Here is a 55,180-nt window from a genome sequence, read left to right as displayed (position 1 = left end):
TCGAGGACCTGTGGGGCGCGGACTACGCGGATCTTGTCGCCCTGGCCTGATCGAACCGGCTTGATCGAATGCTTGATCCACGGCGTATGGATCATTCGGCCTACCGGTGATCCACCATCTGTGTGAGATCTCCTCGTACCGAGGTGTGTCCTACATCAATTTTCCGGCCGAGTCCTTTATCGACAAGGGCTCGGCCGTTCCGCGTCTCTGACCAGGTATTTCGCGGAGCGACTCGTTCGGCCGTGCGGACACGATCGTCTGGAATTCCATATTCCACTTGTGGGGACGCGCTCCTGTCGTCAAAACCTTGTCTTACGGACCTTGCCGAATGGGTGGCCATGAACGCTTGGAGGGGTGATCATGAGGAGACCAAGAGCGCACTTCCCATGAGGAGGCACGGGTGGCCGAGACTCTGAAGAAGGGCAGCCGGGTAACCGGCGCCGCGCGCGACAAGCTCGCGGCAGACCTGAAGAAGAAGTACGACTCCGGTGCGAGCATCCGAGCGCTGGCCGAGGAAACCGGCCGCTCGTATGGCTTCGTCCACCGGATGCTCAGTGAGTCGGGCGTCACGCTTCGTGGGCGTGGCGGGGCGACCCGGGGCAAGAAGGCTTCGGCCTGATCCCGAGCGGCTCGACGGCTTCGATGGTGGCCACCCGGTCGGACGACTGACCGGCCGGGTGGTTACTGTGCAGTCACTTAGCTCTGCTCTGTTGACCGCACACATCGGAGGCGCCCCATGGCTTCGCCCGAACAGGACGACAAGGACCTCGGTCCCGTACTCGACAAGGACGGCGTACGGCTCACCGTCGACGACGCGATCGCCACGGTGACGCTGACCAACCCGGCCAAGCGCAACGCCCAAAGTCCCGCTCTGTGGCGGGCGTTGGCGGAGGCCGGGCGGTTGCTGCCGGGCTCCGTCCGTGTCGTGGTGCTGCGTGCCGAGGGCAAGTCCTTCTCGGCCGGCCTCGACCGGCAGGCGTTCACGCCCGAGGGCTTCGACGGCGAACCGTCGTTCATCGACCTCGCGCACAGCGACGACGCCGTGCTGGACGAGGCCATCGCCGGGTACCAGGCGGGCTTCACCTGGTGGCGACGGAGCGACATCGTGTCCATCGCCGCCGTGCAGGGCCATGCCATCGGGGCCGGCTTCCAGCTCGCCCTCGCCTGTGACCTGCGCGTCGTCGCCGACGATGTGCAGTTCGCCATGCGCGAGACCAGCCTCGGACTGGTGCCCGACCTGACCGGCACCCACCCGCTCGTGGGGCTCGTCGGCTACGCCCGCGCGTTGGAGATCTGCGCGACCGGGCGCTTCGTCGCGGCCGAGGAGGCGGTGAGCACCGGCCTGGCGAACATCGCCGTGCCCGCCGACCAGGTCGACAACACCGTGCGCGAGCTCGCGACGGCCCTGCTGGCCGCGCCGCGCGACGCCGTCATCGAGACCAAGGCGCTGCTCCAGGGCGTCCAGGGGCGTACGTACGACGACCAGCGCGCCGCCGAGCGCGCCGCCCAGGCCCGACGGCTGCGGGACCTCGCCGGCGTCGGCGAATAGGCGCCGGCCGACAGCGGTTCGGCCGACCGCGGTTCAGCCGACCCTCGTGACGAGCACCGTCACGGTCGGGTGACCGGGCAGCACCTCGCCGACCCTCGCGCGGACCTCCCGGGCCACCTCCACGGCCCGGTGGTCCGCGCGCACGGCGATCTCCACGCGCGCGTGCAGCCGCGCCAGCGCACCTTCGTCCTGCCGCTCCTCGATGTGCACCGCCCGCCCCAGCCCGCCCAGCGCTCCGGTCAGCCGGGTCACGCCCGGGACACCGAGCGCGGCCGCGATGATCAGGGACTCGCCGCCGTCGTCAACGTTGACCATCTGCTCAAGGTCATCAACATGGTCAACTTCGGCGGCGGAACGATCCACATCGTCCACACGGTCAACGTCGTCCATTTGGTCCAGCAGGGCCGTCACCTGTAGATCAACCTCCGCCACCACCAGCCCGAGGCGCTCCACAGCGGCCCTCGCCAGCGCCGCGCGCAACCGGGACGCGGTCTCCGGAAGGGGCTCGGTCGCCACGGCCGCGAAGTCGGCCGTGATCCGCAGCGGACCGGGCGGCAGCGCCCCCGGCGGTGCCGGTACGGCGGGCTCGCGCACGTCCTCCGGATCGGCGAGCCCGATGCGCAACGCGCCCAGCCGCACGCCCCGTACATGCCGCGCCACGCCCCGCAGCACGGCCTCGGCCGCCCGCTCCGCGATCCACGCGCCGTCCCGCTCGTCACCCAGGGGCAACAGCCTGCCGAGCCCCAACTGCTGCCGTACCACTCGCGTCCATGCGTCCGCCGTCATTCCTCCAGCCTGCCGCATCCCCGGCGCGGGAGAATGGAACCGCACTTACCGTGGTCGAAGGACGACGACCGAAAGGGACGTACGGCGATGACCGACATGACGGAGCGGAACCGGACGCAGGACCCCGACGGCGAGCGGGAGCCGCTGCAGACCCGTAAGACCCCCACCAAGCGCGGCGGGGGTGACCCGGCGTCCAGGGGGCGTACGACCATCGCCGACGGGGTCGTGGAGAAGATCGCCGGGCTGGCCGCGCGGGACGTCCTGGGCGTGCATGCCATGGGCAGTGGGCTGTCCCGCACCTTCGGGGCCGTGCGCGACCGGGTGCCCGGCGGTTCGAAGTCGGTGTCCCGGGGAGTGAAGGCCGAGGTCGGCGAGGTGCAGACCGCCCTCGATCTGGAGATCGTCGTCGACTACGGGGTGTCGATCGCCGATGTGGCCCGGGCCGTACGGGAGAACGTCATCGCGGCCGTGGAGCGGATGACCGGACTCGAAGTCGTCGAGGTCAACATCGCGGTCAGCGACGTGAAGCTGCCCGACGAGGAGGACGACGAACCGGAGCCCCGGCTCCAGTGACCGGGCCGACGGATGAATCCACGAACAGCGGGGCGACGAACGAGCTGAGGAGCGCAGGATGAGCAGGGCCGTGGTCGGCATGATCGCCGGAATGGCGCTGGGCTTCGCCGGATACTTCGGCGGGTTCGGCGCGTTCCTGCTGGTGGCCGCCCTGGGCGCCATCGGGTTCGTCGTCGGCCGGTTCCTCGAGGGGGACCTGGAACTCGGCGACTTCTTCCGCTCGCGCGACGACCGGCGGCGGTGACGTCCGTGAGCGGCGCCGGCGGCGCGGTCGACGAGCGCGGCAGACCCCCGGCGGCCGTCCCACCGGGCGAGCGGGGCGCCACCCGGATCGCCGACCGGGTCGTGGCGAAGATCGCCGTGCAGGCCGCGCGCGAGGCCCTCGGACCGCTGCACCCGGACGCCGCGCCACCGCATGCCACCGTGGTCGTCCACCACGAAACGGCACGCGTGCGCGTGCACCTCGAACTCGACTATCCCTGCGACATCGGCGACCGCTGTCTTCGGGTGCGTCGACAGGTGGTTCAGCGGGTACGCGCGTTGGTGGGCATGGAGGTGCCCGAGGTCGCCGTACAGGTGGAACGGCTGCATCCGGCACCGGCACACGGCGCGGCACAGGGGAGGACGCGATGAGCGAGCCCCAGGGCTCCGAAGGCACGACCCAACGACTACCGGTCATCGAGAAGGAGACCGACCCCGGACCCGGCGGGTACGACCCGGCGGCGGACCGCGGTCCCGCCCCCCTGGTCGACGGCGGCGGGAAGGACGGCCGCTTCTGGTCGGCGCGCCGCGTTCCCGCGGGCATCGTCGCCGCCCTGCTGCTCGTCGGCGCGGGCGCCCTGCTCTACGACATCACCGCCGTGCGCGCCGAACGGCCCTCGGCGCACTGGCGCCGCGAACTGACCCGGCAGCTCGCACAGCGGCCCCTGGACGACACCTGGGTCCTCGTCGGCGCCGGCATCGCCGCCGTGCTCGGCCTCTGGCTGATCGTGCTGGCGCTCACGCCCGGCCTGCGCCAGGTGCTGCCGATGCGCCGCACCCACGCCGACGTCCGCGCGGGCCTGCAACGCGCGGCCGCCGCGATGGTGCTGCGCGACCGGGCCATGGAGGTCTCGGGCGTGCAGTCGGTGCGGGTACGCACGAGCCGGACGAAAGCCGATGTCCGCGCGGTGTCCCATTTCCGCGAACTCGACGACGTACGGGCCGACCTGGACGCCGTGCTCACCGACGCGATCACCGGTCTGGGGCTGGCCAGGCCGCCCGCCCTGTCGTTGCACGTCGGCCGTTCCGGACGGAAGAGGTGAGGCCGGTGCTCAGGATCGTCAACCGTGTGGTGACCGGTGTCGTGGGTCTCTTGCTGGTCGTACTCGGCGGCTCCGTGCTGGCCGTCGGGCTGGGCGTGAAGCCGCCGTCCTGGTGGATCTACGACGGCCGTCACGACGTCCTGCTGAGCGACGCCCGGCGGACCCGCTGGCGGCACGACGGCTGGTGGTGGCCCACGGTCCTCGCCGTGCTCGCCGTCGTCGTCCTGCTGGCCCTGTGGTGGCTCGTCGCGGTGCTACGGCGCCGCCGGCTCACCGAGGTCGCCGTCCGCACCGGCGACGGCGAGGGCGCGCTGCTGCGGGGCCGGGCCCTGGAGGGCGTCCTCGCCACCGACGCGGGCGACCTGGACGGCGTGGCCCACGCGCACGTGCGGCTCGCCGGCACGCGCACGGCACCCGAGGCCCGCGTCCGGCTCAGCCTGGAACCCCACGTGGACCCCGGAGTCGCCCTCGACCACCTGACGGCCAACGCCCTGGCCCACGCCCGCGAATCGGCGGGCCTGGACGCACTCCCTACGGAGGTACAGCTGACGGGCGTCAAGCACCGCGCGGAGCGGGTCAGTTGACGGTGCGTCAGAAACCGTGTCGCATCCCGCCGTCGACCGGCAGCATGATCCCCGTCAGATAGGACGCGGCCGGCGACAGCAGGAACGCGGCCGCACGCCCGAACTCGTCCGGCGTCCCGTACCGCCGCAGCGGAATCCGCGACTCGTTGGCCGCGCGGGTGGCCTCCGGGTCCGCGGAGAGGCCGTCCAGCTCGCGCACGCGGTCCGTGTCGATGCGGGCGGGCAGCAGTCCGACGACGCGGATGCCGCGCGGGCCCAGCTCGTCCGCGAGGGACTTGCCGAAACCGGCCAGGCCGGGCCGCAGCGCGTTCGAGATCGTCAGCCCGGGGATCGGCTCGTGCACCGAACCGGACAGCACGAAGCCGATGACCCCGCCAGCCTCCAGCTCCCCGGCCGCCGCGCGGGCGAGCCGTACCGCGCCCAGGAACACCGATTCGAACGAGGCCTGCCACTGCTCGTCGGTGGTGTCCGCGACGAACCCGGGCGGCGGTCCGCCGACGCTCACGAGGATGCCGTCGAAGCCCCCGAAGTGCTCGCGCGCGGCGGCGATCAGCCGGGCCGGCGCGTCCGCGTCGGCGTTGTCGACGGCCACGCCCACCGCGTTCGGCCCCAGTGCGGCCGCCGCCTCGGTGGCCCGCTTCTCGTCCCGCCCGGTGACGACGACCTTCGCGCCGTCGGCCACCAGCTCGCGCGCGGCGGCGTTGCCCAGTCCACGGGTGGCCCCGGTGACGACGTACACGCGGTCCTTCAGTCCAAGATCCATGGCTCCTATCCTGCCTTCTCGCCCCCGAACAGGGCGAGGGCGGTGTTCACCAGGCCGATGTGGCTGAACGCCTGCGGGAAGTTGCCCAGCTGACGGCCTGCCACCGGGTCGTACTCCTCCGCGAGCAGTCCCACGTCGTTCGCGAGCCCCACCAGACGCTCGAACAGCACCCGGGCCTCCTTCGTACGGCCCGTCATGTGCAGCGCGTCCACGAGCCAGAACGAGCACGCCAGGAAGGTGCCCTCGTCGCCCGGCAGTCCGTCCACGGGGGTGTCGGCGGCGGTGTCGTAGCGGCGTACGAAGCCGTCGTGGCCGAGCGCCGCCTGCACCGCGTCGACCGTGCCGACGACCCGGGGATCGTCGGGCGGCAGGAAACCGAAGCGGGGGATCAGCAGCAGGGCGGCGTCGAGTTCCTGCGAGCCGTAGTACTGCGTGAACGTGTTGCGTACCGGGTCGAAGCCCTTCTCGCACACGTCCTTGTGCACCGCGTCCCGCAGCTCGCGCCAGCCCGACAGGTCCCCCGGGAGGTCGGCGTACTCCTCCAGAGTGCGTACGGCCCGGTCGGCGGCCACCCACACCATGACCTTGGAGTGCACGAAGTGCCGGCGCCCGCCGCGCACCTCCCACAGGCCCTCGTCGGGTTGCTGCCACTGCGCGCGCAGCCACTCCAGGAGGACGCTCTGCAGCGACCACATGTGCGGCTTGGGCGACAGACCCGCCCGCCGGGCCAGCCACAGGGAGTCCATCACCTCCCCGTAGACGTCGAGTTGGAGCTGGTTGACGGCGCCGTTGCCGATCCGCACGGGAGCCGAGCCGCCGAAGCCGGTCAGGTGCGGCAGCTCGAACTCGGGCAGCCGCCGCTCGCCCGCCACGCCGTACATGATCTGCAGGTCCGCCGGATCGCCCGCGACCGCGCGCAGCAGCCAGTCGCGCCAGGCCTCGGCCTCCTTGTGGTAGCCCGCGGCGACCAGGGCTCCCAGGGTGAGGCTGGAGTCGCGCAGCCAGCAGTAGCGGTAGTCCCAGTTGCGTACGCCGCCCATCTCCTCGGGCAGCGAGGTGGTGGCCGCGGCGACGATGCCGCCGGTCGGACGGTAGGTGAGGGCCTTGAGGGTGATCAGGGAACGTACGACCGCGTCCCTGTAGGGGCCGTCGTAGCGGCAGCGGGCCGACCAGCGCTCCCAGTCCGCGACGCTGGTCCGCAGCGACTTGTACGGGTCGACGAGCGGCGGACGCGGCTCGTGCGAGGGATGCCAGGTGAGGACGAAGGCGACCTTCTCACCGGCCTCGACGGTGAACTCCGAGAGGGTGCTGAAGTCCTCGCCCCAGGTGCGCACTTCCGGCTCGCTGCGCAGCCACACCGAGTCGGGGCCCGCGACGGCCACCCGGTGCCCGTCGGACCTGCGCACCCACGGCACGACCCCGCCGTAGTCGAAGCGCAGACGGAGCGTGCTGCGGACGGTGACCTTGCCGCTGAGGCCCTCCACGACGCGTACGACGTCGGGGGCGCGATGGCGCTGGGGCATCAGGTCGGTGACGCGCACCGTGCCCTCGGCGGTCTCCCATTCCGTGTCCAGGACCAGGGTGCCGGGGCGGTAGGCGCGGCGGGTGCAGCGGTCCGCGCCCTCGGGGGCGATGCGCCAGTGGCCGTTCTCCTCGTCGCCGAGCAGTCTCGCGAAGCAGGCGGCCGAGTCGAAGCGCGGCAGACACAGCCAGTCGACCGAGCCGTCCATGCCGACCAGGGCCGCGGTCTGTTCGTCGCCGATGAGGGCGTAGTCCTCGATACGTGGGTGCACGGGGTGCGGGTTCCCGGAGTATCGACCACGCAATCCCAGGTCGGGGCCGGGCGGGTGAAGCGCGGCGGGTCAGACCGTCGCCGGTTCCGCCCGCTCTGTCTCCTGCTCCTTGGCCGCCGCCTCCCGGCGGTCGCGGGCCTCGCGGCGGGCCAGGACGACATAGCCGACCGGTACGGCCGCGGCGAACAGCCACCACTGGATCATGTACGCGTAGTTCAGCGGGGCGTCTTCCTTGCCCGGGTCGGAGATCTGCTCCGGGGTGCCGCCCTTCGCCTCGGGTGCCGTCTGCTCGACGTAGCCGCCGAGCACCTGGGCGTGCAGCCGCTTCGCCTGCTCTTCACTGTTGATCAACATGATCTGCCGGTCGGGCAGGCCCTTGATGTCCTTGATGCCGCTCGCCGCGGTCGTCTCGTCGGCCATCAGGCGCCCGGTGATCGTGGTCGTGCCGCTCGGCGGCGCGGGGATCTTCGGGAAGGCGGTCTGCGCGCCGTTCGCCGGGATCCATCCACGGTTGATCAACACCACCTTGCCGTCCGTCAACACGAACGGGGTGAGTACATGGAAGCCGACCTCGTCGTCGTCATTGGTGCGGCGCCGGACGACGACTTCCTTGGAGGTCTCGAAGGTGCCCGTCGCGGTGACGGTGCGGTACTTCTCGGTGCGGGTGACCGCGTGTCCGGGGGTGCTGATCTGCTCCACGGGGACCGGCTTGGCGTGCAGGGCGTTGGTGACCAGCTGGTTGCGGGCGCTGCGCATCTCGTAGCGGTGCATCTGCCAGATGCCCAGCCTGATCATCGTGGGGATCAGGAGGAGGGTGATCAACGCGAGGATCACCCACTGCCGGGACATCAGGAAGCGGTACACCCCACGACCGTACAACTCGGTCGTGGGGCGCATTGAGGGGGGTACCGGAAGGGGCCCCTTGGGGCCGGCGGCTCACACCTTGTCGATGATCCCCACCTTCCCCTCCGCCCGGGCACAGTGGCCGCCGCAGAACCAGTGGCCCTCGACCTCCACGCCCTGGCCGATGATCTGCACCCGGCAGTGCTCGCAGATCGGGGCCATGCGGTGGATCGCGCAGGAGAAGCAGTCGAAGACGTGTACCGCGCCCTGCGCGTGCACCTCGAAGCTCATGCCGTAGTCATTGCCGCACACTTCACATCTCGCCATGCGCCACAGGGTGAGCCGTCCGCCCGGCACGGGCGAGCGGGCGTGGGGCGAGTCGCGCCCCAATCACCCGTCCGTACGGCTCCCCGTGGCGCGCTCAGTCCGCCTGCTCGACATCCCGGAGCAGTTGCCCGAACGCCGCCTCGTCCACCACGGGCGTGCCGAACTGCCGCGCTTTGACCACCTTCGAGGTGCCCGAGTCCGGGTCGTTCGTGACGAGCAGGCTGGTCAGCCGGGACAGGCTCGTGGCGACATGCAGACCGGCCTCCACGGCACGGTCCTCCAGGAGCTCGCGCTCGATGGACGTGTCCCCGGAGAACGCGATCCGCATCCCCTGCTTGAGCGGCTTGCCGTCCTCGAACCGTCCCGGGTTCGGGTACGGGCACGCGGGCCGCTTGCGCGCGGGACGCCAACTGCCCGCCCCGTAGCCGCTGTAGCCGCCCCCCTGGTGACCGATCCGGGGCGCCGGCCGGTCCGCGGTCCACTCGGTCAGCGGCCGGCACTCGTGCAGCGGCAGCCGTACGCCGCTGCTCGCCGCCGCCCGCAGGCTCGGCCGGAACGCCTCGGCGAGCACGCGCGCGTCGTCCAGCGCGTGGTGCGCGCGCTGCTGCACGACACCGAAGTGCGCCGCCAGGGACTCCAGCTTGTGGTTGGGCAGCGGGAGGGCCAGCTCCTTGGAGAGCGCGATGGTGCACAGCCGCTGCCGCACCGGGGGATCGATCTGCACGCGCGCGTACTCCCGCGCGATCATCTGCCAGTCGAAGACCGCGTTGTGCGCGACCAGCACCCGGCCCTCCAGGCGGGTCGCGAACTCCTCGGCGATGTCCTTGAAGAGGGGCGCGCCCTCCAGTACGTCACTCGTCAGACCGTGGATCCACACCGGGCCCGGATCACGCTCCGGGTTGACCATCGTGTACCAGTGGTCCTCGACCTCGCCGAGCGCGTCCAGCCGGTACACGGCCGCGGAGATTATCCGGTCGTCCCGGGCCAGACCGGTGGTCTCCACGTCAACCACCGCATACCCCTGGGGATACGCGGCCGGCCACGGAGTGGCTGCGGACACTGCGGGCGAGTGGTCTTCGAGCATGGTCACTGAGGATACGGGCCGTCACTGACAGCCCTGTCCCTCAGGTGCCTTGTCCCGCCCGCCCGTTCGGGTCCGCCGAACGCACGCGCGCGTGGCTATGGACCTTTCGCCCGCCCGGTGCAAGCGTGCTGCCCGCCTGACGGATGACGGCCTACGAAGGGCGGTACGGCGTATGGCACGCGTACGGTACGGCGCACGGACCGAGGCGGAGATCGCCGCCGCACGCACGGCGAGCGCGAAGCTCCCCGACATCTGGTCCACCGGTGTGGTGGCTGTCTGGGAGAGCGACCCGGACGCGGTCGCGGCGGTCCTGCCGCCACCCCTCAAGCCCACCGGGCGGCCCCTGGTCCGGGTGAACATCAGCAAGGTCGAACTGACCGGATACCCCCTGGGCGCGGGCTCGTTCGCGGTCGCCGCCGCGCACGACGGCGTCGAGGGCTGGTACCCGCTGGTCATGCCGATGACCCACGAACGGGCCCTCACCGGCGGCCGTGAGGTCTTCGGCGAGCCCAAGAAACTCGGCGAGGTGACCGTCGAACGCGTGGGCCTCGTCGTGCACGCGTCCCTGGCCCGGCACGGCATCGCCTTCGTCGAGGTGCGCGGCGCGGTCAGCGAGGAACTGCCCCTCCCCGGGCCGACGCAGAAGACCGACTTCTACTTCAAGTTCCTTCCCGCGGTGGACGGTTCGGGCTTCGACGCCGACCCGGTGCTCGTGCACTGCCTGCGCAACGAGAAGGTCCGCCGCCTCGAACGCGTCACCGGGGACGTCGTCCTGCGCGAGTCCATGTACGACCCGGTCGCCGACCTCCCCGTACGCACCCTCGTCGACATCACCATCGGCGAGAAGACCAGCGACCAGCGAGGCAAGGTCGTCGAACGGGTCGACGCGCGGGCCCTGTTGCCGTACATCCACCAGCGCTACGACGATCCGCAACAGGTCCATGACGGCCCACCCGAGGGGAGCGTCTGATGGAGTTGAGGGAGGGTCAGGTTGCCGTCGTCACCGGGGCCGCGAGCGGGATCGGACTCGCGATGGCACGGAGATTCGCCGCCGACGGGCTCAAGGTGGTCCTCGCCGACGTCGAGGAGGGAGCCCTCGACAAGGCCGCCGCCGATCTGCGCGCCGACGGTGCCGACGTGCACGCGCGCGTGGTCGACGTCGGCGTACGCCAACAGGTCCTGGATCTGGCCGAGTCGGCGTACGACACGTACGGCGCCGTCCATGTCCTGTGCAACAACGCGGGGGTCGGCTCGGGCGCCGAGGGCCGGATGTGGGAGCACGAACCCAACGACTGGCAGTGGGCGTTCGCCGTCAACGTGTGGGGCGTCTTCCACGGCATCCAGGCGTTCGTGCCGAGGATGATCAAGTCCGGTCAACCCGGTCATGTCGTCAACACGTCCTCCGGGGACGGCGGTATCGCCCCGCTGCCCACCGCCTCCGTGTACGCCGTCACCAAGGCCGCCGTCGTGACGATGACCGAGTCCCTGTACGCCCACTTGAAGGCCGAGCACGCGCGCGTGGGCGCCTCGGTGCTCTTCCCGGGGCCGCACATGCTGCGCACCGGCCTGTGGGAGTCGCACCGCAACCGGCCCGCCCGGTACGCGAAAGAGCGCCCCCGTAGGACGCCCTACCGCAGCCTCGACCAGTGGGAGAGCGCGATGAAGGCGGCGGGCAAGGACGTGGCCTTCACGCCCGTCGAGGAGGTCGCCGACCTCGTCGTGGACGGCATCCGCGCGGACCGCTTCTGGCTGCTGCCCGAGAGCGAGCACAGCGACGCCCAGATCAGGGCCCGGGCTGCATCGATGCTCGACCGGGCGAACCCGTCGTACCTAGAGAGCTTCATCCTGGACTGAGGGGGCTGTTGTGACCGACCAGGAGCCGTACCTGATCATCTCCTCCGACTGCCACGCCGGGCTGCCCACCGAGGAGTACCGGCCCTATCTGGACGCCCGGTTCCACCGGGACTTCGACGAGTTCCTCGCCGGACGCGACCGGCGCCGCGAGGAGATGACCCGGCTCGGCATCCGCAACGAGGCGTTCGCGGCCAAGTGGTTCCACGACAACGAGGAAGGCCTGCGCGGGGGTTGGGACACCGCGCAGCGCCTCAAGGAGCTGGACGGCGACGGGGTGGCCGCCGAGGTGGTCTTCCCGGACGCCGACGCCGTGGACAGCCAGACGGCCGCGCCCTTCGGCGTCGGTCTCGGTCTCTCCGGTGACCAGGACCCCGAGTTGGGCATGGCGGGCGCGCAGGCGCACAACCGCTGGCTCGCCGACTTCGTCTCCGAGAACCCCCAACGGCACTGCGGAGTAGCCCTGTTGCCGGTGACGGCCCCCACGGAGAAGGTCGTCGCGGAGATCCACCGCGCCAAGGAGTCCGGGCTCGGCGCCCTGATGATCCCCTCCATGTGGGTCGACAAGGAGCCCTACCACGACCGCCGTTACGACCCCGTGTGGGCTGCCGCCGCCCAGTGCGCGATGCCCGTACTGACCCACTCCGGGGCCGCGCCCCGCCACGAGTACGGCGACCACCTGGGCATCTACGTCAGCGAGGTGACCTGGTGGCCCGCCCGGCCGCTCTGGTTCCTGCTCTGGTCCGGGGTCTTCGAACGCCACCCGGGTCTCAAGTTCGGTGTCGCGGAGTCGGGTTGCTGGTGGCTGCCGAACCAGCTGTGGTTCATGGACCGCCTCTACCTGGGCGCCCACGGCGGCAAGAAGCTCTCGCCGTTCGCGGAGCTGAAACGCCCGCCGAGCGAGTACCTAGACCGGCAGGTCTTCGTCTGCGCCACCAACACCAAGCGCCGCGAACTGGCCCAGCGCTACGAGATCGGCGTCGACAACATCCTCTGGGGCAGCGACTTCCCGCACCCCGAGGGCACCTGGCCCGACACGCGCGCGTGGCTGAAGCGCACCTTCCACGACATCCCGGTCGACGAGACCCGCCGCATGCTGGGCCTGGCGGCGGCCGACGCCTTCGGCTTCGACGTGGCGGCCCTGGAGCCGCTGGCCCGCCGGATCGGCCCCACCCCCGCCGAACTCGGCCAGCAGGACGACCAGGAGGCCGTGAGGGCGTCCTGGGCGCGCTCCCGCGAGGTCGGCCGGCACTGGCTGACCGACCACGACTTCCCGGTGCTGGGGGTGACTCCATGAGCGCCACGGGCCCCACGGGCGCGGACCGGTACACGGTCATCTCGGCGGACTGCCACGCGGGCGCCGATCTCCTCGACTACCGGCCCTACCTGGAGAAGCGGTACCACGACGACTTCGACGCGTGGGCGGCCACGTACGTCAACCCGTACGAGGACCTGGTCGCCGACACGGCCGACAAGAACTGGAACTCCGCGCGGCGCATCGCGGAACTCGAACAGGACGGGATCGTCGCCGAGGTCGTCTTCCCGAACACCGTCCCGCCGTTCTTCCCGTCCGGCTCCCTCATGGCGCCCGCGCCGACGGCCGGGGAGTTCGAGCTCCGCTGGGCCGGTCTGCGCGCCCACAACCGCTGGCTGGCGGACTTCTGCGGGGCCGCGCCGGGCCGGCGGGCGGGTGTCTTCCAGATCCTCCTGAACGACGTCCAGGAAGCCGTCCGGGAGATCCGCTGGGCGGTCGAAGCGGGCCTCAGGGGCGGCCTGTTGCTCCCCGGCACCCCGCCGGGCTCGGGGCTGCCGGAGCTGTACTCGTCGACCTACGACCCGATCTGGGCCGTGTGCGCGGAACTCGGCGTGCCCGTCAACCACCACGCGGGCTCGGCGGCCCCGCCCCTCGGCGACGAACCGGCCGCCCGCGCGGTGTTCATGGTCGAGACGACCTGGTTCTCGCACCGCGCCCTGTGGCACCTGATCTTCGGCGGTGCCTTCCGCCGCCACCCGGACCTCAAGCTGGTGCTGACCGAGCAGGGCTCCGGCTGGATACCCGGGGTGCTCGACATGCTGGACTACTACCACGGGCGCCTCGTCGCGGCGGCGTCGAAGGCGACCACCGCGGAGTCCAGGTTCGGCGCGGGGCTCGCCGCCTCGATGGGCAAGGGTCCGTCCGAGGTCTGGCGCGACAACTGCTTCGTAGGAGCCAGTTTCATGCGCCCGCACGAGGTGCCCCTGCGCGACCGCATCGGCATCGAGAAGATCATGTGGGGCAGCGACTACCCGCACGACGAGGGCACCTATCCGTACTCCAGGGAGGGCCTGCGCTTCGCGTACGCGCGCGTGCCGAGCGACGAGGTCGCCGCGATGCTCGGCGGCAACGCGGCCCGCGTGTACGGCTTCGACCTGGACCTCCTGGACCCGATCGCGGCGAAGGTGGGACCGACGGTGACCGAGATCGCCGAGCCGTTGGAGGAGCCACCGGCGGACGCCACGAGTCCGGTGTTCGCGCGGGGGGCGTCGGTGCGGGTGTGGTGACGCGCGGGGTGGGATCCTCCGGAGTGTGACGGAACCGACCAAGGACGAGACCCACGACGAGGCCCACAACGGCACACTGGGCTCGCGGCTGAACTGGCTGCGGGCGGCGGTACTTGGGGCCAACGACGGCATCGTGTCCACCGCGGGGCTCGTCGTCGGCGTGGCCGGCGCCACGGACGACCGCTCGGCGCTGCTGACGGCCGGCCTCGCGGGACTCCTGGCCGGTTCGATGTCGATGGCGGCGGGGGAGTACGTGTCCGTCTCCACCCAGCGCGACTCGGAGAAGGCCGCCCTGGCCCAGGAGAAGCGCGAGCTGAAGGAGCAACCCGAGGCCGAGCTGGAGGAGTTGACCGAACTCCTCCAGGACCGCGGTCTGACCCGTGACGTGGCCATGGAGGCGGCGGCCCAGCTCACCGAACGCGACGCGCTGCGCGCCCACGCGCGCGTGGAGCTCAACATCGACCCCGACGACCTCACCAACCCCTGGCACGCGGCCTGGGCGAGCTTCCTGTCCTTCACGGTCGGCGCGCTGCTGCCGCTGCTGGCTATCGTCCTGCCCCCGGCCGGCTGGCGCCTCGGCGTCACCGTGGTGTCGTCGCTGGCCGCACTGCTCCTGACGGGCTGGAGCAGCGCACGGCTCGGCGCGGCGGACACGAGGCCGGCGATGCTGCGGAACGTGATGGGCGGGGCACTCGCGATGGGGGTCACCTATGCGGCGGGGGCACTGCTGGGGGCGGTGGGGGTGTAACGGGACCACAACCCGGGCGTGGCGGGCCCGTTGGCGGAGATCGCCAACAAGCAAGCGCGTACTCCCGGTAATACTTGTGGGTAACAACGTCTAGTCGTGACCGATTTACGGTCCTACGGTTCACCCATGCCGAACCTGCCCGATGCCGTGCTCTGGTCGATACCCGCCTTCGTGCTGCTCACCGTGATCGAGATGATCAGCGTGCGCGTCCACCCCGACGACGACGCGGCGGGCTACGAGGCGAAGGACGCCGCCACGAGCGTCGGCATGGGGCTCGGGAGCCTCGTCTTCGACTTCCTCTGGAAGATCCCGATCGTCGCGATCTACACCGCGATCTACGAACTCACGCCGCTGCGCGTGCCGGTGCTGTGGTGGACGATCCCGCTGATGCTGCTCGGGCAGGACTTCTTCTACTACTGGTCCCACCGCGGCCACCACGTGATCCGCATCCTCTGGGCCTGCCATGTCGTCCACCACTCCAGCCGCAGGTTCAACCTCACCACGGCCCTGCGCCAGCCCTGGACGACCCTCACGGTATGGCCGTTCTACGTTCCGCTCGTCGCCCTGGGTGTGCATCCCGCCGCGCTGGCGTTCTGCTCCTCGGTGAACCTCGTCTACCAGTTCTGGATCCACACCGAGCGCATCGACCGCATGCCCCGATGGTTTGAGTTCGTCTTCAACACGCCGTCCCACCACCGGGTCCACCACGCCTCCCAGGGCGGCTATATGGACCGCAACTTCGGCGGCATCCTGATCGTCTGGGACCGGCTCTTCGGGTCGTTCGTCCCGGAGGTCGACCGGCCCGTCTACGGGTTGACGAAGAACATCAACACGTTCAACCCGATCAAGGTCGCCACCCATGAGTACGTCGCCATCGCCAAGGACCTGAAGGCGGCGACCGGTTGGCGCGAGCGCGCGGGGCGGGTGTTCCGGGGACCGGGCTGGACGCCGGTGGCCGCGGTGGAGCAGGCCGAGGAGTCCGTGGCCGCGTGAGAGCGTCCCGGGCGCTCCTGGGTGCCTTCGTCCTCGCCACAGCCCTCGACCTCGCCGCCCTCGTCGTGGGCTTCCGCGCCGGCCACTTGGTCGCCAAGCCTCTGCTCATGCCGCTGCTCGCCGCGTTCGCCGCCCGCGCGGGCGGCCCCCGGCTCCTGGTCGCGGCTCTGCTGTGCGGCTGGGGCGGCGACGTCCTGCTGCTCTCCGACACCGACCCCGCGTTCATGGCCGGGATGGCCTCCTTCGCCGCCGGTCACATCTGCTACCTCGTCCTGTTCCGGCGCCAGGGTCCGCCACGCGCGCGTGCGGGTCTGCTCGCCGTCGGCTTCGCGGTCGCCCTCGTCACCCTGGTCGTCCTGCTGTGGCCCGGCCTGCCGGCCGGCCTCCGTGTCCCCGTCGCCGGCTACAGCACCCTCCTGACCGCCATGGCCTACGCCGCGGCCACCAGACTCGGGCCGGTCGCCGGGCTCGGCGGGGCGCTCTTCGTGCTCTCCGACACCCTCATCGCGACCGGTGTCGCCGACTGGCCGCAGCTGCCCCGGCCCGACTTCTGGATCATGCTCACCTATGCGGCGGCGCAGTTCCTGCTGGTCCGGGGCGCCCTCGATGCGCGGCCCGCACCGGCGGCGGCGTACCGTGAAGTGCGCTCGACCACCCCCTGAGCGCACCGCACCAGCAGACCAGCGACGAGAAGGACCCTCGCCATGCGCGCCACCACCATCCACGCCCCGTTCGACATGCGCGTGGAGGACGTGCCCGAGCCGATGGTGCAGCTGCCCACCGACGCCGTGGTCCGGGTGCTGCGCGCCTGTATCTGCGGCAGCGACCTGTGGGCGTACCGCGGCGAGGCGGCCCGGCAGCCGGGGCAGCGGATCGGACACGAGTTCCTCGGGATCGTCGAGGAGACCGGCTCCGAGGTGAACGGCGTCAGGGCCGGTGACCTCGTGGTCGCGCCCTTCATGTGGTCCGACGGCGTTTGCGCGTACTGCCGCGAGGGCCTCACCACCTCCTGCGTGCACGGCGGCTTCTGGGGTGCCGTGGGCTACGACGGCGGCCAGGGCGAGGCGGTACGCGTGCCCTTCGCCGACGGCACGCTCGTACGGCTCCCCAAGGAGGCGGCCTCCGACGACCACCTGCTGTCCGCCCTGCTGACCCTCTCCGACGTCATGGGCACCGGCCACCACGCGGCCCTCGGCGCGGGCGCCCGCAAGGGCGCCACCGTCGCCGTCGTGGGCGACGGAGCGGTCGGCCTGTGCGCCGTGCTCGCCGCCAAGCGCCTCGGCGCCGAGCGGATCATCGCCCTCGGCCGCCACGAGGCCCGCACAGACATCGCGCGCGACTTCGGCGCCACCGACGTCGTCGCCGAACGGGGCGAGGCCGCCGTCGAGGCCGTCCGCGAACTCACCCGCGGCCAGGGCGCGCACTCCGTAGTCGAAGCCGTCGGCACCGAGCAGTCCATGCGTACGGCCGTCGACATCACGCGCGACGGCGGCGCAATCGGCTTCGTCGGCGTGCCGCACGGCAGCGGCACCGGCCTCGACCTCGGCGTCATGTTCGACCGGAACATCGCCCTGCGCGGCGGAGTCGCGCCGGTCCGCGCGTACATCCCGGAGCTGCTGCCCGACATCCTGGACGGCACCATCGACCCCTCGCCCGTCTTCGACCTGACGGTCGGCCTGGAGGGCGTACCCGACGGCTACAAGGCGATGGACGAGCGCACGGCTCTCAAGGTCCTGGTCGTCAACGGTTGATCAACGCCGGAGTCGGTCAAGAGTTGATTCGATCAATGCCAGCGGATCGGCACCGGCAGGGCCGTCAACAGTCCGGACACCACGACCACCACCCCCAGGACGACGACCTCGGCCCGCGCGGGTGAGCAGGCGGCCAGCGGATCGGTGGCCCGCCGCAGCCGGTGGCGCGCCCACAGCGCGAGTACGGCGACGGTGGCGACGAGCAGCACCTTGGCGAGCAGGGTGCGCCCGTACGCCGTCGTCGTCAGCTGGTCCAGGATCGTGCCGGCCGGCATCCTGCGCAGCGAACTCCACACCCCCGTCGCGGTGATCGCGGCGAGCAGCACGGCGGCCACGCGCGCGTAGAGGCCCAACAGTGCGGCGCCGGCCGCGGAATCCCGCCACTGCCGCAGCGTCCGCAGCGCGTGCAGCAGCCCGCCGACCCACAGCGCCGCGCACGTCAGATGCACCAGGGTCAGCTCCGAGCCGACCAGCGCGCTGTGCTCGCCCACCGGGTGCGCGCGCAGCGCCTCCGCGAGGACCACGGCGGCAAGGGGCCACACCTGCAGAGCGGGCCGGCGCGACCGGGCGCACAGGGCCGCCACCGCGAACCCGTTGACCTCCAGGAGCGCCAGCTTCCCGTCGCGGGACTGGTAGAGGCCGCCGACGTCGATCTCGGCGAGGCTGTGCGGCACCAGATTGCCCGTCGCCACGACCGACGCGAGTCCCAGCGCGGCGACGAAACCGGCACCGGCCGCGTACAGGGCCCAACTCCGGGGGCCGTTCGGGGGAGCGCCGGGCACGGTGCGCGCCAGCCGGTTCACGAACAACTCGCCCAACGGCACGCACAGCGCGGCGAACAGCACCGCCCGCAGCAGCGCGATGCCGCCGACACCGGGCGCGGCGGCCTCCCCGGTGTCGTGCAGCGCGGCGGACGGGCCGAGCAGCGGGATCAGCGCGGCGAGCAGCACCAGGGCCAGTACGGCGACGGCCCGGCGCGTACCGGGGCGCCGCCCGGGGCCACTGGTGTCGGCCGCTTCGACAGTCGGTCGTATCAAGGTCACCCCAAGATCTTCACCAGCCGTCACAGAACCGGGCAAGTGCAACAAAACAACTGGCGGAACCGGATTCCGCTCATAGGTACGTTTCCGCCCCGCCCCCGGATCAAGCCCAACGAGCCGGGTCCGTGCCCCAACGACCCGGCGGGCGCGCCCAGTTCACGGGCCCGCCGGCGAAGGAGACCGGCGACAGCGCGTGCCGCAGCCGTCCGATACCGCTGCCGGTCTCGACCAGCCAGGCATCCGGCTGGTTGTACGCCGCCCCGCTCGGCTCGCTCCCGCTCACCGATTCGCCCGCTTCTCCGGCTGTCAGCCAAGCCGCGGTCCGTGCCAGCGCCAGCCGCAGTACGAGCCCGCAGCCTTCCTCCGACCGGTCCGTCAACGCCCGCAGCACCGAGGCCGCCAGCAGATACCCGGTCCCGTGGTCGAGAGCCTGCGCGGGCAGTGCGCCGGGCCGCTCGGGCGACCCCTCGGTGGCCGCGATGCCGGTGGCGACCTGCACCAGGCTGTCGAACCCGCGCCGCCCGCCCCACGGCCCGTACGCGCCCCACGCCGACAACTGCGCCACGATCAGCCCGGGCCGGCGGCCGGCCAGCGCCCCGGGGGAGAGCCTGAACCGGTCGAGGGCGCCCGGCCGGTACCCGGTGACGACCACATCGGCTTGCCCGAGCAGTTCCTCGAAGGTCCGCCGGTCGGCCGCCAGGCCGAGATCCAGCCGCGTCGACCGCTTCCCGAAACCGGTGTCGGCGTGCGCGTCGGGATCCTCGGGCAACTGCGGGGCGTCCACGCGCAGCACGTCCGCGCCCAGCAGCGCCAGCGTGCGGGTGGCGACCGGGCCCGCGATCACCCGGGTCAGATCGAGCACACGCACCCCGGCGGCCGGCAGCAACGGATCGCCGTCGAGCGGCGGCAGCGCACGCGCGCGTGCCGTGTCGAGCCGCTCGCGCTCGACGAGAGGCCGCCCGGCCACCGCGACTCCCTGCGGGTGTACGGCCCACTCCGCCGCCGTCCGCAGTGCGACCGCGAGGCCTCCGGCGCCGTACACGGTCTCCTCCACCTCCGAGGCGGACCGTTCGGCGAGCATGTCGGCCACGTCCGCCACGGAGGCGTCACCCGGCAGCCGCAACGCGTCCAGCAGCCGTGCCCGGTGGTGCGGATAGTTCGCGTGGGTGCGGACCCAGCCGTCGGCCGTCCGCCAGAACCGCGACAGCGGCGCGAAGGAGACCGGCGCCCGCCCGTCGATCAGCAGATGCCGCTCACTGACGAACGCCGTGGCGACGGCCCCGTCGTCCACCCGCACCCCGGGCACCTCCGCGCGCCCGGCCCGCCGCGCCCCCAGCTCGGCGGCGGCCAGCGCGCACGCTCCCACGCAGGCTCGGGCCAACTCCCGTACGGGAAGCCGTGCTTCGAGCGCCCCGTGGCGCGCGACGGTCGAAATACCCGGGACCAGGGCGGGATCGCCGCCCAGCGCGGCCCATGCCACCTTGATGTCAGTCATGACTGAACTATGCAGTATTGATTCGATCAATATATCTGGGGTGGCGATGCAGACATGAACGGGCCGGGCGGAGATCATCGAGATCCCGCCCGGCCCGCATCAACTGCATCAACAGAGAGAACAGGTACGAGCTACTTGACCGCCCGCAGCGCGTTCACGATGCCGAACCCGTAGAAGCCGTTGACGCGCTTGCCGCCGACGCAGGTCGCGTCCGCGATGCCGTCGCCGTTGGTGTCGTACACGTCGGTCGGGCAGCCCGGGTTGTCCGCCTCGGCCTTCAGCAGCGCCTGGAGCTGGGCCGGAGAGGCGTGCGGGTGGGTGGACTTCAGCAGCGCGGCCACGGCGGCGACGTGCGGGGTCGCCATCGACGTGCCCTGGAGGTAGCCGTACGTGTTGTTCGGCAGCGTGGACAGGATGCGGCCGTTCTTCGACGGGGTGTCCGGGATCTGCCGGGCGTCCCCGCCCGGCGCCGCCACGTCGATCACGCCCTTGCCGTAGCTGGAGAAGTACGACTTGGCCTTCGTGACACCGACCGAGCTCACCGTCACGACACCCGGCAGCTGGGTCGGCACGTCGAAGCACTCGTGCGGGTCGACCGTCCGGGTCACCGCGGTGGAGTCGTCGGGGCTGGAGTCGTCGACCAGGGCGTCGGAGTCGAGGTCGTCGTTGGAGTTGCCGGCCGCCGCGACATTGAGCGTGCCCTTGCTCTGGGCGTACAGCTGGGCCCTGTTGACCGCGTCGACGATGGCACGTTGATCGGGGTCGTCCATGCAGTTGTACAGCCAAGGATCAACGTAGTAGCTGTTGTTGGTGATCTCCACGCCGTGATCCGCGGCGAACACGAACGCGCAGACCACGCTCTCCGGGTAGAAGAGCTGGGTCGAGTCCGGCTCGGCCACGGTGATCCCGGAGACCTTCACGCCTGGGGCCACCCCCGCCACACCGATGCCGTTGCGGGCGGCGGCGATCTCACCGGCGACATGCGTGCCGTGGTAGTGGGCGGAGTCCACGGGACGCCAGGAGCCGTACGTCGTGTCCGCCTTGCCGCCCACGCAGTTCGCGGACTGCGAGGGGGAGAAGTTCGGGGCGATGTCCGGGTGGGTGTCGTCGACGCCGACGTCGATGACGGCGACCGTCACGCTCTTGCTGCCCGGGTTGATCTTCGCGGCCTTGTCGGCGCCGATCGCGGGCAGGTCCCACTGGTCGGCCTCGAGGGGCTCGCTGTCACCGGCCGTGGCGGAGGCCTTCGCCGTCTTCGCGGCCTGCTCCTTGGAGAGGTACTGCACCGCGCCCTCGTCGGTCGTCGAGGCGAGGCTCAGCGGCGCGGTGCGCGTGGCGCCGGCCGACTGCACACCGGGCACCTTGCGGATGATCAGCCCGAAGTCGGGGTTCGCCGAGTGCACGACGATCACGCCGATCTGCTCGTACGTCTCCACGATGCTGCCGCCGGCCGCATTGATCGCCTTCTTGACCGTGTTGATCGTCCGGTGGTCCAGTCGAGTGTTGACCACATACGAAAGGTTGGGCGCGTCGGCGGCCTGTGCGGTGGTCTCGGTGATCGGGACCGCCGAAGCCGCCGACGGGAGGAAACCGAGCGAGGCGGTCAGCGACAGCACGACCGGCACGGCGAGGGCGAGCCGGTGTCTGGGGCGCAGATGAGCCATGGGATCTCCACATCATCCGGAAACGAGATGGCCCGAGACGTGGTGCCGTTCGGGCAGGTACATGACGAGTGGTGCCAGCTGAAGTTATCTCCCGCGAGGGCTGGCCAGCAATGACTTCCCAAAGGCGAGTCCTGAAAGAAGTCAAAGGAGTTGAACCGGTCCACGCGTGGCGCCGTGACCTTGGGCAGGAAGCGCCAGCAGGATCGGGGACCCCCTCGATATCGCGCAGGGGAGTCGCCCGATCACTCCTGGTGGCGTGATCCGTAGGTCTGTGAGGTCGCAACCAGCATGTCCGCAACGCGAGGAGACACCGTGGCCACCGAGACACCACCGCCCTCGAAAGCCGAACGCAAACTCCCCAGTACCGAGGAGTTCGAACAGGTCCAGGAGAGCGCGGAGTTCGCCGAACTGCGCCGCGCCCACCGCTCCTTCGCCTTCCCGCTGACCGTCGCCTTCATCGCCTGGTACCTGCTGTACGTCCTGCTGTGCAACTACGCGGACGACTTCATGGACACCAAGGTCGTCGGCAACATCAACGTCGCCCTCGTTCTGGGCCTCGGCCAGTTCCTCACCACGTTCCTCATCGCCTGGTGGTACTCGCGGTACTCGGCCGCGAAGCTCGACCCCAAGGGTGAGGCCATCAAGTCCCGGATGGAGGGCGGCGCATGAGCCCCGTGATCACCCTGGCCGCCGGCGAGGCGAGCCAGCACCGGCCGCTGATCATCACCCTGTTCGCGGTCTTCGTCGCCGCGACACTCGTCATCACCGTGTGGGCGGGCCGCCAGACCAAGAGCGCCGCCGACTTCTACGCGGGCGGCCGGCAGTTCACCGCCTTCCAGAACGGCCTGGCCGTCTCCGGCGACTACATGTCGGCCGCGTCCTTCCTCGGCATCGCCGGCGCCATCGCCCTCTTCGGGTACGACGGCTTCCTGTACTCGATCGGCTTCCTGGTCGCCTGGCTGGTCGCCCTGCTCCTGGTGGCCGAACCGCTGCGCAACTCCGGCCGCTACACCATGGGCGACGTCCTCGCCTACCGCATGCGCCAGCGGCCGGTCCGTACGGCGGCCGGCACCTCCACCATCGTGGTGTCGATCTTCTACCTGCTGGCCCAGATGGCCGGCGCGGGCGTCCTGGTCTCCCTGCTCCTGGGCATCACCAGCGACGCGGGCAAGATCGGCATCGTCGCCCTGGTCGGCGTCCTGATGATCGTGTACGTCACCATCGGCGGCATGAAGGGCACCACCTGGGTCCAGATGGTCAAGGCCTGCCTGCTCATCGCAGGCGCCCTGCTGCTGACCTTCCTGGTGCTGCTGAAGTTCAACTTCAACGTCTCCGACCTGCTCGGCAAGGCCGCCGACAACAGCGGCAAGGGCTCCGCCTTCCTGAACCCCGGCCTCAAGTACGGCGCCACCGGCACCACCAAGCTGGACTTCATCTCCCTGGGCATCGCCCTGGTCCTCGGCACCGCCGGCCTGCCGCACATCCTGATCCGCTTCTACACGGTGCCCACCGCCAAGGCCGCCCGTAAGTCGGTCAACTGGGCCATCGGCCTCATCGGCGCCTTCTACCTGATGACCCTGGCCCTCGGCTTCGGCGCCGCGGCACTGATCAAACCGGACGAGATCATCGCCTCCAACAAGGCGGGCAACACGGCGGCCCCCCTCCTGGCCCTCCATCTGGGCGGGGTCGACTCCAACTGGGGCGCCATCCTCCTGGCCAGCATCTCGGCCGTCGCCTTCGCCACGATCCTCGCGGTCGTCGCCGGCCTCACCCTGGCCTCGTCCTCCTCCTTCGCCCACGACATCTACGCCAACGTCATCAAGCGGGGACAGGCGACGGAGAAACAGGAGATGGCCGCCGCCCGGTACGCCACGGTCGGCATCGGCGCCGTCTCCATCCTCCTCGGCGCCCTCGCCCGCGACCTGAACGTCGCCGGCCTGGTGGCCCTCGCCTTCGCGGTCGCCGCCTCCGCCAACCTCCCGACCATCCTCTACAGCCTCTTCTGGAAGCGCTTCACGACTTCAGGGGCCCTGTGGTCGATCTACGGCGGCCTGGTCACCGCGGTCGGCCTGGTCCTGTTCTCGCCGGTCGTCTCCGGCAAACCCGCCTCGATGTTCCCGGACGTCGACTTCCACTGGTTCCCCCTGGAGAACCCCGGCATCATCTCCATCCCGGTCGGCTTCCTGCTGGGCTGGCTCGGCACGATCCTCTCCAAGGAGGAGCCCGACACCGCCAAGTACGCGGAGCTGGAGGTACGGTCCCTGACCGGCACCGGAGCCCACTGAGTCGCTCCGAGTCCCCCCACGCCGACGGCCGCGTCGTAGATCCCTACGACGCGGCCCCGTCGTACCTCGTGGGATCGGGCCGCTCTCGTTGTCAGAGGTGTCGCGTAGGCTCGCAGGTGTCGGAAAACATGCGATCCGAATCGAGGGAGGAGGCCCACGTGCTCATCGACACCTATGGCCGAGTGGCCACCGACCTGAGGGTTTCGCTGACCGACCGGTGCAACCTCCGGTGTACGTACTGCATGCCCGAGGAGGGCCTGCAGTGGCTGGCGAAGCCCGACCTCCTCACGGACGACGAGATCGTCCGCCTGATAGACATCGCGGTCACCTCCCTCGGTATCGAGGAGGTCCGCTTCACCGGCGGCGAGCCCCTGCTGCGCCCCGGCCTGGTCGGCATCGTCGAGCGGGTCGCGGCCCTTAAGCCCCGCCCCCGGATGTCCCTCACCACCAACGGCATCGGCCTCAAGCGCACGGCGACCGCCCTGAAGAAGGCGGGCCTGGACCGGGTCAACGTCTCCCTGGACACCCTGCGCCCGGACGTCTTCAAGACCCTCACCCGCCGCGACCGACTCAAGGACGTCCTCGCGGGCCTGGAAGCCGCTCACGACGCGGGCCTGACCCCGGTGAAGATCAACTCGGTGCTCATGCCGGGCCACAACGCCGACGAGGCCCCGGACCTGCTGGCCTGGGCCGTCGCGCACGACTACGAGCTGCGCTTCATCGAGCAGATGCCCCTGGACGCCCAGCACGGCTGGAAGCGCGAGGGCATGGTCACGGCCGGCGACATCCTCGCCTCCCTCCGCACCCGCTTCGAGCTGACCCCCGAAGACACCGACGAGCGCGGCTCGGCCCCGGCCGAGCGCTGGATCGTGGACGGCGGCCCGCACCGCGTGGGCGTCATCGCCTCGGTCACCCGCCCGTTCTGCGCGGCCTGCGACCGCACGCGCCTGACCGCCGACGGCCAGATACGCAACTGCCTGTTCGCCCGCGAGGAGACCGACCTCCGTACCGCCCTGCGCTCGGGCGCCCCGGACGAGGAGATAGCCCGCATCTGGCGCCAGGCGATGTGGGGCAAGAAGGCGGGCTCGGGCCTGGACGACCCGTCGTTCCTCCAGCCGGACCGCCCGATGTCGGCGATCGGCGGCTGAGCAGCCGTCGTAGACGAAGGGGTCCTGACGGGACTTCGAACGGGCGTTACGAGGTCTCGGGCGCTTCCCAGTCCTCGAACTTGACGACGTCCTTCAGGAAGCCCCGTACACCGAGGAACTGGGACAGGTGCTCGCGATGCTCCTCGCACGCGAGCCACGTCTTGCGCCGCTCCGGCGTGTGGACCTTCGGGTTGTTCCACACGAGGACCCACACGGCGTCGGCGCGGCAGCCCTTCGCGGAGCAGATGGGTGTCTCGTCACTCACGGGAACTCACGGAATTCGTCTCACAGATGCGCTGAAAAGGCGACGCCGAGCAGCCACGGGGGGAGCTGCCCGGCGTCGGTCTGTCGCTCCGACGGGGGATGCGGAGCGCGTACGAAGTATGTCACGGGTAACCGGTCGCTCGGCACCGGAACAACATGATTGATCTGAGCTTTTCTTGAGCTTGGTGCGGAGCCGACTTCCGTTTATGGCACGTTCGCCATGGTCACGACCGGCCCTGCGGTTCGCCCCGGGCACCGGGCGTCGGCTCCGGCACGACCTCTTCCGGGACGGGTTCCGCGACGCCCTCGTCCGACCGCGGCGGCATGATCATCGGCCGCAGCGGCGCGGTGACGAACGTCGACGGCAGACCGGGCGCGTTCTCCCGCCCGGCGTTCGCGATCACCACGGCGACATAGGGGAGAAGCACACCGAGAACCAACGCGACGATCGCGACGTGCCGTTCGACGTTCCACAGGGAACAGGCGAGAATCACCGACACCGTACGGATCGACATCGAGATGACGTACCGGCGCTGCCGACCGCGGACATCCTCCGCGAGTCCCGTCCGGGCTCCGGTGATCCGGAACACCTGGGCGTTGCCTTCGCCGTGCAGCTTCCGCATCACATTCCACCATCCGCCCGCATCGGACTCTCCCCGGCCCGCAACCCCGGTTCGCACCCGATCCGGGAACCGGGCCCCGACACCACCAACGTTACGCCGCGCCTGCGCCGCCTTCGAGACCGGGGCACCCCAGGTCCGGGCGAGCAACCTGCGCCATACCACGTACGGCCCTACCCGACATGCGGCGTACGGCGACCGGGCCCACACTTGGCGTAATGCTCACGTCGAGCCGTACAAGGAGGCAGCCATGGGCTGGTTGTGGGCGATCATCGTGGGATTCGTGCTGGGCCTGATCGCGAAGGCGATCATCCCGGGCAAGCAGCACAGTCCGCTCTGGCTGACCACCATCTGCGGCATTCTCGGCGCCATCGTCGGCAACGCGATCGCCCGGGCGTTCGGCGTCGAAGCGACCAGGGGCATCGACTGGAGCCGCCACGCGTTCCAGCTCATCGCCGCGATCATCATCGTCTTCGTGGTCGACATGGCGTACATGGCGACAATCGGCAAGAACAAACAACGAGCCTGACATCCCTATGGCGAAGGGGCGGCCTCCCGAACCGGGAAACCGCCCCTTCGCCATGCGCTCAAGCGCCCGTGACCTCAACGGCGGCAAGATTCTTCTTGCCCCGCCGAAGCACCAGCCACCGCCCATGAAGGAGATCCTCCGTGCCCGGCACGGCATCCTCCGCGGCGACCTTCACGTTGTTCACGTAGGCCCCGCCCTCCTTCACGGTCCGCCGCGCGGCGGACTTGCTCGCCACCAGGCCGACCTCGGTGAACAGGTCGACGACCGGGCCGAGTTCGGCGACCTGGACGTGCGGCAGCTCGGAGAGGGACGCGGCGAGCGTCTTCTCGTCCAGCTCCGCCAGCTCGCCCTGCCCGAACAGCGCCTTGGACGCGGCGGTCACCGCGGCCGTCTGCTCGGCGCCGTGCACCAGCGTCGTCAGTTCCTCGGCCAGCGCGCGCTGCGCGGCACGCGCCTGCGGACGCTCCTCGGTCTGCCGCTCCAGCTCCTCGATCTCCTCGTGCGACTTGAAGCTGAAGATGCGCAGGAACTTGGAGACGTCCCGGTCGTCCGCGTTCAGCCAGAACTGGTAGAAGGCGTACGGCGTGGTCATCTCGGGGTCGAGCCAGACCGTGCCGGACTCCGTCTTGCCGAACTTGGTGCCGTCGGCCTTGGTGATCAGCGGCGTACCCAGCGCGTGCACCACGGCCTCCGGGTCGACCCGGTGGATCAGGTCGGTGCCCGAGGTGAGGTTGCCCCACTGGTCGCTGCCGCCGGTCTGGAGCGTGCAGCCGTGCCTGCGGTACAGCTCCAGGAAGTCCATGCCCTGGAGGATCTGGTAGCTGAACTCGGTGTAGCTGATGCCCGCGTCGGAGTTGAGCCGCCGGGAGACGGCCTCCTTCGCGATCATCTTGTTGACCCGGAAGTGCTTGCCGATGTCCCGCAGGAACTCGATGGCCGACAGGCCCTGGGTCCAGTCCAGGTTGTTGACCATGATCGCCGCGTGCGGGCCCTCGAAGTCCAGCAGCGGGGCGATCTGCGCGCGCAGCCGCTCGACCCACTGGGCCACGACGTCCGGCGAGTTGAGCGTCCGCTCCGCGTTGGGCTTCGGGTCGCCGATCAGACCCGTGGCACCGCCGACCAGGCCCAGCGGACGGTTGCCCGCCTGCTGGATCCGGCGCATGGTCAGGATCTGCACGAGGTTGCCGAGGTGCAGGCTGGGCGCGGTCGGGTCGAAACCGCAATAGAACGTGACGGGACCGTCCGCGAACGCCTTGCGCAATGCGTCCTCGTCAGTGGAGAGGGCGATGAGCCCCCGCCACTGCAGTTCGTCGACGATGTCCGTCACGGTTCTCGTATCTCCTTGGGATGGTCTCGTGGATCAGGTACGAGGTTATACGCCCTGACTGACAGAGCTCATATTGAAGTCCGGCACCCGCAGCGCGGGCATCGCAGCCCTAGTGAACCAGTCGCTCCATTCCCTCGGCAGCGTCTTTTCCGTCCGCCCCGCCTCGGTGGCCCGCCCCAGCAGATCCACCGGCGACTCGTTGAACCGGAAGTTGTTCACCTCGCCCGCCACCTCGCCGTTCTCGACGAGGTAGACGCCGTCCCGGGTCAGCCCGGTGAGCAGCAGCGTCGCCGGGTCGACCTCGCGGATGTACCAGAGGCAGGTGAGCAGCAGCCCGCGCTCGGTGCTCGCGACCATCTCCTCCAGGGAGCGGTCCTCGCCCCCGCTGAGGATGAGGTTGTCGATGGACGGAGCCACCGGCAGCCCGGTCAGGCCCGCGCTGTGCCGACTCGTCAACAGGTGCTGCAACTCGCCCTCGCGCACCCAGTCGGTCGCCGCCAGCGGCAGCCCGTTGTCGAACACCGACTGGTCGCCCCCGGAGGTGTGGGCGAGCACGAACGGGGCGGATTCCAGGCCCGGTTCGTTCGGGTCGCTGCGCAGCGTCAGCGGCAGCTCGGTGAGCTTCTCGCCGACGCGGGTGCCACCGCCCGGCTTGGAGAACACCGTGCGGCCCTCGACCGCGTCCCGCCCCGACGCCGACCACATCTGGTAGATCAACAGGTCGGCGACCGCGGTCGGCGGCAGCAGCGTCTCGTACCGCCCGGCGGGCAGTTCGATCTTCCGCTCGGCCCAGCCCAGTCGTACGGCCAACTCGGCGTCCAGGGCCGCCGGGTCCACGTCCTTGAAGTCCCGGGTCGAGCGGCCGGCCCAGGCCGAGCGCGTACGGTCCGGGGACTTGGCGTTCAGCTCCAGCGTCCCGTTGGGCTGGTCGTGGCGCAGGCGCAGCCCGGTCGACGTACCGAGGTAGCTGGTCACCAGCTCGTGGTTGGCGAAGCCGTACAGCTCGCGGCCGCCCGCACGCGCGCGTGCGAACGATTCGCCGAGCGCCGGGGCGAAGTCGGTGAACACCGAGGACGAGGTCTCGGAGGGGCCGTCCGTGAAGTCGGGCGACTGAGCGACACCCGTGACGAGCGGCTGCGCGTCCTCGGCGGGCTCGGCCCCGCGCGCGGCTGCCTCGGCGGCGCGTACGAGCGGTTCCAGCTCCTCCGGGGTGACGGCGGACCGGGACACGACCCCCGAGGCGGTGCCCTCCTTGCCGTCGACGGTCGCGATGACGGTGAGCGTGCGCCCGCGCGTGACACCGTTCGTGGTCAGCGCGTTGCCCGCCCAGCGGAGGTTGGCGGTCGAGTGCTCGTCCGCGATGACGACACAGCCGTCGGCCCGGGACAGTTCGAGGGCGCGCTCGACGATCTCGTGCGGCTTGTTCGTACGAGGACTCATCGACCGGCCTCCTGCGTGGTGTTGAGGATGTTGACGCCCGTGAAGAGGGCCGACGGGCAGCCGTGCGAGACGGCGGCGACCTGGCCCGGCTGGGCCTTGCCGCAGTTGAAGGCGCCGCCCAGGACGTAGGTCTGTGGGCCGCCGACGGCCGCCATGGACCCCCAGAAGTCGGTGGTCGTCGCCTGGTACGCGACGTCCCGCAACTGTCCGGTGATCCGGCCGTTCTCGATCTTGAAGAAGCGTTGCCCGGTGAACTGGAAGTTGTAGCGCTGCATGTCGATCGACCACGACCGGTCGCCGACCACATAGATCCCGCGGTCGACCCCGCCGATCAGATCCTCCGTGGAGAGCCCGGCCGGGTCCGGCTGCAGCGACACGTTGGCCATGCGCTGCACGGGGACATGGCCGGGGGAGTCGGCGTACGCGCAGCCGTTGGAGCGGTCGAAGCCGGTCAACTTGGCGATGCGGCGGTCGAGTTGGTAGCCGACCAGGGTGCCGTCCTTGACCAGGTCCCAGGACTGGCCCTCGACGCCCTCGTCGTCGTAGCCGATGGTCGCGAGGCCGTGCTCGGCGGTGCGGTCGCCGGTGACGTTCATGCGCTCGGAGCCGTACTTGAGCTTGCCGAGCTTGTCGAAGGTGGCGAAGGAGGTGCCGGCGTAGGCGGCCTCGTAGCCGAGCGCGCGGTCCAGTTCGGTGGCGTGGCCGATGGACTCGTGGATCGTCAGCCAGAGGTTCGAAGGGTCTACGACGAGGTCGTAGAGGCCCGCCTCGACGCTGGGCGCCCGCATCTTCTCCGCGAGCAGCTCGGGAATCCGGGCCAGCTCCTCGTCCCAGTCCCAGCCGGTCCCCGTGAGGTACTCCCAGCCGCGGCCCACGGGCGGCGCGATGGTGCGCATCGAGTCGAACTCGCCGCTCGACTCGTCGACCGACACCGCGTTGAGCTGCGGGTGCAGCCGGACGCGCTGCTGGGTGGTCACGGTCCCCGCGGTGTCGGCGTAGAACTTGTTCTCGTGCACGGTGAGCAGCGACGCGTCCACGTGGTTGACGCCGTCCGCCGCGAGCAGCCGGGCGCTCCAGTCCGCCAGCAGCCCCGCCTTCTCCTCGTCGGGCACCGAGAAGGGATCGATCTCGTACGACGAGATCCACGTCCGCTCCTCGTGCACGGGCTCGGCGGCCAGCTCGACGCGCTCGTCCGAACCGGCCGCCTTGATCACCTGGGCGGAGAGCTTCGCCATCGCCACCGCCTGCGAGGCGACCTTCGCGGCGGCGTCCAGGCTCAGGTCCACGCCCGACGCGAACCCCCAGGTGCCGCCGTGCACGACCCGCACCGCGTACCCGAGGTCGGTGGTGTCCGACGTACCGGCCGGCCGGGCGTCCCGCAGCCGCCAGGACGCGCTGCGCACCCGCTCGAACCGGAAGTCCGCGTGCTCGGCCCCCAGCGCACGCGCGCGTGCCAGCGCGGCGTCGGCCAGGGCGCGTAGCGGAAGCGCCGTGAAGGCTTCGTCGATGGAATGAGGCACGGAGGTCTCCCTGCTGTCGTGGCCTGTGGAGTCCGATCATGTCGCGCGGACAGGTGCGGGGACCACACGTTTCCGCTCGGAGTCGGCTCTTTCTGTAGAGACCCGACAGCGAGTCCCCCGAGCCACTGTCGGTGCCCGATTGTCCCGTGGCGCGGGCCGACCGATAGGTTTTCGACAAGGCCGTCTGTCAACCAGGGAGTACCGGGCAGGCGCGCAGGACCGCTATCGAAAGGGTGATCCGTTGAGCCGCTCGGTTCTCGTCACCGGAGGCAACCGGGGCATCGGCCTCGCCATCGCCCGTGCGTTCGCCGACGCCGGCGACAAGGTCGCGATCACGTACCGCTCGGGTGAGCCGCCGGCCGGCTTCCTCGCTGTGAAGTGCGACATCACCGACACCGAGCAGGTGGAGCAGGCCTACAAGGAGATCGAGGCCGAGCACGGCCCCGTCGAGGTCCTGGTCGCCAACGCGGGCGTCACCAAGGACACGCTCCTGATGCGCATGTCCGAGGAGGACTTCACCTCGGTTCTCGACACCAACCTCACCGGCACCTTCCGCGTCGTCAAGCGCGCCAACCGCGGCATGCTGCGCGCCAAGAAGGGCCGCGTCGTCCTCATCTCGTCGGTCGTCGGCCTGATGGGCGGCCCCGGCCAGGCGAACTACGCCGCCTCCAAGGCCGCCCTGGTCGGCTTCGCGCGTTCGCTCGCCCGTGAGCTGGGTTCGCGCAACATCACCTTCAACGTCGTCGCGCCCGGCTTCGTCGACACCGACATGACCAAGGTGCTCAGCGACGAGCAGCGCGAGAACATCGTGAAGCAGGTACCGCTCGGCCGTTACGCGCAGCCCGAGGAGGTCGCCGCGACGGTGCGGTTCCTCGCCTCGGACGACGCCTCGTACATCACTGGAGCCGTCATCCCTGTTGACGGCGGACTGGGAATGGGTCACTGATCACCATGAGCGGAATTCTCGAGGGCAAGCGTGTCCTGATCTCCGGTGTGCTGCTGGAGTCCTCCATCGCCTTCCACGCCGCCAAGCAGGCCCAGGAGCAGGGCGCGGAGATCATCCTGACCGCGTTCCCGCGGCCCACGCTGACCGAGCGCATCGCCAAGAAGCTCCCCAAGCCCACCAAGGTCATCGAGCTCGATGTCACCAACAACGAGCACCTGGCGCGCCTCGCCGACGTCGTGGGCGAGGAGCTGGGCGGCCTCGACGGCGTCGTGCACTCCATCGGGTTCGCGCCGCCGGACGCGCTCGGCGGCAACTTCCTCAACACGCCGTTCGAGTCGGTCGCCACGGCCATGCACGTCTCGGCGTTCTCCCTGAAGTCGCTGACCATGGCCTGCCTGCCGCTGATGCAGAACGGCGGCTCGGTCGTCGGCCTCACCTTCGACGCGTCCTTCGCGTGGCCGCAGTACGACTGGATGGGCCCGGCCAAGGCCGCCCTGGAGGCCACCAGCCGCTACCTCGCCCGCGACCTGGGCAAGCAGAACATCCGCTGCAACCTCGTCTCCGCGGGCCCGCTCGGCTCCATGGCCGCCAAGTCCATCCCGGGCTTCAGCGAGCTGGCCTCCGTGTGGGACAACCGCTCACCCCTGGAGTGGGACCTCAACGACCCGGAGCCGGCCGGCAAGGCCATCGTCGCCCTCCTGAGCGACTGGTTCCCGAAGACCACGGGCGAGATCGTCCACGTGGACGGCGGCCTGCACGCCATCGGCGCGTGACGCTGCCGACGCACTGTGCATGAAGGCCCGCACCGCACAGGTGCGGGCCCTCGTCGTGTCACCCGTTCGGCCCCTCCGGCCGGGCGGGGACGGCACACAACTGCGCACTCTGGATTACGCGTTCACCACGCGATTCCCTCCCCAGCACCACCGAGGAGGTTCCCCTTGTGCGCCTGTCCCGCAGCCTGGCCTCAGTGACCGCCGCCGTCGCGCTCGTCATCTCCCTGGCGTACGAGGCGATGCCCCACGCGCGCGTGGAGGCCCGGAAACCGGCCGCCGCCCCCCAGCTGTTCGGCGCCGCGTGCCGCACCACCGTCCACGGCTCGCATGTGATCGCGTACTGCCACAACCCGTACCCCCAGACCGACCGCGTCGCCCTGCACATCGAGTGCGACCGCTGGTGGGACATCGACAGCGACGGCACCGGGATCGACGCAGGCCCGGCGCAGACCGTACGGCTGGCCGGCCGCTGCTGGGAGGACGTCCGCGCGGTGTGGGTCAGCCACCAGAAGCGGGCCCGCTGAGGCGCCCCGGGCGGCACAGGAACGGATAGCCCGCGGCCTCCGCCGCGGCCCCCTGCGCGTCACCCGCGCGGATCGCGTCCACGAGCCGCGTGTGGTCCATGTACGACTCCGGAGTCAGCTCCTCGCCGACGTCAGCGCGCAGCCAGTCCCGCAGCACCTCGCCCAGGTCGGCGTACATCGCCGTCATGACGTCGTTGTGCGAGGCGGCCACCACGGCCATGTGCAGGGTCGCGTCGGCCGTCACGAAGGCCTCCGCGTCCCCCGACGCCCACGCCTCCTCACGCCGGACGAGCAGGGCGTCCAGCTGCTTGAGGTCCTTCTCGGTGCGCCGCTCGGCCGCCAGCTGCGCCGCCGCCGACTCCAGGGTGGAGCGCAGTTCGGCGATGTGCCGGGGGTCGGCGTCCGCGAACCGGCGGTGCATCACGCCGGCCAGCTCGCTGGTCGCGACGACGTAGGTGCCGGAGCCCTGGCGGATGTCCAGCAGGCCGTTGTGCGCGAGCGCGCGGACGGCCTCGCGGACCGTGTTGCGGGCGACCCCGAGCTGCTCGACCAGCTCCGGCTCGGTCGGGATCCGGGAGCCGACCGGCCACTCGCCCGAGGTGATCTCGTTCCGCAGCGCGGCGATGACCTGCTCGGACAGCACCGAACGACGGGGGTGGCTCAGAGGCATGGCACACCTTCGCATGTGCGGGGCGGGAGAGTGCCACCCGGGGATGGACAACCAATCATCCCATGATTCTATGATGGACGGCATGGTGAGCGAGGAAACCCGGACACTGAAGTCCACGACGACCGACACCGGCGGCCCGGCCGCGAGCGACCCGGCGGTGCCGGGCGGAGGACCGGCCACGCGCGCGTGGACGACGCGTCTGGTCGTCGTCGGCATCGTCCTCGCCGCGCTGAACCTCCGCCCCGCCATCACCAGCCTCGGCGCCCTCCTCGAAGAGGTCCGCGACGGCCTCGGCATGAGCGGCAGCGTCGCCGGACTCCTGACGTCCGTGCCCCCGCTGTGCTTCGCCGCCTTCGGCGTCATGGCCCCGCGCCTCGCCCGCCGCTTCGGCCCGGGCACGGTGGTCTGCGCCGGCATGCTCGCCATCACCGCGGGCCTGCTCGTACGGCCCTACGTCGGCGGTACGGCGGGCTTCCTGGCCGGCAGCGCGCTCGCGCTCATGGGCATCGCGGTCAGCAACGTCCTGATGCCGGTCATCGTCAAGCGCTGGTTCCCCGACCGGGTCGGCTCCATGACCGGCCTGTACTCGATGGCCCTCGCCCTGGGCACCGCCGCCGCGGCCGCGGTCACCGTGCCCATGACCGAGTCCCTGGGCGGCAGTTGGCGCTCCGGCCTCGCCGTGTGGGCGGGCCTGGCCGCAGCCGCCGTACTCCCGTGGATCGCTCTCGTACGACACCAGGAGGCGCCCGCGGAACCGCCCTCCCGCGCGCGGGAGACCGAGCGGGCGCGGCCCGAACTGCGGATCACCCGCAGCCGTACCGCCTGGGCGCTCGCCGTGTTCTTCGGGCTCCAGGCCACCGCCGCCTACATCACCATGGGCTGGATGGCGCAGATCTTCCGGGACGCCGGTGTCTCCGCGGGCACGGCAGGGCTGCTGCTGGCCGTCACCATGGCGATGGGCGTGCCCCTGGCCTTCGTCATCCCGCGCGTGGCCACCCGGCTGCCCCACCAGGGGCCGATCGTCGTCGTGCTCGGCGTCTGCGGCCTCGCCGGATACGCGGGCCTCTACCTCGCTCCGGCCGGCGGAGCCTGGGCCTGGGCCCTGCTGCTCGGCGTCGCCAACTGCGCCTTCCCGCTGGCCCTGACGATGGTCGGCATGCGGGCCAGGACCGGCGCGGGCGTGGCCCAGCTGTCCGCCTTCGCGCAGAGCGCCGGGTATCTCATCTCCATCCCGGGGCCGCTCCTGGTCGGCGTGCTCTACCAGCACAGCGGCGGCTGGGGACTGCCGATCGCCCTCATGGCCGGCCTGATGATCCCGCAGATGGCCGTGGGCGTCCTCGCGGGACGCGACCGCACGGTGGAGGACGAGGCGGCCCGCTGACCTCACCCCGGCGCATCCCGTGCGGACCAAGGGTGCGAGACTGGACGTATGCCAGTGCTCGACCCGAACCCCCAGAACGGCCAGCGGAAGATGCTGCTCGTCTTCGGCTCGTTCTTCGCCATCTTCATCGTCATCGCCATCATCGCGACGATCGCGTCCCCGTGAGCCCACGCGCCTGAGTCGATGGTGGGGTTCTCCCCACCATCCCCTAGGGGGTGAGGCTCAGGGTCAAGTGGGTGGATCTCCGGATGGGTTGAGGGCCGCGCGTTCCGTAACTTCGAACTGTGACCGCGAGAAGCGGATCGCGGACCACTCGGAGACCAGCGGAGGCACCCATGTCGGCCCCAACGCACACCCGGCCCCACCCGGCGACCACGGGCGGCGTCGACATCAGGCTGCCGTGGTGGGCCCTCGCCCTGCCGGCGCTGGCCTTCGTCGTGCTGCTCGTGATGATGCTCAACCCGACGGACGCGCAAGCGGCGGCCTCGGACCCGATGATCACGCACCTCTTCGAGCGCGTACAGCAGCTCATAGCCCGCTGAGCACGGGCGAAGCCGCCCGTCAACTCCCTGCGCCCCGTGGCCTGTTTCATGCGAAGCTGGATCCCATGAGCGTCGCAGAACCCCGCAGGATTGTCCTCTTCCGGCATGCGAAGGCCGACTGGCCCGAGGTGACCGACCACGAGCGGCCGCTCGCCGAGCGGGGCCGCCTGGACGCGGCCACCGCCGGAAGCAGACTGGCCGACACCGGCATCCCCTTCGATCTGGCCCTCTGCTCCACCGCGACCCGCACCCGGGAGACCTGGAAGCTGGCCGTCCACGAACTCGCGCACCGGCCGAAAACCGTCTACGAGGAGCGGCTCTACGAGGCCTCGCCCGGCGAGCTGATCGCCGTACTGAACGAGACGCCCGACGACTCGCGGAACCTGATCCTCATCGGCCACAACCCGGGCGTCCAGGGCCTGACCGAGATCCTCTCCGGACCGGACACCGGCGAAGCCCGCGAGCGGCTGACCCGCCGCGGCTTCTCGACCGCCGCCTTCGCCGTGCTGACCTTCGACGGCTCCTGGAAGTCACTGGAGCCCGGCGTCGCGACACTGACCGACTACTGGGCGCCGTCCGAGTAGACCCGTAGGTCCGCAGTCCCGGGGACCCGCAGACCCGCACGACAAGGGGCCCGGCACCGATCGGTGCCGGGCCCTTGAAGGTCCTGAAGGGGGCGAGGGTCAGTCCTCGTCGTGGGTGTCCGCCGCCTCGACCTCTTCGCGGGTGACGCCCAGCAGATACAGCACGGTGTCGAGGAACGGCACGTTCACCGCCGTGTGCGCGGCCTCCCGTACGACCGGCTTCGCGTTGAAGGCGACGCCGAGACCGGCCGCGTTGAGCATGTCCAGGTCGTTGGCGCCGTCGCCGATCGCCACGGTCTGCGCGAGCGGTACGCCCGCCTCGGCGGCGAAGCGGCGCAGCAGCCGTGCCTTGCCCGCACGGTCGACGATCTCGCCGGTGACCTTGCCGGTCAGCTTGCCGTCGACGATCTCCAGGGTGTTGGCCTGGGCGAAGTCGAGCCCGAGCCGGTCCTTGAGGTCGTCGGTGACCTGGGTGAACCCGCCCGAAACCACGCCGACTTGGTAGCCGAGCCGCTTGAGCGTGCGGATCAGGGTGCGGGCGCCGGGCGTCAGCCGGACCTCGCTGCGCACCTTGTCCACGACCGAGGCGTCCAGCCCCGCGAGCAGCGCCACGCGCGCGTGCAGCGACTGCTCGAAGTCCAGCTCCCCGCGCATCGCGGCGGCGGTCACCTCGGCGACCTCGTCCTCGCAGCCTGCGTGCGCGGCGAAGAGTTCGATGACCTCGTCCTGGATGAGCGTGGAGTCGACGTCCATGACGACGAGCCGCTGGGCCCGCCGGTGCAGCCCCGCAGCCACGACGGCGACATCGACGCCGAGCGCCGCCGCGTGGGTGGCGAGGGCGGTGCGCAGGGGCTCGGTCTCCACCCCGGACACCGCGAACTCGACCGCTGTCACGGGGTACTTGGCGAGCCGGAAGATACGGTCGATGTTGCCGCCGGCCTTGGTGATACGGGCGGCGATCGCGGCGGTGGACTCCGCGGTGAGGGGGTGGCCGAGCACGGTCACGAGCGAACGCCCGAGTCCGCGAGGCCGGTTGTCGCCGAGGCCGGAGATGATCTCCGCCTGCATCTTCATCGACTCGGCCCAGCTGTGCACGGTGGCCCGCAGATCCCCTTCGAGCCCGGCGGGCGGCGGCGTCACCAGCGCGCACAGCACCATCCGGCCACGGGTGACGACCTGCTCGATGTCGACCACGTCGACGGAGTAGGCGGCGAGGGTGTCGAAGAGTCCGGCCGTGATGCCCGGCCTGTCCTTGCCGAAGATCTTGACGAGGAGAGTGGGGACGTCAGAGGTCTGCGAAGCGCTCATGGTGTACCCACCGTATCCGGCACGGAGTGCCTTATGCCGCAGAGGTCCGTCTAGCGGACACGGAACAGTGGGTGTCTGATCGGTGGCGGGAGTCTTACGAGTCGATCACGAAGGCGCTGGTGGACGGTCGCGAGCCGGTTCGGGGGCGATCAGGAGACGCGTCGAGGCGGTCGCGGTGGGGTGCTGTGCCGATCAGGAGTTGGCGGGGCGTCGGGCCGGGGCGGCGACTGGTACGGCGCGGGACGCGGGGGAAATGGCCGGACGGGTGGGGCGCTACGGTTCGGGTGGCGCCGAAGTGGATCACCGGCGCCCCTTGGGCCTCCCGGGAGGGGGCGGTGGTGGCGGAGGCTGCTGCCCGTCGTCCGAATCGTCCCCCGGCGGCCAGTCCCGTGCAGGCGTCCCTGGCCGACGCCGGGGTGGCCGGGGGGGCGGTTCGTACGACTGGGTCGGAGCACCGTACATGTCGGCGGGGGGCGAAGGAGTGCCGGGCGGTTGCGGTTCGCCGTAGGGCACCGTTTCCCCGTAGGGGCGAGTGGCGTCGTCCGCCGGGACGCCCCCGGACCGCCCCGTGCCGCCCGGCGCACCGGACGACCACGAGTCGCCGGCGGGCGGCCGACCGCCTCCTTGCGGCGACCGCGTACCCGGCGGCCAGGCACTCTCCTGAGGCGGGCCCGAGTCCGGCGGCCACTCCGGTCCAGGAGGCCGAGCCCCGGCGCCGGGCCGCGCACCACCCGCTCCCGCGCCCCCCGGCGGCCACACGCCGTCCTGAGGCGGGCCCGAGTCCGGCGGCCACTCCGGTCCGGGAGGCCGAGCCCCGGCGCCGGGCCGCGCACCACCCGCTCCCGCGCCCCCAGGAGCCCCGCCTCCCTCCGGTTGCCGTAGCTCGTCGGGCAGTTGGAGATACGGGTTCGTCGCGGGGTTGGGCGCGCGGTACGGCGTGGTCGGTACGTAAGGGCCTGTGTGTCCCGTGCTCCCCGCAGGCTGCGCGTGTTCCGGACGGCCTTCGTACCCCGGCGCCACGATGTCCGGTCCCGCTCCCGGGCCCGCCGCCCCCAAGTCACCCAGTGCCAACCGCGAGGCACGCCGTCCCGCTGCCCCCGTCGCATACGCGAGCAGCCCTCCGACGCCTCCCGCGCCCGCGCCCCACACCGCGCCCAGCAGCAGCGCCATGCCCAGATGTCCGTGCAACTGGATCCCGGCGCCGAACGCGTCGAAGCCCAGTACCGACAGCGACGCGTCCACCGACACGTCCGTCAGCCAGGCCAGCAGCGGCAGCGTCAGGGCGGTCGCGATCCCGAGTCGCAAGGCGCACCGTCCGGCGAAACCGAGCGCCCCCGGACCGCCGACGCCCTTCGCGCCCACCGGTGTCCGTGCCGCGGTCAGTACGCCCGCCAGCAGCATCATCAGGGCCGCGGCGACCCCCAACAGCCATACGCGGTTGTCGAGTTCGGCCAGTCGCCCCAGTGTCACCGGCTGGTCGGACTTCGCGCTCAGGAGGTCGTCGAGGGGATGGGGGAGCAGCTTCGCCAGCTCGCCCGTCGCCTTGCCGTCCCAGGGGACGAAGAGGCCGATCGGGATGCCGAGCCAGACTCCGTTGGGCGCGCCCAACAGCGCGGCGCCCGCGATCCGTTTCGGGTGGTCGTCGCCGATCGCGGCGTACGCGGCCGCCGCGAGCCCCGCCGCCACCGCGACCAGCAGCACCGTGACGAGCGCGGACGCGGCCGGCCGTACGACACGGTGGACGGCCTCCAAGCCACGGGGGAGGGGCGTACGGCGGGACGCCAGCAGGGCGATCAGCAGGATGCCGGCCGACCAGGCCAGGCCGCCCAGCAGGGTCGGCGCCGTGTCGACGGTGAAGCCGACCGCCGCCTTCGCCTTGACCAGGTCGCTGATCTTGCCCGGCAGCAGGCCGCCGATGTCACCGATGTCGCCGATGCCGGGGATGTTCACCCCGCCCCCGCCACCGCCGCCTCCCGTGATGTTGTCGAGGCCCAGTTTGCTGCCGTCGATCGTGATGACGTCGTGCCCGGCCCAGGCCAGCCCGCCGAGCATCGCCACGAAGAGCGCGACCACCGAGCCCGCGCGCGCGAGGAGTTCGGCCGGTGCGATCACAACTGCGCCCGTCCGCAGGGACCGTAGGAAGAAGTACGACAGAAGCAGTGCTCCCACCAGGCTCACGCCCAACGGCGTGATCGTCACGGCCGTGGTCGCCTGGGCGCCGGTCAGGCCGAAGGCGGAGACGTCGCCGGTCGGGGTGACCGAACCGCCCGCGCCGAGCGCCACCACCGCCGCGGTCATCGGCCCGAGCGAGCCCGTCGCGTCGGCGCCCAGCAGGTGCAGGCCGAGCGCCGCGGTGCCGGCCATCCCTATCAACGCCCAACTCACCGCGGCGATCGCGGACAGCAGGACGTCACCCCAGGGCACCCTCGTGTCGTAGTGCGCCGTCCTGACACTCGTCGCTGAGTTCATGGCAGACCCCCCGATCCGCGGCACGGCGTAGTGCGGACACCACGCATGTCCCCCCTCGCGTGGATTACCACTCTCCGGGTCGGTTTCCACCCCGTCAACGGAACCGCCGAACGCGTGACGGCGTGCTCTTCACAAGGCCCGACTTTCGGTCAGGGGGTGCAGCCTGAAATAGTTCCCGACGATGTTCGACATCCCTAGACTCCCTGTGATGGGGGTAACTCGGGGGACTACTCAGTGGGGCATGGAGTGCCGGAACTCGTACTGGAATTGAATGGACAAACCTGGACGCTCGACGCGTCCAGGACCTACACCCTCGGACGTGATCCGCAGGGGGACGTCGTGGTCGACGACGCCAGGGTCTCCTGGCGGCACGCCACGATCAGCTGGAGCGGCCGGAGTTGGGTCATCGACGACCACGGCAGCACCAACGGCACGTTCGTGCAGGGCCAGCGCATCCATCAGATGGAGATCGGCCCCGGCTCGTCCGTGCACCTGGGCAACGCGACCGACGGCCCGCAGCTGAGCCTGTCCGGCGCCGCCGCCTCCGTGGCGAGCCCGCAGGTCCAGCCGCAGCAACAGCCGTACGCGGCACAGGGCGCGGGCCCCGGCTGGGCGCAGCAGGCGCCGCCGCAGCAGACGCCTGAGCAGCAGCGTTTCCAGCCGTCGGCCGCCGCGCAGATTCCGCAGCAGCCGGGACCCGGTGTCGGCGCGGGGGCGCCGCCGGTCTACGGCGACCGCAGCCCGACCACGTTCCACCAGTTCTCGCTGGACCGTGTGATGCACATCGGCCGTGCGCTGGAGAACGAGTTGGTGGTCTCCGACCTCCAGGTCTCGCGCCACCACGCGGAGTTCCACGCGACACTCGACGGCCGCTTCGAGATCCGTGACCTCGGCTCGCACAACGGCACGTACGTCAACGGCCAGCCGATCCCCAAGGGCGGCTCGGCGCTGCTCGGCCCGAACGACATCGTCGGCGTCGGCCACTCGACGTTCCGCCTGGTCGGGGACCGGCTCGAGGAGTTCGTCGACACCGGTGAAGTCTCCTTCTCCGCACGGCACTTGACGGTGACGGTCGACGGCGGCAAGCAGATCCTCAAGGACGTCTCCTTCGGCGTACCGGAGAAGTCGCTGATCGCGGTCATCGGCCCGTCGGGCTCCGGCAAGTCGACCCTGCTCAAGGCGCTCACCGGCTACCGGCCCGCCAACCAGGGCGACGTCCTCTACGACAACCGGAACCTGTACAAGCAGTTCGCCGAGCTGCGCCAGCGCATCGGTCTGGTCCCGCAGGACGACATCCTGCACAAGGAACTGACCGTCAAGAAGGCCCTCAAGTACGCCGCCAAGCTGCGCTTTCCCGCCGACACCACCGGCGACGAGCGCGAGGCCCGCATCGACGAGGTGCTGCGCGAGCTGAAGCTCGACATCCACAAGGAGAAGAAGATCACTTCTCTCTCCGGTGGCCAGCGCAAGCGCGTCTCGGTGGCCCTGGAGCTCCTCACCAAGCCCTCGCTGATCTTCCTGGACGAGCCCACCTCGGGCCTCGACCCGGGCATGGACCGCGATGTCATGCAGCTGCTGCGCGGCCTTGCCGACGACGGCCGCACGGTCCTCGTCGTCACCCACTCCGTGGCCGAACTGGCGATCTGCGACAAGCTGTTGGTGATGGCTCCGGGCGGTGCCGTCGCCTACTTCGGCCCGCCCGAGGAGGCGCTGAACTTCTTCGGCTACGACACCTGGGCCGATGTCTTCTCCGCCTTCGAGAACTACCGCGACTACGACTGGGCCGGCCGCTGGAAGGGCTCACAGCACTACCAGATGTACGCCGCCGACATCGACGCGATTGCTCCGCAGTCCGTACAGATGCCGCCGATGCAGGCCATGAAACCGCCGAAGCCACAGGGCTGGATGTCGCAGTTCGTCACGCTGGTGCGCCGCTACGTCACGGTGATCGCCTCCGACAAGGGCTTCCTGGCCCTGATGGTGATCCTGCCGGGCGTCCTGGGCGCGGTGAGCCTGCTCATCGACTCGGGCAACAGCCTGCTGCCCAACCCGGCCAGGGCGAACGGCACCATCATCCCGAACGGCACGGCCACCACCGTCCTGCTGATCCTCGCGGTCGGCGCCTGCTTCGCCGGCGCGGCCAACTCCGTCCGTGAGCTGATCAAGGAACGGGTCATCTACGAACGGGAGCGCGCGACGGGGCTGTCCCGTTCCGCGTACCTGATGTCGAAGGTGTTCGTGCTCGGTGTGATCACCGCGCTGCAGGGCCTGATGGTCGGTGTCATCGGCTTCTCCAGCCGTGAGATCCCGAAGCAGGGCCTGGTCCTCGGCAGCCAGACCATGTTCGAGCTCTGCATCCCGATCATGGGTCTCGGCTTCACCGCGATGATGTTCGGCCTGATCATCTCCTCGCTGGTGAAGACGGCCGAGAAGACCATGCCGCTGCTGGTGATGTTCGCGATCATCCAGGTCGTGTTCACCGGCTGCCTGTTCACGCTGAACGGCGCGATCGGCGTCAACCAGTTCTCGTACCTGATGCCCTCGCGCTGGGCGGTCGGTGCCGCGGGCGCCACGCTCGACTTCAACAAGATCAGCCCGCCGAAGCCGGGCGACAGCAACGACCCGCTGTGGGAGCACACCGTCGGCGCCTGGGGCATGGACATGGCCGCCCTGATCGCCCTCGGCATCATCTGCGGCTTCTTCGTGGCCCGCTTCCTGCGCCGCCACGAGCCCGAGGTCATGCGCAAGTAGCGGTTCCCGTACGACGCCGAAGGGCGGCGCCCCTGGAGGGGGTGCCGCCCTTCGGCGTCGATACCGAGACCCAGAGGTCCGCCGGAGGCCTCAGTACGCGCTGTTGACGTTGTCGATCGAGCCGTACCGCGCGGCCGCGTAGTTGGCCGCGGCGGTGATGTTGGCGACCGGGTCGTAGATGTTCGTCGAGGTACCGGAGACGTGGTACGCGTTGAACGTCGGCTGGATGACCTGGAGCAGACCGATCGACGGCGTGCCGTTGACCGCGTTGACGTCCCAGCCGTTGACGGCGCTCGGGTTGCCCGAGGACTCCCGCATGATGTTCTTGTACAGGCCGTTGTACGAGCCGGGGATGCCCTTCTGCTTCATGATCGCCAGGGCGTGGTTGATCCAGCCGTTGAGGTTGTTGGCGTACGTCGTCGCGGCGACGGGCTGGAGCTTGACGCGCTGGCTGGAGCGGCTCGCGGCCTTCTTGGCCTTGCGCGCGGCCTCCGCCTTCTTCTTGGCGGCGGCTTCGGCGGCCTTCTTCTTCGCGGCGGCGTCCGCCTTGGCCTTCGCGGCCTTCGCCTTCGCGTCGGCCTTCGCCTGGATCGCCTCGGTCTTGAGGCTGGCACCGGCGAGCTGGTCGGTGACGCTGGCCTTGACGCCCTTGATGGGCTCCGTGCTGTACGTGACCTTCGCCGAGGACGCGGCGTCGGTGGTGGTCGTCCCCGCGTCGCTGGGCACCGCGGAGAAGGCGAGGGCGGCGGCGCCGAGCGTGGCGACACCGGCGAGCGCGATCCTGTGCTGCTTCGACAGCTTGGCCAGGCGACTGCGACCGGGAGTGTTCGTGTTCTCGGGCATGGCGGATGGACCTCTTCGAATGGTGCGGAGGTCGCTCACCGTCCGGCGGGGACGCGGGTGCTTCCGGCACAAACGCCGCGGACGGGATCCGCGGCGCTGAGCGACGGCTGCAATTCTTAGCGGTCGCAAAAACCTGTGGCAAAGGTGTGACGTACGATCCCCGGTAGTGGACCAGGGAAGGGCAAAACGGGACAGACGGGACCGTCTGTCCCGCTCAAGCGGGTCGGGTTTATCTCCTATGTGTCCTAGTACGTGATCTGCGCCCTATGTGCGGGCTCACATCGGCGACGCGACAACCTCACTCGCAGTTGCTCACGCAACGCGCTGTGTGAGGATCCTCCTCCGGGAGGATGAGGTGCACGTCCCCGAACTCGTGCCACAGGTAGAGCCCGCGCAGCGCCTCCTCGTAACTGCGGTCGACAGCGGCCCGCCCGGCGACCGCCTCCAGCATCAGCAGATGCGAGGCCTCCGGCTCGTGCAGCCCCGTCAGCAGCCCGTCCACCACCCGCACCCCCCGCTCCGGGGTGACGACGAGATCCGTCCACCCCGCACGCGCGCGTACGACCCCGTCACTCCCGGCGGCGGACTCGACGGCCCGCACGGCGGTCGTCCCCACTGCGATCACCCGCCCGTCCCCGGCCCGGACCGCGTTGATCAACCGGGCCGACGCCTCCGACACCGCGAACCGCTCCGGATACGGCGGCTCGTGCACCTCGGCCGACGCCACCCCGGTGTGCAAAGCGATCGGCGCGAACTGCACCCCCCGGCTCACCAGCTCCGCCACCATCCGCGCGGTGAAGGGCCGCGCGGCACTCGGCATCTCCGCACTGCCCGTCCCGTCCTCCGACGGCAACGAGAACACCGTCTGGTAGACGGACAACGGCTGATCCCGCTCCGTATAGGAGTAGCGAATGGGCCGCCCGTGCCCACGCAACAGCTCGACCACCCCCGAACCCGACACCCGCGCCCACCACAACCGCTCGCCCCGCGCGCTCAGCGGCTCCTCCAGGGTCAGCCGCGTGTCCCCGGGCAGCCGCACCTCCGTCCCCGCCGGGCCGCCCGCACGCGCGCGTGAGGTGCCCTTCCCGTCCGGCTCCCGCAGCTCGACCGCCCACCGCCCGTCATCGCCCCGCGTCGAGAAATGCACCACCACGCGCGCGTGCCCGATCCACCCGTCCACCGCGGCGGCCAGCGTCGGCGACGTGTTCACGATCAGCAGATCCCCGGCCCGCAGCAGCCGCGGCAACTCCCCGAACCCGTGATGCGACACCTCGGTACCCCGCGACACCAGCAGCCGTACGGCGTCCCGGTCGAGCCCGGGCCCGCGCTGCTCGGCCGGCACCCGCGCGGACAGCTCCTCCGGCACTCGCACCGCAACCGTCATCGCTCCTCCAGCAGCGCCGGGGCCCCATAGCGCCCGCTCGCCGGACGCTCGTCCAGGAGTCGTAGGAAGGCAGGCACCACAGAAGCGGGCTTCGGCCGTGGATCGTCGTCGTCCGGTACGGCCGCCGCGTACAGGTCCGTGCCCATGTCCCCGGGGTCGACCGCCCACACCCGCAACCCGGGCTCCTCCGCGCCGAGCACCGCCGCGAGCTGGTCGAGGGCCGCCTTGGACGCCCCGTAGCCGCCCCACGTCTCGTACGCCTCGGCCCCCGCGTCCGAACTGACCGCGATCACCGCACCCGCCCGCGAGGCCCGCAGCAGCGGCAGCGCCTCCTGGACCAGCCCGAGGGCGGCCACCACATTCACCTCCAGCGCCCGCCGCAGCCCGTCCAGGGGCAGCTCGTCGAGCCGTACGAGCGGCTCGGCACCCAGCGCGCTCGCGTTGCTCACCACCAGATCGACGCCGCCCAGTTTCCCCGCCGCGGCCACCAGCTCCGCGCGGTGCCCGGCGTCCGTGACATCCCCCGGGACGGCCTCCACGCGCGTGCCGTACGCGGCGACGGCCACCGCGGCCTCCGTCAGCACTCCCTCGGTCCTGGCGTCCAGCACCAGGTCCCAGCCCCGCGCGGCCAGCGCCTCGGCGAGCGCCCGCCCCAGCCCCTTCGACGCCCCCGTGATGATCGCTACCGACATGACACACGTCCCCTCGTCCACTACGCCTCCGTCGGCGTGCCCCCAACGTAGGAACGGGACCGCCCCCGCCGCGTCGGACGCCGGCCGCAGTCCACCGGGGCCCTTCGGCCTAGGCCTTGCGGACCAGATGCAGCCGTCGCCTGCCCGATCCGCGTTGTCACACCCCGCCGGTACCGTGAGGACATGAGTCAAGGTCCACGGTCCGGCCTCGCGGCGGTGAGCTCCGCGCTGCTGGCCATGAGCAGGCACCTGGAGGTGCGCGACGTCCTCAAGACGATCGTCGCCTCGGCCCGCGAGCTGCTCGACGCCCAGTACGCCGCCCTCGGCGTCCCCGACGACCACGGAGGCTTCGCCCAGTTCGTGGTCGACGGCGTCAGCGACGCCCAGTGGAAGGCCATCGGCCCGCTCCCGCGCCAGCACGGCATCCTCGCCGCGATGCTGCACGAGGCCAAGGCCGAACGCCTCGCGGACGTGCGCAAGGACCCGCGCTTCGAGGGCTGGCCCCCGGCCCACCCCGACATGTCCGACTTCCTGGGCCTGCCCATCCGCGACGACGACGAGGTCATCGGCGCCCTGTTCCTCGCGAACAAGAACTGCTCGAAGCCGAAGGGCGGTTGCGGCTTCACGGAGGAGGACGAGGAACTGCTCTCGATCCTCGCCCAGCACGCCGCCATCGCCCTCACCAACGCCCGCCTCTACGAGCGCAGCCGCGAGCTGACCATCGCCGAGGAGCGCTCCCGGCTCGCCCACGAACTGCACGACGCGGTGGCCCAGAAGCTGTTCTCCCTCCGCCTCACCGCACAGGCCGCCGCCACCCTCGTGGACCGCGACCCCTCCCGCGCCAAGGGCGAACTCCAGCAGGTGGCCGCGCTCGCCGCCGAGGCCGCCGACGAACTGCGCGCCGCCGTCGTCGAGTTGCGCCCCGCCGCCCTCGACGAGGACGGACTCAGTGCCACCCTGCGCACCCAGATCCAGGTCCTCGACCGCGCCCACACCGCACGCGTGACCTTCACCGGCCGCGGCTTCCGCGCCCTGCCCGCCGCCCAGGAGGAGGCCATGCTGCGCGTCGCCCAGGAGGCCCTGCACAACGCGCTGCGGCACTCCGGCGCGGAGCACGTCGCCGTGACCCTGGAGCGCAGCGGCTCTGGCGCGGTCCTGCGGATCACCGACGACGGCCGCGGCTTCGAACCCCAGTCGATCCGCCGCGCGGGACGCCACCTCGGCCTGGTCTCCATGCGGGACCGGACCAACGGCGTCGGCGGCACGCTCACTGTGGAATCGGCGCCCGGAAAGGGCACCACGATCGAGATGGAGGTCCCCGGTGGCTGACGCAATCAAGGTGCTGATCGTCGACGACCACCAGGTCGTCCGCCGGGGCCTGCGCACCTTCCTGGAGGTGCAGGACGACATCGAGGTCGTCGGCGAGGCGGCCGACGGCGCCGAAGGGGTCGCCCGCACCGAGGAGTTGAAGCCCGACGTCGTCCTCATGGACGTCAAGATGCCGGGCATGGACGGCATCGACGCGTTGCGCAGACTCCGCGAACTCGACCACCCCGCGCGCGTGCTGATCGTCACCAGCTTCACCGAACAGCGCACGGTGATCCCGGCCCTGCGCGCGGGCGCCGCCGGCTACGTCTACAAGGACGTGGACCCGGACGCCCTGGCCGGCGCCATCCGCTCCGTCCACGCGGGCCACATCCTGCTCCAACCGGAGGTCGCCGGTGTCCTGTTGTCCCAGGAGGAGTCCAACTCCGGGCAGGGGAGAGGCGGTTCCCTCACGGAGCGGGAGCGCGAGGTGCTCGGCCTGATCGCGGACGGCCGCTCCAACCGCGAGATAGCCCGCGCCCTGGTGCTCTCCGAGAAGACGGTCAAGACCCACGTCTCGAACATCCTGATGAAGCTCGACCTGGCGGACCGCACGCAGGCGGCCCTGTTCGCCGTACGCCACGGTCTGACGAGATAGGAGAGGGTGCGGCGGCAACCCGGAACGTCCCCTTCCGGACCGAGATTCATACCGTCGTGGGAATGTCCCCCGGATGGCGCATCCTTCGTGGATCTCCGCCGTTCTCCAATGCGTGCCGCGGCGCCTGCCGCGGTGATCGCTAGGAGGGCTCAGAAGTGAAGAACCTGAAGAAGGCAGCGGCCGTGACGATGGTGGCCGGCGGGCTGGTAGCCGCCGGTGCCGGGCTGGCCTCCGCCGACGGCCTGGCGAACGGCCAGGCCGTCGGTTCGCCCGGCGTCGGCTCGGGCAACGTCGTCCAGGTCCCGGTGCACGTCCCGGTGAACGCGGTGGGCAACAGCGTCAACGTCATCGGCGTCCTGAACCCCGCCTTCGGCAACCTGGGCGTCAACCACTGACGCACGTCGCTCCGCGACAGTGACCTCCGGCCTCCCAGGGCACTCCCTGGGAGGCCGGTCTGCTCGTCACCTGGTCATCCGGTCGGCTTGTCGCGCCAATGATCCGAACGGGCAGTCAAACGCGCTTTCCCGTGCCGTTTCCGGTACTCCCTGCGTTGATCAGCTCACGACCCGCGGCCGGGTCGGTCACGCAATCGCAGGAGGAACGCTTCCCATGAACATCGCCAAGAAGGCCGCCGTGGCCCTCACCGTCGCCGGTATCGCCGCTGGCGCCTCCGCCGGTGCCGCTGTCGCCGACGCGGGTGCCGACGGCGCGGCCGTGAAGTCGCCGGGTGTCGGTTCCGGCAACGTCGTCCAGGTCCCGGTCCACGTCCCCGTCAACGTCGTCGGCGACAGCGTCAACGTCATCGGCCTGCTGAACCCCACGTTCGGCAACAAGGGCATCAACGGCTGACGCCCACGCCAGTAGGAACGGGCCCCACGAGTCAACGACGACTCGCGGGGCCCGTTCTGTTGTAGACCGTGTGTAGACCGTGCCTTTCCAACTCAGACCGCCAAAATCCCGCCCGCGCGGGGTCTTTCAACGCAGGCCCGCAAATCAGCCCGTCCGGCGTTTGAGGACGAGGCCCCTTCAGGGCCGACGGGGGCCTGGGGGCGGAGCCCCCGGACGCCCACACCAACACCGGACATCACACAAACCGACGCTCACCGCACCCCCTTCTCCCGCTCCTCCACAACGGAGTTGTACGCCGCGACCTGCGCCCGCCGAGCCGTCCGCTCCACCGGCCGCAACGCCTCCGCCCGCACCGCCATCTCGGAGGCGCTCACCGCACCCCCGTGCCCGCTCTCCTCGGCCAGGGACACCAGCAGCCCCACCCGCTGCGCCAGCTCCAACACCCGCACCGCGCGCGGCGGATACCCCGGCGCCAATACCTCCCGCCCCCGCTCCGCCCGCGCGCGATACGCGTCGAGCGCCGCCTCCGCGACCGGCCCCGACCCGGCCACGTCCAGCCGCGACAGCACCGCCGTGGCGTCCCGCAGCGCCTCCGCGAGCTCCCGCTCGGCCTCCCCGAGCGAGGGCACATCGGCGGGCGGCGCCTCCCGCACCGGCAGGCAGTGCCAGACGACCTCGACATGCACATCACCGGCGGGACCGGCCTCGTACACCTCGGGAACGAGGCCGAGCGCGGCGCCGTAGCAGATCACCGCCTCCTCGGCCTCCAGGGCCCGCGCGTTGAACGCGGGCGGGCCGCTCAGCCCCAGCGGGTGTCCCGAGGTGGGCAGCGCCAGCCGGAGTCCGGTCACCCCGAGGGTGCGCAGCCGTCCCAGCGCGAGTGTGAGTCCGACGGGCGCCGACTCGCCCGGCAGCCCTTCCACCCGGTGTACGGCGTCCTCGCCCACGATGGCGAGTACGGCGTCGTCCGGTGAGACAAGACCGGCCAAAAGGGCGTTTCCCCAGGCGGCGAGGCGTCCTGATCGTGGTTCCGAAAGCATGCCCCCCACCCTAAGGACCGGACCGATGGGATGGACCGCCCGGCCGGTGGCGTAGATTTCTTCGAGGGCTGCGCCTACCGGCGCACGCGACAGCCGAGACAGGCCGACGATGCAATGGGAGACAGCGCGCTCATGAGCGATGTTCTGGAGCTGGAGGACGTAACCGTGGTCCGGGAGGGCCGGGCTCTGGTGGACCAGGTCTCCTGGTCGGTCAAGGAGGGCGAGCGCTGGGTCATCCTCGGCCCGAACGGCGCCGGCAAGACCACCCTCCTGAACGTCGCGTCCAGCTACCTGTTCCCCAGCAGCGGCACCGCCACCATCCTCGGCGAGACCCTCGGCAAGGTCGACGTCTTCGAACTGCGCCCCCGCATCGGCGTCGCCGGTATCGCCATGGCCGAGAAGCTCCCCAAGCGCCAGACCGTCCTGCAGACCGTGCTGACCGCCGCCTACGGCATGACCGCCGGCTGGCACGAGGACTACGAGGACGTCGACGAGCAGCGCGCCCGCGCCTTCCTCGACCGCCTCGGCATGAGCGACTACCTGGACCGCAAGTTCGGCACCCTCTCCGAGGGAGAGCGCAAGCGCACCCTCATCGCCCGCGCCCTGATGACCGACCCCGAACTGCTCCTCCTCGACGAGCCCGCCGCCGGCCTCGACCTCGGCGGACGCGAGGACCTCGTACGCCGGCTCGGCCGGCTCGCCCGCGACCCGATCGCCCCCTCCATGATCATGGTCACCCACCATGTCGAGGAGATCGCCCCCGGCTTCACCCACGTCCTGATGATCCGTCAGGGCAAGGTCCTCGCCGCGGGCCCGCTGGAGCTCGAACTCACCGCGCGCAACCTCTCCCTCTGCTTCGGCCTCCCGCTGATCGTCGAGCAGGTCGGCGACCGCTGGACCGCACACGGTCTCCCCATGTCCTGACCGAACTCCCCTGAAAAATACGGGTCGTACGGGCATATGCGCCCTGTCCGCGACCCGACCCACCGCCCTACCATGACCTTGTGAACGACATCGGCGCATGGGTGTGGTGGCTCGTCGGCGCGGCGGCACTCGGAATCCCGCTCGTGGTGACCGCCATGCCCGAGTTCGGCATGCTCGCCGCGGGCGCGGGCGCCGCCGCGGCCACCGCCGGGCTCGGCGGGGACCCCGTCGTCCAGGTCCTCGTCTTCGCCGTCGTCTCGGTCGCCCTGATCGCCGTCGTACGGCCCATCGCGAACCGGCACCGCTCCCAACGCCCCCAACTCGCCACGGGCGTGGACGCGTTGAAGGGCAGACAAGCCGTCGTCCTGGAGCGCGTCGACGGCTCGGGCCACGGCCGGATCAAGCTCGCAGGCGAGGTCTGGTCGGCCCGCGCGCTCGACACCGACCGCGCCTACGAACCGGGCCAGGAGGTGGACGTCGTGGAGATCGAGGGAGCCACCGCGATCGTCATCTGACCTCGCAGGACTCAACTGAACCGAACAGCACACGAGTTGCGTGACGGTCTGACAGACTCGACCAGCAAGATCTTCAACAACCATAAGATCTTCCGAAAGCGCCGAGGCGGAGAAGGGTACGGGGAGCACGATGGAACCGGTCATCATCGTCTTGATCATCCTGGTGGTGTTGGTCTTCATCGCTTTGATCAAGACGATCCAGGTCATCCCGCAGGCAAGTGCCGCGATCGTGGAGCGGTTCGGCCGCTACACACGGACACTCAACGCGGGACTCAACATCGTCGTCCCGTTCATAGACACGATCCGCAACCGCATCGACCTGCGCGAACAGGTCGTACCGTTCCCGCCGCAGCCGGTGATCACCCAGGACAACCTGGTCGTCAACATCGACACGGTCATCTACTACCAGGTGACGGACGCGCGGGCCGCGACCTACGAAGTGGCCAGCTACATCCAGGCAATCGAGCAGCTCACGGTCACCACGCTCCGCAACATCATCGGCGGCATGGACCTGGAGCGCACCCTGACCTCCCGCGAGGAGATCAACGCGGCCCTGCGCGGAGTCCTCGACGAGGCGACGGGCAAGTGGGGCATCCGCGTGAACCGCGTCGAACTCAAGGCGATTGAGCCCCCGACCTCCATCCAGGACTCGATGGAGAAGCAGATGCGCGCCGACCGTGACAAGCGCGCCGCGATCCTCACCGCGGAGGGCACGCGCCAGGCCGCCATCCTCACCGCGGAGGGCGAGAAGCAGTCCCAGATCCTGCGCGCCGAAGGTGAGGCCAAGGCGGCCGCCCTGCGCGCCGAGGGCGAGGCCCAGGCCGTACGTACGGTCTTCGAGGCCATCCACGCCGGAGACGCCGACCAGAAGCTCCTGAGCTACCAGTACCTCCAGATGCTCCCGAAGATCGCCGAAGGCGACGCCAACAAGCTCTGGATCGTCCCCAGCGAAATCGGCGACGCCCTCAAGGGCTTGTCCGGCGCGATGGGCAACATGGGCCCGTTCGGCGGCGGTTCGGGAGGCGGCGGAGGCAACTCCGGCAACTCGGACGGCAATTCGGAACGCCGGGAGAAGCCGTCCATCGACTGACGGGCCTGTCCTACGACACTGGGGCCCACCTCCCGCAGGAGGTGGGCCCCAGTTCCGCTCACATGCCCTATGCCGCCGGCTGCACCAGCCACTGCGGCAAGGCGTCGAAGTCCTCGGTCCCCAGCGCCAACAGCATCGCGTCCGCAGGCGTCGGCTCGAACGGCCGCCGCAGCAGCGGCATCCCCGCCTGCTCCGGAGTCCGCGCCGCCTTGCGGTGGTTGTCCTCCGCGCACGAGGCCACCGTGTTCAGCCAGGAGTCCTGACCACCCTGCGCCCTGGGCACCACGTGGTCGACCGTCGTCGCCCGCCTGCCGCAGTACGCGCACCGGTGCCGGTCCCGTACCAGCACACCCCGCCTCGACCACGGAGCTTGTCTTCGGAACGGCACCCTCACATACCTGCACAACCGGATGACCCGGGGAGCCGGTATGTCAACCTCGGCTCCGCGCATACGCAGTTCGGGGTGGGCCTGCTCGACGACAGCCTTGTCCTGGAGCACCAGAACGACGGCTCGATTCAACGACACCGTCGACAGCGGCTCGAAGCTCGCGTTCAGCACCAGCGTGTCCCGCATCCAGCCCACCTCCCGTGTGCAATCGGCCCACCGCCTGGCGGGCTTGGATCAACTCTGGCCGGGCACGCCGAGATGGACAACGCAATAAAAACTGCCCGCCCCTGATCAATTCCAAGACCAGAGGCGGGCAAACGTTCAATGAACGTCAGTCTTCGGTGGGCGCTTCGTACTCACCGATCAGCTGGGCACGTGCCAGCGCGTGAAACCGCAGGTTGAAACCGACGACCGCCGGAGAAACGTCCGAGTCCGGACCGAGCTTCTCCGAGTCCACGGCGTACACCGTGAACACATAACGGTGCGACCCGTCCCCGGGCGGCGGAGCGGCCCCGCCGAAGTCCTTCGTCCCGTAGTCGTTCCGCACCTGTACGGCGCCCTCGGGCAGCCCCTCGAACTTGCCGCTGCCCGCACCCGTCGGCAGCTCGGTCACCGAGGCCGGGATGTCGAACACCGTCCAGTGCCAGAACCCGCTCCCCGTAGGGGCGTCCGGGTCGTAGCAGGTCACGGCGAAACTCTTGGTCTCGGCAGGGAAGCCCTCCCACCGCAGCTGCGGCGAGGTGTTGCCGGCCGCGTAGACCTGAGCGTCCTTGAGCGTCGCCCCCGGCGAGACGTCCTCACTCGTCACCGTGAACGACGGCACGGGCGGATGGAAGTCATGGGGGAGCGGTCGCCGCTTCAGCTCGGTCACCTCGGTACCTCCTGATCGGAATCTTCAGTACGTCCCGAGCCTAGAACCAGTTGCGCTTGCTGCCGACCTCGGAGATCCACTGATTGAGGTAGGCGGCCCAGTCCGTCCCGTGGAAGTCGTGCTGGCCCACCTGGAAGGACCGGAAGGTGTCACTGCCCTCACTGAAGAGGCCCGGCTTCTTGTCCATCTCCAGGATGACGTCCATCGCGTTCTCGTCGGCCACGAAGCTCAGCTCGACCTGGTTCAGCCCGCGGTACTGCGACGGCGGGAAGAACTCGATCTCCTGGTAGAACGGCAGCTTCTGCCGCGTCCCCCGGATGTGACCGCGCTCCATGTCCGCGTTCTTGAAACGGAAGCCCAGCTGGAGGAAGGCGTCCAGAATCGCCTTCTGCGCGGGCAACGGGTGCACGTTGACCGGGTCCAGGTCACTGGAGTCCACGGCCCGCGCGATCGCCAGTTCGGTGCTCACCCCGATGTGCATCCCGCGCAGCGCCTGACCGTCGATCATCGTGACCGGCGTCTCCCAGGGGATCTCCAGACCGAACGGCACGGTGTGCGCGGTCCCCGCCTGCAACTCGAAGGCACCGCCGAGGCGCACCTTCGTGAACTCGATGTCCTGCTTGTACTCCTGGTCACCGCTCTCGACCTCGACCTTGGCCTGCAGTCCGACCGAGAGCCCCTGGATCTCCTGGTTCACGGACCCGCCCTGGATCCGCACCTCGCCCTGGACCACACCACCAGGAACGACGTTGACCTCGGTCAGCACCGTCTCCACCGAAGCCCCGCCGGCCCCCAGGCTCGCGAGCAGCTTCTTGAACGCCATGACTCTCCCTTTACGAATGGACCCTTGATCCCTACAAACGCGATCCGACCGCGACCGGTTCCGCGCCACACCCTGGCAAGCGGACCGAACCTTGACCACCCCTTGGCACAAGCGCGTCTGGACTACGCTCGGACGCCATGATCGCGCCCCCGGACCGTAAGCCACTCCCCAGAGAGTTCTTCGACCGCCCCGTACTGGACGTCGCCCCCGACCTCCTGGGCCGTCTCCTCGTCCGTACGACCCCCGATGGTCCGATAGTCCTGCGCATCACAGAGGTCGAGGCCTACGACGGCGGAAACGACCCCGCCTCCCACGCCTATCGCGGCCCGACCGCGCGCAACGGCGTGATGTTCGGCCCACCCGGGTACGTGTACGTCTACTTCACCTACGGCATGTGGCACTGCATGAACCTGGTGTGCGGCCCCGAGGGCACCGCGAGGGCGGTCCTGCTCCGCGCCGGCGAGATCGTCGAGGGCGCCGGACTGGCCCGCAAACGTCGACTCTCGGCCCGAAATGACAAAGAACTGGCCAAAGGCCCCGCACGCCTGGCCACCGCCCTGGACGTCGACCGCTCCCTGGACGGCACGGACGCGTGCACCACGGGCGAGACACCCTTGAGGATGCTGGCCGGTACATCCGTGCCGTCCCATCAGGTAAGCAACGGCCCTCGCACCGGAGTGTCCGGCGAGGGTGCGGTCCACCCGTGGCGCTTCTGGATCACCAACGACCCTACGGTGAGCCCTTATCGGGCCCATACGCCGAAGCGTCGGTCAAGTTGACGCGCCGTGGCGGGGTGCGTAACGTAGCCCGAGCCGCTTGACCCGGGTACGGCATTCGCCTGCAGCCGGAAGCGGCCAACCCACTACCTACAACTCCCTCTCAGCAGGGGCGCGTTCAGCATGCCCGCATGCCTGAATTCGAACTTGCGGAACTCGATTATGAGCTGGCGAGGGAATCGGCTAACGTAGTGAATGTCGAAAGGCCGACAGGCGAAAGCCCAAAGCGTTTGACAATCCCAACCGACAGGG

General features: G+C 70.5%; 59 protein-coding genes and 1 pseudogene (1 of these 60 cut by a window edge). 36 read left to right on the top strand and 24 right to left on the bottom strand.

Translation table 11 applies throughout. The features are described from left to right. From SSP08S_RS09960 to SSP08S_RS09950, 3 genes are all read left to right on the top strand, one after another. Window positions 1-50 carry the 3' end of an ABC-F family ATP-binding cassette domain-containing protein gene (locus tag SSP08S_RS09960; protein ID WP_019067438.1) on the top strand. The gene continues 1,549 nt to the left of window position 1, outside the view, so only the last 50 of its 1,599 coding nucleotides appear in the window; the start codon falls outside the window, past its left edge; it ends in the stop codon at window positions 48-50. A gap of 350 nt (window positions 51-400) precedes the next feature. Then, window positions 401-619 carry a helix-turn-helix domain-containing protein gene (locus SSP08S_RS09955; RefSeq protein ID WP_019060653.1) on the top strand — a complete coding sequence of 73 codons (219 nt, stop codon included), beginning with the start codon at window positions 401-403 and terminating at the stop codon, window positions 617-619. A 117-nt stretch (window positions 620-736) separates the two neighbouring features. After that, entirely contained in the window at window positions 737-1,549 is an 813-nt protein-coding gene (locus SSP08S_RS09950; protein WP_019067437.1) for an enoyl-CoA hydratase/isomerase family protein, read from the top strand. A gap of 33 nt (window positions 1,550-1,582) precedes the next feature. Here SSP08S_RS09950 and SSP08S_RS09945 read toward each other — a convergent pair whose 3' ends face one another. Beyond that, window positions 1,583-2,335 carry a hypothetical protein gene (locus SSP08S_RS09945; protein WP_019067436.1) on the bottom strand — a complete coding sequence of 251 codons (753 nt, stop codon included), beginning with the start codon at window positions 2,333-2,335 and terminating at the stop codon, window positions 1,583-1,585. Window positions 2,336-2,422: 87 nt separating this feature from the next. On the opposite strand from SSP08S_RS09945, the gene SSP08S_RS09940 reads away from it, so the two are divergent. Genes SSP08S_RS09940 through amaP form a run of 5 tightly spaced genes read left to right on the top strand, consistent with a single transcriptional unit; the run spans window position 2,423 to window position 4,796 of the window. Continuing rightward, window positions 2,423-2,908, top strand: coding sequence for an Asp23/Gls24 family envelope stress response protein (locus SSP08S_RS09940; protein ID WP_019067435.1), 486 nt, complete (start codon window positions 2,423-2,425; stop codon window positions 2,906-2,908). A 58-nt stretch (window positions 2,909-2,966) separates the two neighbouring features. Further along, complete coding sequence (locus tag SSP08S_RS09935; protein ID WP_019060657.1) at window positions 2,967-3,152, top strand: hypothetical protein; 186 nt, start codon at window positions 2,967-2,969, stop codon at window positions 3,150-3,152. Further along, window positions 3,149-3,541, top strand: a complete 393-nt coding sequence (locus SSP08S_RS09930) for an Asp23/Gls24 family envelope stress response protein (RefSeq protein ID WP_019067434.1) — start codon at window positions 3,149-3,151, stop codon at window positions 3,539-3,541. The genes SSP08S_RS09935 and SSP08S_RS09930 overlap by 4 nt, the downstream gene beginning before the upstream one ends. Beyond that, window positions 3,538-4,212, top strand: coding sequence for a DUF6286 domain-containing protein (locus tag SSP08S_RS09925; RefSeq protein ID WP_019067433.1), 675 nt, complete (start codon window positions 3,538-3,540; stop codon window positions 4,210-4,212). Before SSP08S_RS09930 ends, SSP08S_RS09925 begins: the two co-directional genes overlap by 4 nt. 5 nt (window positions 4,213-4,217) lie before the next feature. Next, window positions 4,218-4,796, top strand: coding sequence for an alkaline shock response membrane anchor protein AmaP (amaP, locus tag SSP08S_RS09920; RefSeq protein ID WP_019067432.1), 579 nt, complete (start codon window positions 4,218-4,220; stop codon window positions 4,794-4,796). A 7-nt stretch (window positions 4,797-4,803) separates the two neighbouring features. Here amaP and SSP08S_RS09915 read toward each other — a convergent pair whose 3' ends face one another. The 5 genes from SSP08S_RS09915 to SSP08S_RS09895 form a co-directional block, all read right to left on the bottom strand. Continuing rightward, window positions 4,804-5,559: an SDR family oxidoreductase gene (locus SSP08S_RS09915; RefSeq protein ID WP_019067431.1), complete on the bottom strand. Its 756-nt coding sequence runs from the start codon at window positions 5,557-5,559 to the stop codon at window positions 4,804-4,806. A 5-nt stretch (window positions 5,560-5,564) separates the two neighbouring features. Next, on the bottom strand, window positions 5,565-7,352 hold the full coding sequence (locus SSP08S_RS09910) for a glycoside hydrolase family 15 protein (RefSeq protein WP_019067430.1): 1,788 nt from the start codon (window positions 7,350-7,352) through the stop codon (window positions 5,565-5,567). A gap of 69 nt (window positions 7,353-7,421) precedes the next feature. Continuing rightward, a complete protein-coding gene (locus SSP08S_RS09905) occupies window positions 7,422-8,216 on the bottom strand; it encodes an SURF1 family cytochrome oxidase biogenesis protein (RefSeq protein ID WP_019067429.1) in 795 nt (264 codons plus the stop codon). 72 nt (window positions 8,217-8,288) lie between these two features. Beyond that, window positions 8,289-8,522, bottom strand: coding sequence for a metallothionein (locus tag SSP08S_RS09900; RefSeq protein ID WP_078532401.1), 234 nt, complete (start codon window positions 8,520-8,522; stop codon window positions 8,289-8,291). Between the two features lie 94 nt (window positions 8,523-8,616). Next, complete coding sequence (locus SSP08S_RS09895) at window positions 8,617-9,606, bottom strand: DEDDh family exonuclease (RefSeq protein ID WP_026178346.1); 990 nt, start codon at window positions 9,604-9,606, stop codon at window positions 8,617-8,619. A gap of 172 nt (window positions 9,607-9,778) precedes the next feature. On the opposite strand from SSP08S_RS09895, the gene SSP08S_RS09890 reads away from it, so the two are divergent. The 8 genes from SSP08S_RS09890 (at window position 9,779) to SSP08S_RS09855 (ending at window position 17,490) form a co-directional block, all read left to right on the top strand. Further along, complete coding sequence (locus SSP08S_RS09890) at window positions 9,779-10,576, top strand: acetoacetate decarboxylase family protein (RefSeq protein WP_019067426.1); 798 nt, start codon at window positions 9,779-9,781, stop codon at window positions 10,574-10,576. Further along, window positions 10,576-11,460 (top strand): SDR family NAD(P)-dependent oxidoreductase, encoded by an 885-nt coding sequence (locus SSP08S_RS09885; protein WP_019067425.1) that lies wholly within the window; start codon window positions 10,576-10,578, stop codon window positions 11,458-11,460. Before SSP08S_RS09890 ends, SSP08S_RS09885 begins: the two co-directional genes overlap by 1 nt. A 10-nt stretch (window positions 11,461-11,470) precedes the next feature. After that, a complete protein-coding gene (locus tag SSP08S_RS09880) occupies window positions 11,471-12,754 on the top strand; it encodes an amidohydrolase family protein (protein ID WP_019067424.1) in 1,284 nt (427 codons plus the stop codon). Next, entirely contained in the window at window positions 12,751-13,998 is a 1,248-nt protein-coding gene (locus SSP08S_RS09875; protein ID WP_019067423.1) for an amidohydrolase family protein, read from the top strand. Before SSP08S_RS09880 ends, SSP08S_RS09875 begins: the two co-directional genes overlap by 4 nt. 25 nt (window positions 13,999-14,023) lie before the next feature. After that, entirely contained in the window at window positions 14,024-14,746 is a 723-nt protein-coding gene (locus tag SSP08S_RS09870; RefSeq protein ID WP_019067422.1) for a VIT1/CCC1 transporter family protein, read from the top strand. 126 nt (window positions 14,747-14,872) lie between these two features. Then, on the top strand, window positions 14,873-15,739 hold the full coding sequence (locus SSP08S_RS09865) for a sterol desaturase family protein (RefSeq protein WP_019067421.1): 867 nt from the start codon (window positions 14,873-14,875) through the stop codon (window positions 15,737-15,739). After that, window positions 15,736-16,401, top strand: coding sequence for a lysoplasmalogenase (locus SSP08S_RS09860; protein WP_019067420.1), 666 nt, complete (start codon window positions 15,736-15,738; stop codon window positions 16,399-16,401). The genes SSP08S_RS09865 and SSP08S_RS09860 overlap by 4 nt, the downstream gene beginning before the upstream one ends. A gap of 42 nt (window positions 16,402-16,443) precedes the next feature. After that, window positions 16,444-17,490, top strand: coding sequence for a zinc-dependent alcohol dehydrogenase family protein (locus SSP08S_RS09855; protein WP_019067419.1), 1,047 nt, complete (start codon window positions 16,444-16,446; stop codon window positions 17,488-17,490). Between the two features lie 32 nt (window positions 17,491-17,522). On the opposite strand, the gene SSP08S_RS09850 is transcribed toward SSP08S_RS09855, so the two are convergent. From SSP08S_RS09850 to SSP08S_RS09840, 3 genes are all read right to left on the bottom strand, one after another. Then, entirely contained in the window at window positions 17,523-18,533 is a 1,011-nt protein-coding gene (locus SSP08S_RS09850) for a CopD family protein (protein WP_019067418.1), read from the bottom strand. A gap of 100 nt (window positions 18,534-18,633) precedes the next feature. Continuing rightward, complete coding sequence (locus SSP08S_RS09845) at window positions 18,634-20,025, bottom strand: CoA transferase (RefSeq protein WP_019067417.1); 1,392 nt, start codon at window positions 20,023-20,025, stop codon at window positions 18,634-18,636. Window positions 20,026-20,156: 131 nt separating this feature from the next. After that, entirely contained in the window at window positions 20,157-21,689 is a 1,533-nt protein-coding gene (locus SSP08S_RS09840; protein WP_019067416.1) for a S8 family serine peptidase, read from the bottom strand. 312 nt (window positions 21,690-22,001) lie between these two features. Here SSP08S_RS09840 and SSP08S_RS09835 point away from each other — a divergent pair, with 312 nt between their 5' ends. From SSP08S_RS09835 to moaA, 3 genes are all read left to right on the top strand, one after another. Next, window positions 22,002-22,358 (top strand): DUF485 domain-containing protein, encoded by a 357-nt coding sequence (locus SSP08S_RS09835; protein ID WP_019067415.1) that lies wholly within the window; start codon window positions 22,002-22,004, stop codon window positions 22,356-22,358. Further along, window positions 22,355-23,974: a monocarboxylic acid transporter gene (locus tag SSP08S_RS09830; protein ID WP_019067414.1), complete on the top strand. Its 1,620-nt coding sequence runs from the start codon at window positions 22,355-22,357 to the stop codon at window positions 23,972-23,974. Before SSP08S_RS09835 ends, SSP08S_RS09830 begins: the two co-directional genes overlap by 4 nt. A gap of 158 nt (window positions 23,975-24,132) precedes the next feature. Beyond that, on the top strand, window positions 24,133-25,122 hold the full coding sequence (gene moaA, locus SSP08S_RS09825; RefSeq protein WP_019067413.1) for a GTP 3',8-cyclase MoaA: 990 nt from the start codon (window positions 24,133-24,135) through the stop codon (window positions 25,120-25,122). A gap of 46 nt (window positions 25,123-25,168) precedes the next feature. Here moaA and SSP08S_RS09820 read toward each other — a convergent pair whose 3' ends face one another. Both SSP08S_RS09820 and SSP08S_RS09815 read right to left on the bottom strand, forming a co-directional pair. Continuing rightward, entirely contained in the window at window positions 25,169-25,387 is a 219-nt protein-coding gene (locus SSP08S_RS09820; protein WP_019067412.1) for a hypothetical protein, read from the bottom strand. A 223-nt stretch (window positions 25,388-25,610) separates the two neighbouring features. Beyond that, entirely contained in the window at window positions 25,611-26,009 is a 399-nt protein-coding gene (locus SSP08S_RS09815) for a DUF3099 domain-containing protein (RefSeq protein ID WP_019067411.1), read from the bottom strand. A gap of 247 nt (window positions 26,010-26,256) precedes the next feature. On the opposite strand from SSP08S_RS09815, the gene SSP08S_RS09810 reads away from it, so the two are divergent. Beyond that, the gene (locus SSP08S_RS09810; RefSeq protein WP_019067410.1) at window positions 26,257-26,535 is read left to right on the top strand and encodes a GlsB/YeaQ/YmgE family stress response membrane protein; all 279 of its coding nucleotides are present in this window, start codon (window positions 26,257-26,259) and stop codon (window positions 26,533-26,535) included. Window positions 26,536-26,593: 58 nt separating this feature from the next. Here SSP08S_RS09810 and tyrS read toward each other — a convergent pair whose 3' ends face one another. From tyrS to SSP08S_RS09795, 3 genes are read right to left on the bottom strand one after another with little or no spacing between them, the layout of a single operon-like run. Beyond that, on the bottom strand, window positions 26,594-27,862 hold the full coding sequence (gene tyrS, locus SSP08S_RS09805) for a tyrosine--tRNA ligase (protein ID WP_019067409.1): 1,269 nt from the start codon (window positions 27,860-27,862) through the stop codon (window positions 26,594-26,596). A 45-nt stretch (window positions 27,863-27,907) separates the two neighbouring features. After that, complete coding sequence (locus SSP08S_RS09800; protein WP_019067408.1) at window positions 27,908-29,302, bottom strand: TldD/PmbA family protein; 1,395 nt, start codon at window positions 29,300-29,302, stop codon at window positions 27,908-27,910. Next, complete coding sequence (locus tag SSP08S_RS09795) at window positions 29,299-30,822, bottom strand: TldD/PmbA family protein (protein WP_019067407.1); 1,524 nt, start codon at window positions 30,820-30,822, stop codon at window positions 29,299-29,301. The genes SSP08S_RS09800 and SSP08S_RS09795 overlap by 4 nt, the downstream gene beginning before the upstream one ends. 241 nt (window positions 30,823-31,063) lie before the next feature. Here SSP08S_RS09795 and fabG point away from each other — a divergent pair, with 241 nt between their 5' ends. The 3 genes from fabG (at window position 31,064) to SSP08S_RS09780 (ending at window position 33,065) form a co-directional block, all read left to right on the top strand. After that, complete coding sequence (gene fabG / locus SSP08S_RS09790; RefSeq protein ID WP_019067406.1) at window positions 31,064-31,768, top strand: 3-oxoacyl-[acyl-carrier-protein] reductase; 705 nt, start codon at window positions 31,064-31,066, stop codon at window positions 31,766-31,768. 5 nt (window positions 31,769-31,773) lie between these two features. Next, on the top strand, window positions 31,774-32,541 hold the full coding sequence (fabI, locus tag SSP08S_RS09785) for an enoyl-ACP reductase FabI (RefSeq protein ID WP_019067405.1): 768 nt from the start codon (window positions 31,774-31,776) through the stop codon (window positions 32,539-32,541). Between the two features lie 167 nt (window positions 32,542-32,708). Then, entirely contained in the window at window positions 32,709-33,065 is a 357-nt protein-coding gene (locus SSP08S_RS09780) for a hypothetical protein (RefSeq protein WP_019067404.1), read from the top strand. On the opposite strand, the gene SSP08S_RS09775 is transcribed toward SSP08S_RS09780, so the two are convergent. Continuing rightward, the gene (locus SSP08S_RS09775; protein ID WP_026178345.1) at window positions 33,040-33,735 is read right to left on the bottom strand and encodes a FadR/GntR family transcriptional regulator; all 696 of its coding nucleotides are present in this window, start codon (window positions 33,733-33,735) and stop codon (window positions 33,040-33,042) included. The genes SSP08S_RS09780 and SSP08S_RS09775 overlap by 26 nt on opposite strands. A gap of 70 nt (window positions 33,736-33,805) precedes the next feature. Between SSP08S_RS09775 and SSP08S_RS09770 the strand changes: the two genes are divergently transcribed. The 4 genes from SSP08S_RS09770 (at window position 33,806) to SSP08S_RS09755 (ending at window position 36,242) form a co-directional block, all read left to right on the top strand. Next, window positions 33,806-35,116: a CynX/NimT family MFS transporter gene (locus SSP08S_RS09770; protein ID WP_026178344.1), complete on the top strand. Its 1,311-nt coding sequence runs from the start codon at window positions 33,806-33,808 to the stop codon at window positions 35,114-35,116. A gap of 48 nt (window positions 35,117-35,164) precedes the next feature. Then, the gene (locus SSP08S_RS64160; protein ID WP_086021959.1) at window positions 35,165-35,281 is read left to right on the top strand and encodes an SGM_5486 family transporter-associated protein; all 117 of its coding nucleotides are present in this window, start codon (window positions 35,165-35,167) and stop codon (window positions 35,279-35,281) included. A 170-nt stretch (window positions 35,282-35,451) separates the two neighbouring features. Continuing rightward, the gene (locus SSP08S_RS09760) at window positions 35,452-35,658 is read left to right on the top strand and encodes a hypothetical protein (protein ID WP_019067400.1); all 207 of its coding nucleotides are present in this window, start codon (window positions 35,452-35,454) and stop codon (window positions 35,656-35,658) included. Between the two features lie 65 nt (window positions 35,659-35,723). Further along, entirely contained in the window at window positions 35,724-36,242 is a 519-nt protein-coding gene (locus SSP08S_RS09755; RefSeq protein ID WP_019067399.1) for a SixA phosphatase family protein, read from the top strand. 99 nt (window positions 36,243-36,341) lie between these two features. On the opposite strand, the gene serB is transcribed toward SSP08S_RS09755, so the two are convergent. Then, window positions 36,342-37,550 carry a phosphoserine phosphatase SerB gene (serB, locus tag SSP08S_RS09750; RefSeq protein ID WP_019067398.1) on the bottom strand — a complete coding sequence of 403 codons (1,209 nt, stop codon included), beginning with the start codon at window positions 37,548-37,550 and terminating at the stop codon, window positions 36,342-36,344. A 300-nt stretch (window positions 37,551-37,850) separates the two neighbouring features. After that, the gene (locus SSP08S_RS09745) at window positions 37,851-40,019 is read right to left on the bottom strand and encodes a streptophobe family protein (protein WP_019067397.1); all 2,169 of its coding nucleotides are present in this window, start codon (window positions 40,017-40,019) and stop codon (window positions 37,851-37,853) included. Window positions 40,020-40,265: 246 nt separating this feature from the next. Here SSP08S_RS09745 and SSP08S_RS09740 point away from each other — a divergent pair, with 246 nt between their 5' ends. Continuing rightward, entirely contained in the window at window positions 40,266-42,770 is a 2,505-nt protein-coding gene (locus tag SSP08S_RS09740) for an ABC transporter ATP-binding protein/permease (RefSeq protein ID WP_019067396.1), read from the top strand. A 90-nt stretch (window positions 42,771-42,860) separates the two neighbouring features. Here the strand turns inward: SSP08S_RS09740 and SSP08S_RS09735 are convergent, their stop codons facing one another. From SSP08S_RS09735 to SSP08S_RS09725, 3 genes are all read right to left on the bottom strand, one after another. Beyond that, window positions 42,861-43,613: a transglycosylase SLT domain-containing protein gene (locus SSP08S_RS09735; RefSeq protein WP_019067395.1), complete on the bottom strand. Its 753-nt coding sequence runs from the start codon at window positions 43,611-43,613 to the stop codon at window positions 42,861-42,863. A 298-nt stretch (window positions 43,614-43,911) separates the two neighbouring features. Continuing rightward, complete coding sequence (locus tag SSP08S_RS09730; RefSeq protein WP_019067394.1) at window positions 43,912-44,997, bottom strand: S-adenosylmethionine:tRNA ribosyltransferase-isomerase; 1,086 nt, start codon at window positions 44,995-44,997, stop codon at window positions 43,912-43,914. Continuing rightward, the gene (locus SSP08S_RS09725; RefSeq protein WP_026178342.1) at window positions 44,994-45,689 is read right to left on the bottom strand and encodes an SDR family NAD(P)-dependent oxidoreductase; all 696 of its coding nucleotides are present in this window, start codon (window positions 45,687-45,689) and stop codon (window positions 44,994-44,996) included. Before SSP08S_RS09725 ends, SSP08S_RS09730 begins: the two co-directional genes overlap by 4 nt. Window positions 45,690-45,872: 183 nt before the next feature. Between SSP08S_RS09725 and SSP08S_RS09720 the strand changes: the two genes are divergently transcribed. The 4 genes from SSP08S_RS09720 to SSP08S_RS09705 all read left to right on the top strand — a co-directional run bounded on the left by SSP08S_RS09720 (window position 45,873) and on the right by SSP08S_RS09705 (window position 48,501). After that, a complete protein-coding gene (locus SSP08S_RS09720; RefSeq protein WP_026178341.1) occupies window positions 45,873-47,018 on the top strand; it encodes a GAF domain-containing sensor histidine kinase in 1,146 nt (381 codons plus the stop codon). Next, window positions 47,011-47,652 carry a response regulator gene (locus SSP08S_RS09715; RefSeq protein WP_019067391.1) on the top strand — a complete coding sequence of 214 codons (642 nt, stop codon included), beginning with the start codon at window positions 47,011-47,013 and terminating at the stop codon, window positions 47,650-47,652. Before SSP08S_RS09720 ends, SSP08S_RS09715 begins: the two co-directional genes overlap by 8 nt. Window positions 47,653-47,807: 155 nt before the next feature. Then, a complete protein-coding gene (locus SSP08S_RS09710) occupies window positions 47,808-48,047 on the top strand; it encodes a chaplin (RefSeq protein ID WP_019067390.1) in 240 nt (79 codons plus the stop codon). A gap of 214 nt (window positions 48,048-48,261) precedes the next feature. After that, window positions 48,262-48,501 (top strand): chaplin family protein, encoded by a 240-nt coding sequence (locus tag SSP08S_RS09705; protein ID WP_019067389.1) that lies wholly within the window; start codon window positions 48,262-48,264, stop codon window positions 48,499-48,501. Window positions 48,502-48,752: 251 nt separating this feature from the next. Here the strand turns inward: SSP08S_RS09705 and SSP08S_RS09700 are convergent, their stop codons facing one another. Next, complete coding sequence (locus SSP08S_RS09700; protein ID WP_051105886.1) at window positions 48,753-49,541, bottom strand: Rv1486c family protein; 789 nt, start codon at window positions 49,539-49,541, stop codon at window positions 48,753-48,755. Window positions 49,542-49,571: 30 nt separating this feature from the next. Between SSP08S_RS09700 and SSP08S_RS09695 the strand changes: the two are divergent. The 3 genes and pseudogenes from SSP08S_RS09695 to SSP08S_RS09685 all read left to right on the top strand — a co-directional run. Continuing rightward, a pseudogene (locus tag SSP08S_RS09695) lies at window positions 49,572-50,198 on the top strand (ABC transporter ATP-binding protein); the annotation flags it as partial. Window positions 50,199-50,545: 347 nt separating this feature from the next. Continuing rightward, window positions 50,546-50,980: an NfeD family protein gene (locus SSP08S_RS09690; RefSeq protein ID WP_019067386.1), complete on the top strand. Its 435-nt coding sequence runs from the start codon at window positions 50,546-50,548 to the stop codon at window positions 50,978-50,980. A 130-nt stretch (window positions 50,981-51,110) separates the two neighbouring features. Then, window positions 51,111-52,070 (top strand): SPFH domain-containing protein, encoded by a 960-nt coding sequence (locus SSP08S_RS09685; protein ID WP_019060707.1) that lies wholly within the window; start codon window positions 51,111-51,113, stop codon window positions 52,068-52,070. 67 nt (window positions 52,071-52,137) lie between these two features. Here the strand turns inward: SSP08S_RS09685 and SSP08S_RS09680 are convergent, their stop codons facing one another. From SSP08S_RS09680 to SSP08S_RS09670, 3 genes are all read right to left on the bottom strand, one after another. Next, on the bottom strand, window positions 52,138-52,644 hold the full coding sequence (locus SSP08S_RS09680) for an HNH endonuclease (RefSeq protein WP_019067385.1): 507 nt from the start codon (window positions 52,642-52,644) through the stop codon (window positions 52,138-52,140). Between the two features lie 145 nt (window positions 52,645-52,789). Beyond that, complete coding sequence (locus SSP08S_RS09675) at window positions 52,790-53,329, bottom strand: YbhB/YbcL family Raf kinase inhibitor-like protein (RefSeq protein ID WP_019067384.1); 540 nt, start codon at window positions 53,327-53,329, stop codon at window positions 52,790-52,792. Window positions 53,330-53,369: 40 nt separating this feature from the next. After that, entirely contained in the window at window positions 53,370-54,152 is a 783-nt protein-coding gene (locus SSP08S_RS09670; protein WP_019067383.1) for a sporulation protein, read from the bottom strand. 137 nt (window positions 54,153-54,289) lie between these two features. Here SSP08S_RS09670 and SSP08S_RS09665 point away from each other — a divergent pair, with 137 nt between their 5' ends. Beyond that, complete coding sequence (locus tag SSP08S_RS09665) at window positions 54,290-54,931, top strand: DNA-3-methyladenine glycosylase (protein ID WP_019067382.1); 642 nt, start codon at window positions 54,290-54,292, stop codon at window positions 54,929-54,931. Window positions 54,932-55,180 lie beyond the last annotated feature (249 nt).

Origin of the sequence: Streptomyces hokutonensis (assembly GCF_000376565.1) — a bacterium.
Classification (GTDB): domain Bacteria; phylum Actinomycetota; class Actinomycetes; order Streptomycetales; family Streptomycetaceae; genus Streptomyces; species Streptomyces hokutonensis.
Note: the sequence above shows the minus strand (reverse complement) of the source record. Positions and strands in the feature narration are given on the sequence as shown.

Bases quoted from the DNA above. Each gene is read 5' to 3' on its own strand.
- SSP08S_RS09950 (WP_019067437.1), top strand. From the start codon at position 737: ATGGCTTCGCCCGAACAGGACGACAAGGACCTCGGTCCCGTACTCGAC.
- SSP08S_RS09945 (WP_019067436.1), bottom strand. From the start codon at position 2,335: ATGACGGCGGACGCATGGACGCGAGTGGTACGGCAGCAGTTGGGGCTC.
- SSP08S_RS09940 (WP_019067435.1), top strand. From the start codon at position 2,423: ATGACCGACATGACGGAGCGGAACCGGACGCAGGACCCCGACGGCGAG.
- SSP08S_RS09935 (WP_019060657.1), top strand. From the start codon at position 2,967: ATGAGCAGGGCCGTGGTCGGCATGATCGCCGGAATGGCGCTGGGCTTC.
- SSP08S_RS09925 (WP_019067433.1), top strand. From the start codon at position 3,538: ATGAGCGAGCCCCAGGGCTCCGAAGGCACGACCCAACGACTACCGGTC.
- SSP08S_RS09915 (WP_019067431.1), bottom strand. From the start codon at position 5,559: ATGGATCTTGGACTGAAGGACCGCGTGTACGTCGTCACCGGGGCCACC.
- SSP08S_RS09900 (WP_078532401.1), bottom strand. From the start codon at position 8,522: ATGGCGAGATGTGAAGTGTGCGGCAATGACTACGGCATGAGCTTCGAG.
- SSP08S_RS09895 (WP_026178346.1), bottom strand. From the start codon at position 9,606: ATGCTCGAAGACCACTCGCCCGCAGTGTCCGCAGCCACTCCGTGGCCG.
- SSP08S_RS09890 (WP_019067426.1), top strand. From the start codon at position 9,779: ATGGCACGCGTACGGTACGGCGCACGGACCGAGGCGGAGATCGCCGCC.
- SSP08S_RS09885 (WP_019067425.1), top strand. From the start codon at position 10,576: ATGGAGTTGAGGGAGGGTCAGGTTGCCGTCGTCACCGGGGCCGCGAGC.
- SSP08S_RS09875 (WP_019067423.1), top strand. From the start codon at position 12,751: ATGAGCGCCACGGGCCCCACGGGCGCGGACCGGTACACGGTCATCTCG.
- SSP08S_RS09865 (WP_019067421.1), top strand. From the start codon at position 14,873: ATGCCGAACCTGCCCGATGCCGTGCTCTGGTCGATACCCGCCTTCGTG.
- SSP08S_RS09855 (WP_019067419.1), top strand. From the start codon at position 16,444: ATGCGCGCCACCACCATCCACGCCCCGTTCGACATGCGCGTGGAGGAC.
- SSP08S_RS09845 (WP_019067417.1), bottom strand. From the start codon at position 20,025: ATGACTGACATCAAGGTGGCATGGGCCGCGCTGGGCGGCGATCCCGCC.
- SSP08S_RS09840 (WP_019067416.1), bottom strand. From the start codon at position 21,689: ATGGCTCATCTGCGCCCCAGACACCGGCTCGCCCTCGCCGTGCCGGTC.
- SSP08S_RS09830 (WP_019067414.1), top strand. From the start codon at position 22,355: ATGAGCCCCGTGATCACCCTGGCCGCCGGCGAGGCGAGCCAGCACCGG.
- SSP08S_RS09815 (WP_019067411.1), bottom strand. From the start codon at position 26,009: ATGCGGAAGCTGCACGGCGAAGGCAACGCCCAGGTGTTCCGGATCACC.
- SSP08S_RS09810 (WP_019067410.1), top strand. From the start codon at position 26,257: ATGGGCTGGTTGTGGGCGATCATCGTGGGATTCGTGCTGGGCCTGATC.
- SSP08S_RS09800 (WP_019067408.1), bottom strand. From the start codon at position 29,302: ATGAGTCCTCGTACGAACAAGCCGCACGAGATCGTCGAGCGCGCCCTC.
- fabI (WP_019067405.1), top strand. From the start codon at position 31,774: ATGAGCGGAATTCTCGAGGGCAAGCGTGTCCTGATCTCCGGTGTGCTG.
- SSP08S_RS09775 (WP_026178345.1), bottom strand. From the start codon at position 33,735: ATGCCTCTGAGCCACCCCCGTCGTTCGGTGCTGTCCGAGCAGGTCATC.
- SSP08S_RS09770 (WP_026178344.1), top strand. From the start codon at position 33,806: ATGATGGACGGCATGGTGAGCGAGGAAACCCGGACACTGAAGTCCACG.
- SSP08S_RS64160 (WP_086021959.1), top strand. From the start codon at position 35,165: ATGCCAGTGCTCGACCCGAACCCCCAGAACGGCCAGCGGAAGATGCTG.
- SSP08S_RS09760 (WP_019067400.1), top strand. From the start codon at position 35,452: ATGTCGGCCCCAACGCACACCCGGCCCCACCCGGCGACCACGGGCGGC.
- SSP08S_RS09755 (WP_019067399.1), top strand. From the start codon at position 35,724: ATGAGCGTCGCAGAACCCCGCAGGATTGTCCTCTTCCGGCATGCGAAG.
- serB (WP_019067398.1), bottom strand. From the start codon at position 37,550: ATGAGCGCTTCGCAGACCTCTGACGTCCCCACTCTCCTCGTCAAGATC.
- SSP08S_RS09745 (WP_019067397.1), bottom strand. From the start codon at position 40,019: ATGAACTCAGCGACGAGTGTCAGGACGGCGCACTACGACACGAGGGTG.
- SSP08S_RS09735 (WP_019067395.1), bottom strand. From the start codon at position 43,613: ATGCCCGAGAACACGAACACTCCCGGTCGCAGTCGCCTGGCCAAGCTG.
- SSP08S_RS09730 (WP_019067394.1), bottom strand. From the start codon at position 44,997: ATGACGGTTGCGGTGCGAGTGCCGGAGGAGCTGTCCGCGCGGGTGCCG.
- SSP08S_RS09725 (WP_026178342.1), bottom strand. From the start codon at position 45,689: ATGTCGGTAGCGATCATCACGGGGGCGTCGAAGGGGCTGGGGCGGGCG.
- SSP08S_RS09720 (WP_026178341.1), top strand. From the start codon at position 45,873: ATGAGTCAAGGTCCACGGTCCGGCCTCGCGGCGGTGAGCTCCGCGCTG.
- SSP08S_RS09705 (WP_019067389.1), top strand. From the start codon at position 48,262: ATGAACATCGCCAAGAAGGCCGCCGTGGCCCTCACCGTCGCCGGTATC.
- SSP08S_RS09700 (WP_051105886.1), bottom strand. From the start codon at position 49,541: ATGCTTTCGGAACCACGATCAGGACGCCTCGCCGCCTGGGGAAACGCC.
- SSP08S_RS09685 (WP_019060707.1), top strand. From the start codon at position 51,111: ATGGAACCGGTCATCATCGTCTTGATCATCCTGGTGGTGTTGGTCTTC.
- SSP08S_RS09680 (WP_019067385.1), bottom strand. From the start codon at position 52,644: ATGCGGGACACGCTGGTGCTGAACGCGAGCTTCGAGCCGCTGTCGACG.
- SSP08S_RS09670 (WP_019067383.1), bottom strand. From the start codon at position 54,152: ATGGCGTTCAAGAAGCTGCTCGCGAGCCTGGGGGCCGGCGGGGCTTCG.
- SSP08S_RS09665 (WP_019067382.1), top strand. From the start codon at position 54,290: ATGATCGCGCCCCCGGACCGTAAGCCACTCCCCAGAGAGTTCTTCGAC.